This is a genomic window from Duganella sp. CF402, from assembly GCF_900109645.1.
GTDB lineage: Bacteria > Pseudomonadota > Gammaproteobacteria > Burkholderiales > Burkholderiaceae_D > Rugamonas.
The window spans coordinates 509,648-567,318 of sequence record NZ_FOBG01000002.1 but is presented as its reverse complement, the minus strand read 5'-3'; the positions used below and the strand labels follow the sequence as shown (position 1 = coordinate 567,318).

The 57,671-nt window shown below is 62.1% G+C and carries 49 protein-coding genes (2 of these 49 running past the window's edge); 30 read left to right on the top strand and 19 right to left on the bottom strand.

All coding sequences use genetic code 11. From position 1 onward, the window contains the following. Both BMZ70_RS20550 and BMZ70_RS20545 read left to right on the top strand, forming a co-directional pair. Positions 1–103: the 3' end of an NUDIX domain-containing protein gene (locus tag BMZ70_RS20550; protein ID WP_092278900.1), read on the top strand. It extends 473 nt beyond the left edge of the window; 103 of the gene's 576 nt are visible here — the last part of the coding sequence; its start codon lies off the left edge, out of view; it ends in the stop codon at positions 101–103. After that, a complete protein-coding gene (locus tag BMZ70_RS20545; protein ID WP_092278898.1) occupies positions 100–456 on the top strand; it encodes a c-type cytochrome in 357 nt (118 codons plus the stop codon). Before BMZ70_RS20550 ends, BMZ70_RS20545 begins: the two co-directional genes overlap by 4 nt. Here BMZ70_RS20545 and BMZ70_RS20540 read toward each other — a convergent pair. The 4 genes from BMZ70_RS20540 to BMZ70_RS20525 form a co-directional block, all read right to left on the bottom strand. Then, positions 453–1,424: an ABC transporter permease gene (locus BMZ70_RS20540; protein WP_092278896.1), complete on the bottom strand. Its 972-nt coding sequence runs from the start codon at positions 1,422–1,424 to the stop codon at positions 453–455. The two genes, BMZ70_RS20545 and BMZ70_RS20540, sit on opposite strands and share 4 nt — an antisense overlap. A gap of 7 nt (positions 1,425–1,431) precedes the next feature. Continuing rightward, on the bottom strand, positions 1,432–2,508 hold the full coding sequence (locus BMZ70_RS20535) for an ABC transporter permease (protein ID WP_373922532.1): 1,077 nt from the start codon (positions 2,506–2,508) through the stop codon (positions 1,432–1,434). Beyond that, positions 2,505–4,034, bottom strand: coding sequence for an ABC transporter ATP-binding protein (locus tag BMZ70_RS20530; RefSeq protein ID WP_092278892.1), 1,530 nt, complete (start codon positions 4,032–4,034; stop codon positions 2,505–2,507). Before BMZ70_RS20530 ends, BMZ70_RS20535 begins: the two co-directional genes overlap by 4 nt. A gap of 77 nt (positions 4,035–4,111) precedes the next feature. Next, positions 4,112–5,107, bottom strand: a complete 996-nt coding sequence (locus tag BMZ70_RS20525; RefSeq protein ID WP_092278890.1) for a BMP family lipoprotein — start codon at positions 5,105–5,107, stop codon at positions 4,112–4,114. 424 nt (positions 5,108–5,531) lie between these two features. Here BMZ70_RS20525 and BMZ70_RS20520 point away from each other — a divergent pair, with 424 nt between their 5' ends. From BMZ70_RS20520 to pcp, 4 genes are all read left to right on the top strand, one after another. After that, positions 5,532–7,811: a TonB-dependent receptor gene (locus tag BMZ70_RS20520; RefSeq protein ID WP_092278888.1), complete on the top strand. Its 2,280-nt coding sequence runs from the start codon at positions 5,532–5,534 to the stop codon at positions 7,809–7,811. A 68-nt stretch (positions 7,812–7,879) separates the two neighbouring features. Beyond that, positions 7,880–8,566 (top strand): DUF969 domain-containing protein, encoded by a 687-nt coding sequence (locus BMZ70_RS20515; RefSeq protein WP_092278886.1) that lies wholly within the window; start codon positions 7,880–7,882, stop codon positions 8,564–8,566. Continuing rightward, complete coding sequence (locus BMZ70_RS20510; protein WP_092278884.1) at positions 8,563–9,519, top strand: DUF979 domain-containing protein; 957 nt, start codon at positions 8,563–8,565, stop codon at positions 9,517–9,519. Before BMZ70_RS20515 ends, BMZ70_RS20510 begins: the two co-directional genes overlap by 4 nt. Before the next feature lie 42 nt (positions 9,520–9,561). Next, positions 9,562–10,212, top strand: coding sequence for a pyroglutamyl-peptidase I (gene pcp / locus BMZ70_RS20505; protein WP_092278882.1), 651 nt, complete (start codon positions 9,562–9,564; stop codon positions 10,210–10,212). On the opposite strand, the gene BMZ70_RS20500 is transcribed toward pcp, so the two are convergent. The 4 genes from BMZ70_RS20500 to BMZ70_RS20485 form a co-directional block, all read right to left on the bottom strand. Beyond that, positions 10,209–14,054 (bottom strand): Ig-like domain-containing protein, encoded by a 3,846-nt coding sequence (locus tag BMZ70_RS20500; RefSeq protein ID WP_092278880.1) that lies wholly within the window; start codon positions 14,052–14,054, stop codon positions 10,209–10,211. The two genes, pcp and BMZ70_RS20500, sit on opposite strands and share 4 nt — an antisense overlap. 119 nt (positions 14,055–14,173) lie before the next feature. Continuing rightward, positions 14,174–15,073 (bottom strand): LysR family transcriptional regulator, encoded by a 900-nt coding sequence (locus BMZ70_RS20495; RefSeq protein ID WP_092278878.1) that lies wholly within the window; start codon positions 15,071–15,073, stop codon positions 14,174–14,176. A gap of 18 nt (positions 15,074–15,091) precedes the next feature. Next, entirely contained in the window at positions 15,092–16,006 is a 915-nt protein-coding gene (locus tag BMZ70_RS20490) for a pseudouridine-5'-phosphate glycosidase (protein WP_092278876.1), read from the bottom strand. Positions 16,007–16,010: 4 nt separating this feature from the next. After that, positions 16,011–17,141: a carbohydrate kinase gene (locus tag BMZ70_RS20485; RefSeq protein WP_092278874.1), complete on the bottom strand. Its 1,131-nt coding sequence runs from the start codon at positions 17,139–17,141 to the stop codon at positions 16,011–16,013. Positions 17,142–17,362: 221 nt separating this feature from the next. Between BMZ70_RS20485 and xapA the strand changes: the two genes are divergently transcribed. From xapA to BMZ70_RS20450, 7 genes are all read left to right on the top strand, one after another. Next, the gene (gene xapA, locus BMZ70_RS20480; protein WP_092278872.1) at positions 17,363–18,202 is read left to right on the top strand and encodes a xanthosine phosphorylase; all 840 of its coding nucleotides are present in this window, start codon (positions 17,363–17,365) and stop codon (positions 18,200–18,202) included. Between the two features lie 143 nt (positions 18,203–18,345). Then, positions 18,346–19,539, top strand: coding sequence for a phosphopentomutase (locus BMZ70_RS20475; protein ID WP_092278870.1), 1,194 nt, complete (start codon positions 18,346–18,348; stop codon positions 19,537–19,539). Next, positions 19,536–20,489, top strand: coding sequence for a deoxyribose-phosphate aldolase (deoC, locus tag BMZ70_RS20470; protein ID WP_092278868.1), 954 nt, complete (start codon positions 19,536–19,538; stop codon positions 20,487–20,489). Before BMZ70_RS20475 ends, deoC begins: the two co-directional genes overlap by 4 nt. A gap of 19 nt (positions 20,490–20,508) precedes the next feature. Beyond that, positions 20,509–22,890, top strand: a complete 2,382-nt coding sequence (locus BMZ70_RS20465) for an aldehyde dehydrogenase family protein (protein WP_373922530.1) — start codon at positions 20,509–20,511, stop codon at positions 22,888–22,890. A 123-nt stretch (positions 22,891–23,013) separates the two neighbouring features. Next, positions 23,014–24,339 carry a thymidine phosphorylase gene (deoA, locus tag BMZ70_RS20460; RefSeq protein ID WP_092278866.1) on the top strand — a complete coding sequence of 442 codons (1,326 nt, stop codon included), beginning with the start codon at positions 23,014–23,016 and terminating at the stop codon, positions 24,337–24,339. Between the two features lie 91 nt (positions 24,340–24,430). Further along, on the top strand, positions 24,431–24,838 hold the full coding sequence (locus tag BMZ70_RS20455) for a cytidine deaminase (protein WP_092278864.1): 408 nt from the start codon (positions 24,431–24,433) through the stop codon (positions 24,836–24,838). Then, positions 24,838–26,058 carry a nucleoside deaminase gene (locus tag BMZ70_RS20450; RefSeq protein WP_092278862.1) on the top strand — a complete coding sequence of 407 codons (1,221 nt, stop codon included), beginning with the start codon at positions 24,838–24,840 and terminating at the stop codon, positions 26,056–26,058. The genes BMZ70_RS20455 and BMZ70_RS20450 overlap by 1 nt, the downstream gene beginning before the upstream one ends. On the opposite strand, the gene BMZ70_RS20445 is transcribed toward BMZ70_RS20450, so the two are convergent. The 5 genes from BMZ70_RS20445 to BMZ70_RS20425 form a co-directional block, all read right to left on the bottom strand. Beyond that, the gene (locus BMZ70_RS20445; RefSeq protein WP_092278860.1) at positions 26,055–26,483 is read right to left on the bottom strand and encodes a VOC family protein; all 429 of its coding nucleotides are present in this window, start codon (positions 26,481–26,483) and stop codon (positions 26,055–26,057) included. The two genes, BMZ70_RS20450 and BMZ70_RS20445, sit on opposite strands and share 4 nt — an antisense overlap. Before the next feature lie 56 nt (positions 26,484–26,539). Next, on the bottom strand, positions 26,540–27,304 hold the full coding sequence (locus tag BMZ70_RS20440; RefSeq protein ID WP_092278858.1) for a LytR/AlgR family response regulator transcription factor: 765 nt from the start codon (positions 27,302–27,304) through the stop codon (positions 26,540–26,542). Further along, complete coding sequence (locus BMZ70_RS20435; protein WP_092278856.1) at positions 27,301–28,230, bottom strand: sensor histidine kinase; 930 nt, start codon at positions 28,228–28,230, stop codon at positions 27,301–27,303. The genes BMZ70_RS20440 and BMZ70_RS20435 overlap by 4 nt, the downstream gene beginning before the upstream one ends. Next, the gene (locus tag BMZ70_RS20430; protein WP_092278854.1) at positions 28,227–28,481 is read right to left on the bottom strand and encodes a hypothetical protein; all 255 of its coding nucleotides are present in this window, start codon (positions 28,479–28,481) and stop codon (positions 28,227–28,229) included. Before BMZ70_RS20430 ends, BMZ70_RS20435 begins: the two co-directional genes overlap by 4 nt. 103 nt (positions 28,482–28,584) lie before the next feature. Continuing rightward, a complete protein-coding gene (locus BMZ70_RS20425) occupies positions 28,585–29,151 on the bottom strand; it encodes a GNAT family N-acetyltransferase (protein ID WP_092278852.1) in 567 nt (188 codons plus the stop codon). Positions 29,152–29,220: 69 nt separating this feature from the next. On the opposite strand from BMZ70_RS20425, the gene BMZ70_RS20420 reads away from it, so the two are divergent. Next, the gene (locus tag BMZ70_RS20420; RefSeq protein ID WP_092278850.1) at positions 29,221–30,291 is read left to right on the top strand and encodes a choice-of-anchor A family protein; all 1,071 of its coding nucleotides are present in this window, start codon (positions 29,221–29,223) and stop codon (positions 30,289–30,291) included. A 68-nt stretch (positions 30,292–30,359) separates the two neighbouring features. Continuing rightward, on the top strand, positions 30,360–31,295 hold the full coding sequence (locus BMZ70_RS20415; protein WP_092278848.1) for a choice-of-anchor A family protein: 936 nt from the start codon (positions 30,360–30,362) through the stop codon (positions 31,293–31,295). Here BMZ70_RS20415 and BMZ70_RS20410 read toward each other — a convergent pair. Both BMZ70_RS20410 and BMZ70_RS20405 read right to left on the bottom strand, forming a co-directional pair. Next, entirely contained in the window at positions 31,255–31,914 is a 660-nt protein-coding gene (locus BMZ70_RS20410; RefSeq protein ID WP_092278846.1) for a TetR/AcrR family transcriptional regulator, read from the bottom strand. The genes BMZ70_RS20415 and BMZ70_RS20410 overlap by 41 nt on opposite strands. Beyond that, positions 31,902–33,329, bottom strand: a complete 1,428-nt coding sequence (locus tag BMZ70_RS20405) for an aminotransferase-like domain-containing protein (protein WP_092278844.1) — start codon at positions 33,327–33,329, stop codon at positions 31,902–31,904. The genes BMZ70_RS20410 and BMZ70_RS20405 overlap by 13 nt, the downstream gene beginning before the upstream one ends. Positions 33,330–33,492: 163 nt before the next feature. Here BMZ70_RS20405 and BMZ70_RS20400 point away from each other — a divergent pair, with 163 nt between their 5' ends. The 9 genes from BMZ70_RS20400 to BMZ70_RS20360 all read left to right on the top strand — a co-directional run bounded on the left by BMZ70_RS20400 (position 33,493) and on the right by BMZ70_RS20360 (position 46,106). After that, positions 33,493–34,809: an omega-aminotransferase AptA gene (locus BMZ70_RS20400; RefSeq protein WP_092278842.1), complete on the top strand. Its 1,317-nt coding sequence runs from the start codon at positions 33,493–33,495 to the stop codon at positions 34,807–34,809. A 54-nt stretch (positions 34,810–34,863) separates the two neighbouring features. Beyond that, complete coding sequence (ald, locus tag BMZ70_RS20395; protein WP_092278840.1) at positions 34,864–35,979, top strand: alanine dehydrogenase; 1,116 nt, start codon at positions 34,864–34,866, stop codon at positions 35,977–35,979. Between the two features lie 22 nt (positions 35,980–36,001). After that, entirely contained in the window at positions 36,002–37,495 is a 1,494-nt protein-coding gene (locus tag BMZ70_RS20390; RefSeq protein ID WP_092278838.1) for a CoA-acylating methylmalonate-semialdehyde dehydrogenase, read from the top strand. 16 nt (positions 37,496–37,511) lie between these two features. Continuing rightward, entirely contained in the window at positions 37,512–38,882 is a 1,371-nt protein-coding gene (locus BMZ70_RS20385) for an NAD(P)-dependent oxidoreductase (protein ID WP_092278836.1), read from the top strand. Then, a complete protein-coding gene (preA, locus tag BMZ70_RS20380) occupies positions 38,882–40,177 on the top strand; it encodes an NAD-dependent dihydropyrimidine dehydrogenase subunit PreA (protein WP_092278835.1) in 1,296 nt (431 codons plus the stop codon). The genes BMZ70_RS20385 and preA overlap by 1 nt, the downstream gene beginning before the upstream one ends. Positions 40,178–40,237: 60 nt before the next feature. After that, positions 40,238–41,722, top strand: a complete 1,485-nt coding sequence (locus tag BMZ70_RS20375) for an NCS1 family nucleobase:cation symporter-1 (protein WP_092278833.1) — start codon at positions 40,238–40,240, stop codon at positions 41,720–41,722. A 10-nt stretch (positions 41,723–41,732) separates the two neighbouring features. Then, the gene (hydA, locus tag BMZ70_RS20370) at positions 41,733–43,127 is read left to right on the top strand and encodes a dihydropyrimidinase (protein WP_092278831.1); all 1,395 of its coding nucleotides are present in this window, start codon (positions 41,733–41,735) and stop codon (positions 43,125–43,127) included. A gap of 10 nt (positions 43,128–43,137) precedes the next feature. Continuing rightward, positions 43,138–44,364, top strand: a complete 1,227-nt coding sequence (locus BMZ70_RS20365) for a Zn-dependent hydrolase (protein ID WP_092278829.1) — start codon at positions 43,138–43,140, stop codon at positions 44,362–44,364. A 71-nt stretch (positions 44,365–44,435) separates the two neighbouring features. Beyond that, positions 44,436–46,106: a putative bifunctional diguanylate cyclase/phosphodiesterase gene (locus tag BMZ70_RS20360; RefSeq protein WP_092278827.1), complete on the top strand. Its 1,671-nt coding sequence runs from the start codon at positions 44,436–44,438 to the stop codon at positions 46,104–46,106. A gap of 666 nt (positions 46,107–46,772) precedes the next feature. On the opposite strand, the gene BMZ70_RS20355 is transcribed toward BMZ70_RS20360, so the two are convergent. Then, on the bottom strand, positions 46,773–47,474 hold the full coding sequence (locus tag BMZ70_RS20355) for a DUF5343 domain-containing protein (protein ID WP_092278825.1): 702 nt from the start codon (positions 47,472–47,474) through the stop codon (positions 46,773–46,775). A gap of 702 nt (positions 47,475–48,176) precedes the next feature. On the opposite strand from BMZ70_RS20355, the gene BMZ70_RS20350 reads away from it, so the two are divergent. Continuing rightward, a complete protein-coding gene (locus BMZ70_RS20350) occupies positions 48,177–49,526 on the top strand; it encodes a tetratricopeptide repeat protein (RefSeq protein ID WP_092278823.1) in 1,350 nt (449 codons plus the stop codon). Here BMZ70_RS20350 and BMZ70_RS20345 read toward each other — a convergent pair whose 3' ends face one another. Together BMZ70_RS20345 and BMZ70_RS20340 are read right to left on the bottom strand one after the other, a co-directional pair. Further along, positions 49,527–51,278, bottom strand: coding sequence for an allantoate amidohydrolase (locus BMZ70_RS20345; protein WP_092279547.1), 1,752 nt, complete (start codon positions 51,276–51,278; stop codon positions 49,527–49,529). Positions 51,279–51,350: 72 nt separating this feature from the next. Then, positions 51,351–52,289: a LysR substrate-binding domain-containing protein gene (locus BMZ70_RS20340; RefSeq protein WP_092278821.1), complete on the bottom strand. Its 939-nt coding sequence runs from the start codon at positions 52,287–52,289 to the stop codon at positions 51,351–51,353. Positions 52,290–52,407: 118 nt separating this feature from the next. Between BMZ70_RS20340 and BMZ70_RS20335 the strand changes: the two genes are divergently transcribed. Genes BMZ70_RS20335 through BMZ70_RS20325 form a run of 3 tightly spaced genes read left to right on the top strand, consistent with a single transcriptional unit; the run spans position 52,408 to position 55,305 of the window. After that, entirely contained in the window at positions 52,408–53,616 is a 1,209-nt protein-coding gene (locus BMZ70_RS20335; protein WP_092278819.1) for a urate hydroxylase PuuD, read from the top strand. Between the two features lie 11 nt (positions 53,617–53,627). Then, positions 53,628–54,854 carry a M20/M25/M40 family metallo-hydrolase gene (locus BMZ70_RS20330; protein ID WP_373922529.1) on the top strand — a complete coding sequence of 409 codons (1,227 nt, stop codon included), beginning with the start codon at positions 53,628–53,630 and terminating at the stop codon, positions 54,852–54,854. 1 nt (position 54,855) lies between these two features. Next, a complete protein-coding gene (locus BMZ70_RS20325; RefSeq protein ID WP_092278815.1) occupies positions 54,856–55,305 on the top strand; it encodes a thioesterase family protein in 450 nt (149 codons plus the stop codon). Here the strand turns inward: BMZ70_RS20325 and BMZ70_RS20320 are convergent. Next, positions 55,292–56,014, bottom strand: coding sequence for a substrate-binding periplasmic protein (locus tag BMZ70_RS20320; protein WP_130301093.1), 723 nt, complete (start codon positions 56,012–56,014; stop codon positions 55,292–55,294). The genes BMZ70_RS20325 and BMZ70_RS20320 overlap by 14 nt on opposite strands. 82 nt (positions 56,015–56,096) lie before the next feature. Between BMZ70_RS20320 and BMZ70_RS20315 the strand changes: the two genes are divergently transcribed. Together BMZ70_RS20315 and BMZ70_RS20310 are read left to right on the top strand one after the other, a co-directional pair. Next, positions 56,097–57,341 carry a paraquat-inducible protein A gene (locus tag BMZ70_RS20315; protein WP_229205518.1) on the top strand — a complete coding sequence of 415 codons (1,245 nt, stop codon included), beginning with the start codon at positions 56,097–56,099 and terminating at the stop codon, positions 57,339–57,341. Further along, positions 57,334–57,671, top strand: partial view of a PqiB family protein gene (locus BMZ70_RS20310; RefSeq protein ID WP_092278811.1) — the 5' end (the start) only. It continues 1,297 nt past the right edge of the window; 338 of the gene's 1,635 nt are visible here — the first part of the coding sequence; it begins with the start codon at positions 57,334–57,336; its stop codon lies beyond the right edge, outside the window. Before BMZ70_RS20315 ends, BMZ70_RS20310 begins: the two co-directional genes overlap by 8 nt.

Sequence of the window (57,671 nt, the reverse complement as noted above, 5' to 3'; positions counted from 1 at the left end):
GGAACTGAACATGGACGACGCCCTGCAAATGATCACCGATGGCCGCATCGCCGACGGCAAAACCATCATGCTGCTCCAATACGCGGCATTGAACCTGCTATGAAAAACTGCTTACTGATACTCGTGCTGATAGCCGGGCATGCCAGCGCGGCGGGGGATCCGAAGAACGGGGCGTTCTTGTTTCGGCGTTGTGCGTCTTGCCACGCGGTGGGGCCGTATGCGAGTGCGGGGTATGGGCCGCAACTGAACGGCATCATTGGCCGCAAGGCGGCATCGACCAAGGATTTCAAGTATTCGGAGGCGATGAAGAAGTCCGGCCTCACCTGGGATGAGAAGACGCTGGCCGCTTATCTGCGCGCGCCGCATGATGTGGTGCCGGGGACGACGATGCGCTTCTGGGGTATCAAGGATGAACAGCAGGTCGCTGACCTGCTGTCCTATATGCGCACTTTTTAGCGCGATTTCACGAACGGGGTGCCGAGGGCTTTTGGCGCCACCGATTTGGCCATCAGGCCGGCCAGTACGATCACGGTCAGCACGTACGGCACCATCTGGATCAGCGCGCCCGGCAGGCGGCCTACCACCGGCAGTTCCACGCCTTCGATCTGGATCTGCACCGCCGCGAAGAAGCCGAACATCAGGCAGCCGAGGAAGGTGTACAGCGGACGCCAGTTACCAAACACCATCGCGGTCAGTGCCAGGTAGCCCGCACCAGCGGACATGTCGCGCAGGAAGAAGCCGCTCTGCACAATCGCCAGATAAGCGCCCGACAGCGAGCACAGTGCGCCCGCGATCAGCATGGCGAAGTAGCGCTGGCGCTCGACGCTGACACCGGCCGCATCGGCCGCATGCGGGTTCTCGCCACAAGCGCGCAGGCGCAGGCCGAAGCGGCTGTGATAGACGATCCAGTGCACCAGCGGCACCAGCAGGAAGGCCACGTACACCAGCACCGAATGGCCGCCGATCAGGTGCGCGTACAGCCAGCCGATAAACGGAATGTTTTCCACCGCAGCGGATCCCGGCAACACCACGTCGAATAAACGCGCAGAGCCCAGGTCCGGCGTGCGGCCGCCTTGCTGGAAGATGTATTGCGCCACCACGAAGGTCAGGCCGCTCATGGCGATGTTGATGGCGATGCCTGCCACCAGCTGGTTGCCTTTTTGCGAGATGGCGACGTAAGCCTGCAAGGACGCCAGCAGCACCGATACCAGCATGCCGGCCATCACGCCGTACCACGGATTCTGCGTGGTGAAGGCTACCGCCGCCGACACGAACGCCGACGCCAGGATCTTGCCTTCGAGGCCGATGTCGATCACGCCCGAACGCTCGGCGAACAAGCCGGCCATGCCGGCGAAAATCAGCACCGGCGCGTTGCGCACGGTCGATACCAGGATACTGCCAATATGGAGATCGTCAAAAGTCATAGCGTTCTCACTTCTTCAATTTGAGCACTTTGGCGATGGCTGGAGCGTACATATTCTCCATCGCGCCGCAGAACAGGATGATCACGCCCTGCACCAGGATCACCATCTCTGGCGGGATGTTCTGCTTTTCCAGCGACAGGTCGAAACCGCCCTGGGTCAGCGCGCCAAACAGCAGCGCCGACAGGAAGATGCCGACCGGATGCTGGCGGCCCATCAGCGCAATCGCGATGCCGATGAAGCCCGCGCCGCCGACGAAGTTCATCGACAGGTAGTGGGTCGAGCCCATGATGGAGTTGACCGAACCCAGGCCGGCCAGCGCGCCCGAAATCAGCATCACGATGATGATCATCTTGCTGATGCGGATGCCGGCATAGTGCGCGGCGTGCGGATTCAGGCCGGTGGCGCGCAGCTTGAAGCCCCACGCCGAACGCGATACCACCACGCCGTAGATCACCAGCGCAATCAGCGCCAGGAAGAAGCTGATGTTGAGCGGCGTCTCGCCCAGCACCGGCAGCCACTGGTTCAGGCGTGGCATCTCGGCAGCGGCGGCAAAGGCGCGGCTGGCCGGATTCTGCTCGCCATCCGGGATCATGTATTTCACGATCATGAAGTTCATCAGCTGCGAGGCGATGAAGTTGAACATGATGGTGGTCACCACCACGTGGCTGCCGCGTTTCGCTTGCAGGTAGCCGGGCAGGAAGGACCACAGCGCGCCAAACAAGGCGGCGCCGAGGATGCCGGTCGGGATCAGCAGCCAGGCCGGCAGCGAGCTGTCGAAGGCCAGCATGGCCCAGGTCAGGCCCAGGCCACCCACATACATCTGGCCTTCGGCGCCGATGTTGAACAGGCCCGCTTGCATGGCGATGGAAACCGCCAGGCCGGTGAAGATAAAGGTGGAAGCGTAGAACAGCGTGTAGCTCAAGCCTTCCGGATTGACCACGGCGCTGTTGACCAGGATGGCCAGCGATTCAACCGGGCTTTCGCCCAGCAGGTGGATTACCAGTGCCGTCACCAGCATGGCGGACAGCAGGTTCAATACGGGCATGACAAACGCAGTGGCCCAGCGTGGCAGGTCTTTATTCATGATTTGTGCATCCCGCCCATCAGCAGGCCGATACGGGTGGTGTCGAATTCTTCAATTTTCAGTTCGCCGGTGATGCGGCCGCCGCACATGACCAAAATCCGGTCCGCCAGCGCGCGCACTTCTTCCAGCTCCACGGAGACCAGCAGGATGGCCACGCCTTCATCGCGCAGTTTCAGCAACTGGGTGTGGATGCTCTCGATGGTGCCGATGTCGACGCCGCGAGTCGGCTGGCCGACCAGCATCAGCTTCGGCTGCGCCAGCACTTCGCGCGCGATCACCACTTTCTGCTGGTTGCCGCCCGAGAGCAGGCCGATACGCAGGTCGTGGTTATTCGGACGCACGTCGAAGTTCTTCATCAACTCCGCGCAGCGTGCAGCGATGGCCTTGAAGTCGAGCAGGCCCCACTTGTTTTTCAGCTTGTCCTGATAGCCGAAGATGGTGTTGTGCATGACCGAGAACGCCTTGATCACGCCATCGCGCAGACGGTCTTCCGGCACGTGGGCGATGCCCAGGTCGCGGAATTTCAGCGGCAGGCCGTCGGCATCCGAGCGGCTGTCAAAGGGCAGCGCCTTGCCGAGGAAATCGAGCTTGCCCGACGACGGCAGACGCATGCCGGACAAGATCTCCATCAACTCGCTCTGGCCATTGCCGGACACGCCGGCAATCGCCACGATCTCGCCGGCGCGCAGCGTGAAGCCGATATCGGCCAGCAGCTTGACGCCCTGGTCGTCCAGCAGTTGCAGGCCGTCGACCTGCAGCACCGGGGCGCCTGGGTTGTACGGCTTGCGCGGCAGGTTGTTTTCGATCGGACGGCCGACCATCATATTGGCCAGGTCTTCCTTGGTGGTGCCGGCGGTCGGCACCGCGCCGATCACGCGGCCGCCGCGCATCACGGTCACGGTGTCGGTGATGTCGAGGATCTCTTGCAGCTTGTGCGTGATCAGGATGATGGTCTTGCCCTGTTCCTTGAACAGGCGCAGGATCTCAAACAGCGATTCGGTCTCCTGCGCAGTCAGCACGGCGGTCGGCTCGTCCAGGATCAGGATGTTGGCGCTGCGGTAGATCTGCTTGAGGATCTCGACGCGCTGCTGCGCACCCACCGACAGATCGTGGATGGTGGCCAGCGGATCGACGTCGAGGCGGTAGCGGGTGCAGATTTCGCGCAGCTCGGCTTCCACGCGCGCGCGCTTGGCCTTGAGCTTGAAGCCGCCCTCGCTGCCCAGCATCACGTTATCGAGCACGGTCATGTTCTCGACCAGCATGAAGTGCTGGTGCACCATGCCGATGCCGAGGGCAATCGCCTCCTGGCTGTTGTGGATGCGGCGTGCCTGACCATCGAGCAGGATGTCCCCGCCGTCGGCGCGGTAGTATCCATACAGGATGCTCATCAGGGTCGATTTGCCGGCGCCGTTCTCGCCCACCAGGCCGTGGATCGAACCCTTGGCGATGGTGAAGCTGACGTCCGTGTTCGCTTTTACAGCTCCAAAATGCTTGGAGATGCCGCGAAATTCTACTGCTGGCTGCATAGGTGTATGTTTTAGATTAAGTAAAACGCGCCGCGCGGAGAAAATCCCCGGCGGCGCGCTCAATGTTCAAACAGGTTTTAGACCGGGCAGGCAGCGCCCGAACGGATATCGATGACCTTGACCTTGCCATCGATAATATCCTTGCGCGCGCCCATCACACGTTTCTCGATTTCCGGCGTGATCAGCTTGCGGTTGTTCTCGTCCAGCGCCCAATCGACGCCGCCTTCCTTCAGGCCCTTGGCGGTGACGCCGGCCTTCCAGGTCCCGGCCTTCATTTGCATGAAGGAGTCGTACACGGCGTTGTCGACGCGCTTGACCATCGAGGTCAGGATCGAGCCTGGATACAGGTGGTTCTGGTTGGAGTCGACGCCGATGGCCAGCTTGCCTTTTTCCTTGGCGGTTTGCAGCGTGCCCAGGCCCGAACCGCCGGCCACGGCAAACACCACGTCCACGCCACGGTCGAATTGCGAGCGCGCCAGTTCACCGCCCTTGGCCGGGTTGTTCCACGAATCCGAGGTGGTGCCGACCATGTTGGAGGTGACGTCGATCTTGGCGTTGATGGCCTTCGCGCCTTGGGTGTAACCGCAAGCGAAGGTACGGATCAGCGGGATGTCGACGCCGCCGATGAAGCCCAGCTTCTTGGACTTGGAGGCCATCGCGGCGGCCACGCCGACCAGGTACGAGCCTTCTTCTTCCTTGAAGGTGATGGAGTTGACGTTGGCGCCTTGCGCCACGCCGTCGATCAGCACGAAGCGGACTTTCGGGAATTCCTTGGCGACCTTCTGCACGGCCGCCTGTTGGGCGAAGCCGATGGAGGCGATCAGGTCGAGGTTCTTGCGGGCGAGGCCGCGCAGCACCTGTTCGGCCTGGGTGTCGCTCGAGGCTTGCACCTCGATGAACTTGATATTGGTTTCCTTGGTGAAGCGCGTAGCGCCTTCAAATGCGGACTGGTTAAACGACTTGTCGAACTTGCCGCCTGCGTCATACACGATGCCCAGCTTAGGGTCAGCCGCGGACGCGCTGGTAGCGATAAACAACGCTGCAACCGTCAAACTAAGTTGTAAAAGTTTCATGAATAGGCTCCTGGAAGATCGCTATTGTATATTTTTATTGGCCGCAACACGTAATTCCTGTTTTGGGGACCTCATGTCGCACCGCAACAACAGGAGCTGCCGAATTAAATATTTTTGTATTGTTGCTTTTTTGTCCGATTGGACAAACTCCATCTCTGCCATTGCGCGGTGCTTATGCCAGTTTCATAGAGCAAGCCGCAGCCAGCCTCACGCCCGGGACGATCCATCACTATGCCCCAGTGCTGATATGTAGCGCAAATTCGATTTTTCTTGGTTATTTATATAAATTAGATATGAATCAAGCGCCATTTTTTCCGTGCTAGCATGATTGGTAATTTGTATATCGATATGCGTAATGTCTCACTTTCGGTATGCATTTAATAACAAAAGCCATCTCACTACACAATCAAGGGAGCAGCACTATATGAGCAAGCAACGTAGTGGTTACGCGGCGCGATCGTTGATCGCGCTGGCCATCGCTGGCGCCTTTCCGCTGGCACAGGCACAAGACACTCCGGTCGCCAGCAAGGATCAGCTGGAAACCGTGATCGTGACGGCCCAGCGCCGCGCGGAAAACATCAAGGACGTGCCGATGTCGATCGCCACCATCAAGGGCGACAAGCTGGACGTGCTGACCTCCGGTGCTGGCGATATTCGCGTGCTGTCCGGCCGCTCGCCGTCGCTGAATATTGAATCCGACTACGGCCGTGCCTTCCCGCGCTTCTACATTCGCGGCCTGGGCAACACCGACTTCGACCTGAACGCCTCCCAGCCGGTCGGCTATGTGATGGACGACATCGTCCAGGAAAACGCCATGCTGAAGGGCTTCCCGGTGTTTGACGTGGACCAGGTCGAAGTGCTGCGCGGCCCGCAGGGCACGCTGTTCGGCCGCAACTCGCCGGCCGGCGTCATCAAGTTCGACTCGGCCAAGCCAGTGTTCAAGCAGGAAGGCTATCTGCAACTGGGCATCGGCAACTACTCGGCCAAGAATGTCGAGGGTGCCTTTAACTTCCCGATCAGCGACACGGTAGCGCTGCGCTTTTCCGGCACCAGCCAGCATCGCGATGACCGCGTGCACAACACCAATCCGACGCCTAACAAGGGCACGCAAGATTTCGAAGGCTACGGCGATAACGCGTTCCGCCTGCAGGCGCTGGTCAAGCCAAACAAGGATTTCGACGCGCTGTTCAATTACCACCAGCGTAACTACCACGGCAGCGCCATGCTGTTCCGCGCCAACATTATCAAGCAGGGCACTAACAGCCTGGTGGATGGTTTCGACTACGGCTCTTACGCCAGCGATGGCGTCAACTATCAGAAGCTGAAGACCCAGGGCGGCAGCGTGCGCCTGAAGTACAACCTGGCCGACATCACGCTGCACTCGATCACCGGCTACGAAAAGCTGAAATTCAACAGCCGCGCCGACGTCGATGGCGGCTACGGCGCGGTATATGCGCCACCGTATGGTCCGGGGCGGATTCCGTTCTCGCTGGAGACCGCCGACCTGCTTCCTAACCACAAGCAATTCTCGCAAGAGTTCCGTGCCGAATCGAACTACAGCGGCCCGCTGCAATGGATCGGCGGCCTTTACTATTTCAATGAAGCGATTCAGGTCGATAGTATCCAGTTCGATACGCTGGCCGCAGGCAATCCGCAGAAAGTGCCGTACGCGCAGCAGTACCAGAAATCGAAATCCTGGGCGGCGTTCGGCTCGGTGAACTACGCTGTGTCCGACAAGCTGAAGCTGCGCGGCGGCATTCGCTATACCGACGACAAGAAGGACTTCCTGGCCGCGCGCACTGACTACAATGCCAGCAATGTGCTGATCACCCTGCCGCATACCCTGAACAGCAAGTCGACCAATGTGAGCTGGGATGCCAGCGGCACTTATGAACTGAGCAAGGCGACCAATCTGTTTGCCCGCGCGGCAACCGGCTACCGCGCGCCGTCGATGCAAGGACGTCTGGACAGCCTGGATAACCTGCCTTCGCAGGCTGGTGCCGAAAAGGCCTTGTCGTTTGAAGCCGGTATCAAGCAGGATCTGTTCGACCGCCGTGCCCGCCTTAGTGCGGCGGCGTTCCACTATCGCGTCAAAGACAAGCAACTGACCGCCGGCAGTGGCACCATCAACCTGAACAAGCTGTTGAATGCCGACGAGGTCACCGGTCAGGGTATCGAGCTGGACCTGCAGGCCAACCTTGGCTCCGGCTTCAGCGGCAGCGTGGGATACAGCTTCAACGATACCGAGATCAAGGACAAGAACGTCCGTGTCGCTTATTGCGGCAACATCGCCAACAATGTGGGCCTGGGCTGCACGCCGACCGGTGCGCCGGCGGTCGGCTACCCTGGCTATTCACTGATCGACGGCAACGACCTGCCGCGCGCGCCGCGCCACCAAGCCAACTTCACGCTCAAGTACAGCACCGAAGTGGCCAACGGCGAGTTATACGCGCTGACCGACTGGAGCTACCGCAGCAAGTACAACTTCTTCCTGTACACCGCAGTCGAATACACAGCCAAGCCGCTGACCGAAGGTGGCGTACGCGTGGGTTACAAGTGGGGCAACGGCAAGTATGAAGTGGCCGCTTTTGGCCGCAACATCACCGACGAAAGGGTTCTGCTGAGCGCTATCGATTTCAACAATCTGACCGGTATGCTGAACGAACCACGCACTTGGGGCGCGACCTTCAAGGTCAACTTCTAAGAGCGCGTAGTTTAAAATCCCCGCACCGCCGAAAGGCGTGCGGGGATTTTCACATTGGGAGACTGCTCGTGCATCACACCGTTAATCTGTGGCCGCTGCTGGGCGTGGCCGTCATCATTGCCGGCTTCGCGCTGCGCGCGCATCCGGTGCTGGTGGTGATCGCCGCCTGCGCCGTCACCGGCATCGCTGCGGCGATGCCGGTCGACCAACTACTGGCCACCTTGGGCGCGGCCTTCATCAAGACGCGCAACCTGCCATTGATTCTGCTGCTGCCGATCGCCGCCATCGGCCTGCTCGAGCGGCATGGCTTGCGCGAGCATGCGCAGGCTTCCATCGCGCGCATCCGCTCGGCCACCACCGGGCGCCTGCTGATCGTCTATCTCGCCATTCGCGAAGTGAGCGCCGCGTTCGGCCTGACCAGCATCGGCGGCCACCCGAATATGGTGCGCCCGCTGATCGCACCGATGGCGGAGGGCGCGGCCGAAGTGCGCTACCCGAACGTGCCGCAGGAAATGCGCTACCGCATCCGCGCGATGGCGGCGGCTACTGATAATGTCGGTCTGTTCTTCGGCGAGGATATCTTCGTGGCGTTTGGCGCCATCGTGCTGATGCAAACCATCCTGCACGGCGAAGGGGTGGACGTCGATCCGCTGCACATGGCCTTGTGGGGCATACCAACTGCGGTGTGCGCGTTCATCATCCACTCGTGGCGCTTGTACCGTCTTGATGGACAGATTGCGCGGAGTGCAAAATGATCCTCAAACTCGATTACTTCTACTACGTGCTCGGCGCCATGTTGTTGATGGTGGCGTGGATGGCGCTGCGCGACCAGCACAATCCCAAGCGCTACAGCAGCGCCTTGTTCTGGGCCTTGTACGCGGTGATCTATCTGGCGGGTGAGCAGTTGCCGCCCATCGCCGCCGGTGTGCTGATGGTGGTGATGGCGCTGATCGCCGGCTTCGGCGGCGTCACACTGGGCCGCTACGGCGACCGCAGCGACGAAGAGCGTCGCGGCAGCGCGCAGCGGTTAGGTCACAAGCTGCTGATTCCCGCGCTGCTGATCCCCGTCACCACCGTGATCGGCTCCACGCTGTTCAAGGACATCAAGTGGGATGGGCTGTTCCTGCTCGATCCCAAAAACCTGACGCTGGTCAGCCTTGGCTGCGGCTCGCTGTTCGCGGTCGCCACCGCATGCTGGCTGACGCGCTCCACGCCGCTGCAGGCGATGCGCGAATCGCGCCGCCTGATCGACCATCTGGGCTGGGCGGTGGTGCTGCCGCACATGCTGGCGGTACTGGGCCTGCTGTTCACCGAAGCCGGCATGGGCAAGGCGGTGGCGCACGTGGTCACGTCCTACATCAACATGGATATCCGTTTGGTGGCGGTGGCCGTGTACTGCATCGGCATGGCGCTGTTCACCATCATCATGGGCAATGGCTTTGCCGCTTTCCCTGTGATGGCGGGCGGCGTCGGCATCCCGGTGCTGGTCGGCGTCTACCACGCCAACCCGGCGGTGATGGCGGCGATCGGCATGTTCAGCGCTTACTGCGGCACGTTGATGACGCCGATGGCGGCCAATTTCAACATCGTGCCGGCCGCGCTGCTGGAGCTGCCGGACAAGAACGCGGTAGTAAAGATGCAAGTGGGGACTGCGTTGCCACTATTGTTAGTAAATATTTCGCTGCTTTATTTTTTGATGAATATGTGAGACGCTTCCGCAGTTACAGGCATCAGAAGTGGAGCGGTCGAGATGAAAAAGATAATATTGTTAACGGGCTTCGAACCGTTCAACAAGGAGACCATTAATCCCTCGTGGGAAGCCGTGCGTCAACTCGACGGCTGGCACGAGGGAGAGTTCGCGGTGCATGTGCGCCAGCTGCCGGTGGTGTTCGGCCACGCGCTCAAGGTGCTGCATCAAGCGGTGGAGGAACTGCAGCCGAGTATCGTGATCGCGGTCGGCCAGGCCGGCGGCCGTGTCGATATCTCGGTGGAGCGCATCGCCATCAACGTCGATGACGCGCCTGTCCCGGACAACCAGCAACGCCAGATCGTCGACCAGCCGATTGTGAACGGCGGACCGGCCGCTTACTTCTCCACTTTGCCGATCAAGGCCATCGTGCACGAGCTGCGCGAAGCGGGCCTGCCGGCGTCGGTGTCGCAGACGGCCGGCACCTTTGTGTGCAACCACGTGTTCTACGGCTTGATGCACCAGGCGCACGAGTGGGGCACCACCATGCGCGCCGGCTTCATACACATTCCTTACTTGCCGCAGCAGGCGGCGCAGCATCCGGGCTTCGCCAGCATGAAGCTGGAGGACGTGGTGGAAGGACTGCGCATCGCCGTCCGCACCACGCTCGCGCACACCGTTGATTTGCGCGAGGCGGGCGGACTGACTCACTAAACGAACAGGATCGCCGACTCGGCCAGCGAGGTGACGCCAACCAGCGTGACCTCGTGACCGGCGCCGAGGTCGATCACGAAGTTTTTCCCATCCACGTGGCCGAGCGCCAGCACGTCGGCGGCGCTGTCCAGCGACAGGCCGTTGTAGTCGTGCGCCAGCAGCAAATGGTCGCCACCGGTGGCCGAGAAAGCACTGATCTTGATCGCGCCGGCCTGGCTGTTCAGCACGAAGTTGTCGGCCGCGTTGGTGCCGGCCAACGACAGGCCGGTCGCCGTAGGGTCGATCACCAGATTGAGCGCGCTCGAAGCCTGCGACACATTCCCCGCCACGTCAGTCGCCTTGGCCGTCAGGCTGTGCGCGCCGTTCGCCAGCGACACCGCCGAAGTGATCTTCCATGCGCCGTTGTTGTCGGCAAGGGTGGTGCCCAGCAGCGTGTCGCCGTCGTACAGCGCGACGATGGCGCTGGCCTCGGCCTTGCCGGTGATGGTAGGCGTGGTGATGGCGGTCTTGTTGTCGCTGTTGGAGGCGCCGCTGTCGAGAATCGCCAGCAGGTCCAGCGCGGTCGGCACGTTCGGCGCCTTGTTATCCACGGTCAGCGCCAGCACCGGCGAGGCGGCGGAGATATTACCGGCGATGTCGGTCACCTTCACCGTCAGCTTGTGCGCGCCTGCCGACAAGGTCTTGGAGGTGATGCTCCATGCGCCGTCGTCGCCGGCCAGCCCGGTGCCGACCAGCATGTTGCCGTCGTACAGCGCGACGCTGGCGCCAGCCTCGGTCACGCCGCTGACTTTCGGCGTGGCGATGTTGGTGACGCCGTCGCTTTGCGAGCGGCCGCTGTCGGACTGCGCATCCAGCAGCGGCGCAGCCGCCACCACCACCGCCTTGGTGTCGATGGTGACTGCCAGTTCCGCCGAGGCTTGCGAGACATTGCCCGCCGCATCAGTCGCCTTGGCCGTCAGGTGATGCTCGGCGTCGGCCAGCTTGCTGCTGGTGATGCTCCACACGCCGCTGCTGTTGGCGGTAGCCTTGCCCACCACGGTGTCGCCGTCGTACAGCGTGACGGTGGCGCCGGCTTCGGCCTTGCCGGTGATGACCGGCGCGGTCACGTTGGTGATGTTGTCGGTATTGGATGCACCTTTATCGGACGTGGCCGCCAGATCCAGCGCGGATGGCGCAGCGGTGGTGGTGTCGATGGTGACCTTGAGCGCGGACGAGGCCAGCGACACATTGCCGGCGACATCGGTGGCGGTAGCCGTCAGGCTGTGCACGCCGTCGGCCAGTGTTTCGCTGGAAGTGATGCTCCACGCGCCGTTCTTGTCGGCGATGGTCGTGCCCAGCAGGGTGGCGCCGTCGTACAGCGCGACGATGGCGTTGGCCTCGGCCTTGCCCGACACCACCGGCTGGGTGACGCTGGTGAGATTGTCGGTGGTGGACGCGCCGCTGTCGGCGGCGGCCGCCAGGTCCAGCGAGGCCGGTACGGCTGGCGCCTTGACGTCCACCGTAATGGCCAGCGCCGCCGAGGCGTTCGACACATTGCCGGCCGCGTCGGTGGCCTTGGCGGTGAGGTTGTGCGTGCCCGCTGCCAGCGCCTTGCTGGTGATGCTCCAGGCGCCGTGGTCATCGGCCACGGCGGTGCCGATGACGGCGCCGCCGTCATACACGGTCACGGTGGCGCCGGCTTCGGCGGTGCCGCTCAGGTGCGGCGTGGTGACCTTGGTGACGCCATCGCTGTTCGAGCGGCCGCTGTCGGACAGCGGATCGAGCACCGGCGCGCCGACATCCGGCAGCGCGGTGTCAATGGTGACCACCAGTTCGTCGGACGCAGCGGACTGATTGCCGACGGCATCCTGCGATACCGCCGTCAAATGGTGGACGCCATCGGCCAGCTTGCTGCTGGTGATGTTCCACGCACCGCTGCTGTTGGCGACGGCCTTGCCGACTTGCGTGGCGCCGTCAAACAGCAGCACCGTGCTGCCGGCCGCCGCCTTGCCGCTGATGGTTGGCGTGGCCAGGCTGGTCAGGTTGTCGCTGTTCGACGCGCCCTTGTCGGCAGCAGTGAGCAGGTCGAGCGCGATCGGGGCGGCGTCGGCCGTGCCATCGGTGGTCACGCTGAGCGCGGCCGAGGCTTTCGAGGTATTGCCTGCCACGTCCGTGGCGGTGACGGTGAAGCTGTGCTTGCCGTCGGCCAGCGTGCTGGCGGTAATGCTCCATGCGCCCTTGCTGTCGGCCACGGTGCTGCCGACGGCGGTGGCGCCGTCGTACAGCGTGATGGTGGCGCCGGCTTCGGCCTTGCCGGTCAGGCGCGGCGTGGCGTTGGCGCTGGAGTCGAGCTTCGGCGCGGACGGCGCGTTGGGCGCCTTGGTATCGACGGTGATGATGGTCTCCGGCGAACGGCCGCTGAAGTTGCCTGCCTGGTCTTCGGTGGCGACGGTGATGTGGTGGACGCCATCACTCAGGTCGTACAGGACCGCGCCCCAATCGCCATTTTCGGCCACCGACGCCTGCAGGTATTGCTCGACGCCGTCCACGTACACATGGACGACGGCGTAGTGGTCATTCTCGGTGTTGCCGAAGATGGTCAGCGTGCTGACGTTGGTGATCTGGTCGCTGTCGGAACTGCCGTGGTCGTCGCGCGCATCCAGCGCCGGCTTGACGGCAGCGGTCGCCGGTGCCTTGGTATCGATGGTCAGTTCCAGCGTGCCCGATGCCGGCAGGGCGTTGCCATTGCTGTCGGTGAACTGGGCCACCAGCTGGTGCTGGCCGTCGGCCAGCAGCTTGGTCGAGGTGATGGTCCAGATGCCGTCGGCGCCGGTCACGCCGGTGCCGATGACATCCGCACCGTCGTACAGCACCACGCTGGTGCCGGCCGCAGCCTTGCCGTAGATGCTGGGCTTGGTGTGGTTGGTGGTCTGATCGTAGCCGAGGCCGCTATCCGATTCGTAGACCAGTTTAGGCGCGTTGGTGTCGATGTTGAACGTCAGCGCGTTGGCAAAGCTGTAGTTTCCCGCCAGGTCGATGGACTCTACGAGGATCTTGTGCTGGCCGTCGGCCAGCGACTTGGATGGCACGAGGCTCCAGTGGCCGTTGCTGTCGGCCACGGCGGTGCCGATCATGGTGTTGCCCAGGAAGTAGTCCGAGTCGTAGACCACGATCTGCGCGCCGGCTTCGGCGGTGCCGGTGATTTCCGGCGTGGCGGTGTAGCTCACGGCCTGGCCGCTGGCCAGCGCCACGCTGGACGGCAGCGGCTTGGTGGTGTCGATGGTGATCTGCATCGGCGTCGATGGCGCCGAGGTGTTGCCGTCGCTGTCGTGCTCGATGATGCTGATGGTGTGCACGCCTTCGCTCAGGAGTTCGCCGCGCGCCGTCCAGTTGCCGTCGGCGTCGACCGGCGAGCCGAACTTGCCCCGGACGCCATCGATCACCAGTTCCACGAACGACCCCGGCTTGACCTGGCCGACGTACACCGGCAGCGCGATGTTGGTCACGTGGTCGGTGCTGGAGGCGCCGGTGTCGGTGTCGAAGCCCAGATCCACCTCGAGCGGCGCGGCAATCTCCGATTTGGGCGCGGCGTCGGCCGAGGCGGTGATGTCGACGTAGAGCATGTCCGAGCGCACCGAGATATTGCCGGCCACGTCGGTGGCGATGGCGGAGATGCTGTGCAGGCCATCGGCCAGCTTGTCGGTGGTGGTGCTCCAGAGGCCGGTGGCATCGGTGACGGCAAGGCCGACCATGTCATCCCCGGCGTACAAGGCGACGTAAGCGCCGGGTTCTGCGTGGCCGCTGATCGTCAGGCGGTTCTGGGTGCTGATGGCGGGATGGGATGGATCGTTGGACGTGGACATGTGGCGCGCTCCCTGTGCAAGTGGCGGTTAGCAAATCAGAAAAGTTATTAACTTTGGAAGATATTGCCACATGTAAATGTTATTTGCAAAAAATAGTTGCCAAGTTTACTACTTGCTTGCTAGCCTGCCGGGTTCAAAATGTTGAGGAAGGCGCGCACCACCGGCGCGTCGTCGGTGGTGGCGTAGCTGATGTACAGGTTGGCCGAGGGCGGGTTAGTGCGGATCGGCAGGAACACCACGCCGGGCCAGCCGATGCGGCCGGTCGTTTCCGGGATCAGCGTCACGCCCAGGCCGGCGCCCACCATCGCCAGCAGGGTTTGCGGCTCGGACGCTTCCTGGAATATGGTCGGCTGGAAGCCGGCGTTCACACAGCACTGGATCAGGTAGCGCGGGAACGAGGACTTGTCGAGCGCCAGCGTCAGCATCGGCTCGTCGGCGATGTCGATCAGCTCGATGGCGTCCTGCTTGGCCAGCGGGTGGTGCTCGTTGATGGCCACGCAAACATCTTCGCGGAAGCATAGTTCCTGGCGCAGGTTGTCGTTCTTCAGGTCGTCCTCGTTGAGCTTGGGCTCGCGCCAGAAGCCGACGTCGATCTGCTTGGCGCGCAGCGCTTCGTACTGCAGGGTCGGGCCCAGTTCGTGGATGGTCCAGGTCACGCGCGGGAACTTGGTCTGGAACTCTTCGAGCAGGCTGGGGATCGGCCCCCACATCGCCGAGCCGACGATGCCCACCCGCAGCCGGCCCACTTCGCCGCGATCGATCTGGCGGATGGTGTCGATGGTCATGCGCATCTTGCCCAGCAGCTCGGCCGCTTCGGACATCAGCGCCTTGCCGGCCACGGTCAGCTCGAAGGTGCGGGTGGTACGGGCGAACAGCTTCACGCCGAGTTCATTTTCGAGCTTCATGATCTGCTGGCTCAGCGGCGGCTGCGAAATGTGCAGACGTTCGGCGGCGCGGCTGAAACTTTTCTCTTCAGCGACGGCGAGGAAGTACTTCAGTTGTTTCAGATCGATGGACATGGCGAAGGCTTTGCGTAGTTAGTGCGTGGCGTGCATGGCGACCGCCAGCGCGGCGCCGCAGCGGGCGTTGTTCTTCACCAGCGCGATGTTGGTGGCCAGGCTGCGGCCCTCGGTCAGCGCCTTGATGCGCGCCAGCAGGAACGGCGTCACGTTCTTGCCAGTGACGCCTTGCTGATCGGCTTCCTGTAAGGCCTGTTCGGTGATGCGGTCGATTTCCTCTTTCGGCATCGCTTCTGCGGCCGGCACCGGATTGCTGACCACCACGCCGCCCTTCAGGCCGAGCTGCCACTTGGTGTGGATGAAGGCCGCCTGTTCGGCCGGCGTGTCGAGCTGGAAGTCGGCGTTGAAGCCGCTCTCGCGCGTAAAGAAAGCAGGGAAGCCGCGCTGGCCGACGCTCACCACCGGCACGCCGTGAGTCTCGAGGTATTCCAGCGTCAGGCCGATATCGAGGATCGACTTCACGCCCGCACACACCACGGCCACCGAGGTGTGCGCCAGCTCCTGCAAGTCGGCCGAGATGTCGAAGCTGGTCTCGGCGCCACGATGCACACCGCCGATGCCGCCGGTGACAAACACCTGGATGCCGGCCAGTTCGGCGCAGATCATGGTGGCAGCCACGGTGGTGGCGCCCAGCTTGTTCTGTGCCAGCACGAACGGCAGGTCGCGGCGGCTGACCTTGATCGCATCGGTGGAAGTGCCCAGCAGTTCGAGCTGCTCGTCCGACAGGCCGATGCAGATCTTGCCGCCGATGATGGCGATGGTGGCCGGCACGGCGCCGCCGTCGCGGATGATTTGTTCCACTTCACGCGCCATCTGCACGTTTTGCGGATACGGCATGCCGTGCGAGATGATGGTCGATTCCAGTGCGACGACAGGTTTGCCGGCGGCGCGGGCGGCGGCCACTTCCGGCGAGAACAACAGGTATTGGTGCATGGTTTTATCCTTTATTCGGGAACAGCGGCGCTGTCATATCAAAGTCGTGTATTTCGTCGAGGATGTCGGCGGCCAGCAGGGGCGATACCGTCTCCGCGCTTTCCAGCGTCATCGCGGCCACCTTCAGGCCACGGCGGCAGGCCAGCGTCAAATCGTCGCTGCCCTGGTAGAGCGACCAGCAGACGGCGGCCGAGAAGGCGTCGCCGGCGCCGGTGACGTCCACCACCTCCACCTGGTGCGCGGCCAGCCAGATGAGTTCGCCGCTGCGGGTGTGGTACACGCCCTGGCTGCCGCAGGTGACGATGACATCCTGCGCGCCTTGCTCCTGCACCTCGCGGCAGGCGGCGCGCACATCGGCTTCGGTCGGCAGGGCGCGGCCGGCGCGGGTTTCCAGTTCGCCGCGATTCAGGATCAGCAGGCGCAGGCCGTTCAGGTCGTGCGGCAGGCGCGCCATCTTCGGCTGCGACACCGCCACGATCACCAGCGGCAGCTTGTCGCTGCGCGCGCTCTCGAGCAGCAGGGCGATGGAGTCGGCCGGCAGGTTGAGGTCGGCCACGGTGATGGCGGCGGCCGCGCGTTGCGGCGCGCGGCTGGCCAGGAAGTCGGGCGTGATGCGGTCGTACAGCGCCATGTCGGCCAGCGCCACCACCAGCTCGCCCTGGTCGTCGAGGATGGCGGTGTAGGTGCCGGTGGCGGCATCTTGCAGCTTGAGGCTGCCGCGCGTGTCGATGCCGGCCTGTTCGGCGTGGTCTTGCAGGCTGCGGCCGGCGGCGTCGTCGCCGACGGCGGTCAGCAGCGATGTCGGCAGGTTCAGGCGGGCCAGGTTTTCGGCGATGTTGCGCGCCACGCCGCCGTACACTTCTTCTGCGGTCGCGGGATTGGAGGTGCCCAGCTGCATGGCGGCGATGGTGCGCAGCTTGCGGTCCAGATTGGCGGCGCCGATGCACATCACCGGGCTTTTATCCGGCAGCACATAGGCGCGGCCCAGCAGGCGGCGTTCGCGGATCAAACCGGCGATATGCCCGGCCACGGCCGAGCGCGACAGGCGTAGCTCCACCGCCAGGTCTTGCTGGGAGATGAAGGGGTTGGCGCGGATCAGCTGGTAGAGCTGTTCCTTTTTGGAGGGGTCGGTCACGGTAGTGCCTTTAGAGACATGCAAAACATTTGTTCATCATGGTAAACATTTGTTCTTCCGTAGTCAAACACGCGGCGGCGGCTAAGTTTGCCTCGCTTTATAATACGCCTTATTTATATAAGTTTTGTATAAATGGCGAAGAAAAATGGTATTTGTCATACATATGTACCATGATGCATAGTGTCAGCTTCCCCAGCCACATCAAAAATCAGAGGATTTCCATGTCTAACAATTCCCCATTCCAGGCCGCTGACATTATTCGCTCCCGCCTTCCTGCTGGCTTCAAGCCGCGCGTGGCGATGATCCTCGGTTCGGGCCTGGGCGTGCTGGCGGAACAGATGACCGACGCGATCACCATCAGCTACGACCAGCTGCCGGGCTTCCCGATCTCCACCGTGCACGGCCATGCCGGCGAACTGGTGATCGGCACCCTGGCCGGCGTGCAGGTAGTGTGCATGAAGGGCCGCGGCCACGTCTACGAAGGCTACGGCCTGGGCGTGATGACCAGCGCCGTGCGCACCATGAAGCTGCTGGGCTGCGAAATGCTGTTCGTGACCAACGCCGCCGGTTCGCTGCGCACTGAAGTGGACGCCGGTTCGCTGGTGGCGCTGACCGACCATATCAACTTCCTGCCGGGCACCCCGATGATGGGCCCGAACGACGAACGCTTCGGCCCGCGCTTCTTCAGCATGGCCAACGCCTACGATGCTGAATTGCGCGCGCTGCTGCAAGCGTCGGCCAAAGAGAAGAACGTCACCCTGCACGAAGGCGTGTACATCGCCTACGCTGGTCCTAACTTTGAAACGCCTGCGGAAATCCGCGCGTTCAAGACGCTGGGCGCGGACGTGGTGGGCATGTCGGTGGTGCCGGAAGTGGTGTCGGCCCGTCACTGCGGTTTGAAAGTGGTGGGCGTATCGGCCATCACCAACCTGGCGGAAGGCCTGTCGCCGTTCCCTCTGTCGCATGAACAAACCCTGAAGTACGCTGCCGTTGCAGCGACTTCGCTGGTGGAAGTGATCCTGGGCTTCCTCGGCAACGTGGCGAAAACGCCGCAAGCGTAAAATGTTCAAGGGGCGGCGATGCCGCCCTTTTTTGTTAGCCCCCGTCATCCCGGCGCAGGCCGGGATCCAAGCTTCGCTTGCTGTCCTGCGTTCTTGGATCCCGGCCTGCGCCGGGACGACGACGGGCGGAAATGGAGTTCGTTATGAAACGCGCATTTATCCTGCTGCTCGATTCGTTTGGCCTGGGCGCCACGCCCGACGCGGCGAAGTACCACGACGCCGGCGCCAATACCTTCGGCCACATCGCCGAGCAAGTCGCCAAAAGCGGCAAGCCGATGTCGCTGCCGATCATGGAAGGCCTCGGCCTGACCGCCGCCGCGCATCTGGCCAGCGGCCAGTGGGCCGCCGGCTTCAACCAGCGCGAAGGCTTCACCGCCGCCTACGGCGCCGCGCGCGAACGCTCGACCGGCAAGGACACCCAGTCCGGCCACTGGGAAATCGCCGGCGTGCCGGTGGAATTCGACTGGGGCTACTTCCCGAAAACCGTGCCGTCGTTCCCGGCGGAGCTGACCCGCAAGCTGCAAGAGCTGACCGGCGTACCGGGCTTCCTCGGCGACTGCCACGCATCGGGCACGGAGATCATCAACAAGCACGGTGATGAACACGTCGCCAGCGGCAAGCCCATTATCTACACCTCCGCCGACTCGGTGCTGCAAATCGCCGCGCACGAAGAATCGTTCGGCCTTGAACGCCTGTACGAAGTGTGCGAGATCGCCTTCAAACTGGTTGAGCCGTACAACATCGGCCGCGTGATCGCGCGTCCCTTCCTCGGTGCCAACGGCAACTACACCCGCACCACCAACCGTCACGATTACGCTGTCGCGCCGCCGGCGCCGACGCTGCTGGACCACGTGAAGAACGATGGCGGCGAAGTCATCGCGCTGGGCAAGATCAGCGACATCTTCGCGGCGCAAGGCGTATCGCGCGTGGTGAAGGGCAAGGACAATATGGCGCTGTTCGACGCGCTGCTGAAAGTGGCCGACGAAGCGGGCGACAAGTCGCTGACCTTCGTGAACTTCGTCGACTTCGACCAGGCCTTCGGCCACCGCCGCGACGTCAACGGCTACTCCAACGCGCTGCACGAAATGGATGCGCGCCTGCCGGAGTTCATCGCCAAGCTGCAGCAGGACGACCTGGTGGTCATCACCGCCGATCACGGCTGCGATCCAACCTGGCCGGGCTCCGACCACACGCGTGAACACATCCCGATGATTTTCTTCGGCCCGAATGTGAAGCCGCAATCGCTGGGCATCTCCGAAACCTTCTCCGACATCGGCCAGACGCTGGCCCATCACCTTGGCGTCAAGCCACTTTCGAACGGAACCAATCTGTTATGAGCGACTTCAAGCGCAATGTAGCGGTCCCACTGGACCTGAGCTGGATTAACCACATCCACGTCAACAAATCTGCCGCCGACCGCCGCGCCGCCAGCCTGGCGAACCGCCGCACGGTGAAGAAGGAATACCAGGCCGCATGGCTGGTCAAGGCCATCGGCCTGATCGACCTGACCACGCTGTCGGGCGACGATACGCCGGGCCGCGTGGAACGCCTGTGCCGCAAGGCGCTGCGTCCGCTGCGCGCCGATCTGGTGGAAGCACTGGGTCTGCAGGACTACAACCTGGCCACCGGCGCGGTGTGCGTTTACCACGAGATGATCAAGCCTGCGGTGGAAGTGCTGCAAGGCCGCCTGCCTATCGCCGCCGTGTCGACCGGCTTCCCGGCCGGCCTGACCAGCATGGAAACCAAGGTGCGCGAGATCGAATTGTCGGTGGCCGCCGGCGCAACCGAAATCGATATCGTCATCACCCGCCAGCACGTCCTGACCGGCAACTGGCAAGCGCTGTACGACGAGATGGTGGCTTACCGCAAGGCTTGCGGCGAAGCGCACGTGAAAGCGATTCTGGCGACCGGTGAACTGGTCACGCTGGAAAACGTGGCCAAGGCATCGTGGGTATGCATGATGGCCGGCGCGGACTTCATCAAGACCTCGACCGGCAAAGAGCCGGTCAACGCCACCATTCCTGTGTCGCTGACGATGGTGCGTGCGATCCGCGAGTATCACGAGCAGACCGGCTTCAAGATCGGCTACAAGCCAGCGGGCGGCGTCGGCACGGCCAAGGCCGCGCTGCAGTACCTGACCCTGATGAAGGAAGAACTGGGCAATGAGTGGCTGGAGCCTCACTTGTTCCGCATCGGTGCATCGAGCCTGCTGACCGACATCGAACGCCAGCTGGAACACTACGTGACCGGTAACTACTCGGCCGCTCATCGCCACGCGCAACCTTAAGAAGAATACGGACACTGTCATGCCAACCATCAAAGAGATCCTGAACACTATGGAATACGGCCCAGCACCGGAAAGCACCAAAGAAGCGCAAGCGTGGCTGGAGCAGCGCGGCCGCCAATTCGGCCTGTTCATCAACAACGAGTGGAGCGCAGCCGGTGAGCTGTTCGACTCCATCAACCCGGCCAACGGCGCCAAGCTGGCCGACCTGACCCAGGGCACCGCCGCCGATGTGGACCGCGCTGTCGCCGCCGCACGCGCCGCGCAGCCGGGCTGGCAGGCGCTGGGCGGTCATGGCCGCGCCAAGATCATGTACTCGATCGCGCGCTTGATGCAAAAGCACGCACGCCTGTTCGCCGTGCTGGAAACGCTGGACAACGGCAAGACCATCCGCGAAACCCGCGACGTCGACCTGCCGCTGGTGGCACGTCACTTCTACTATCACGCCGGCTGGGCGCAACTACAAGCCGAAGAATTCTCGGACTACCGCGCTGTCGGCGTGGTCGGCCAGATCGTGCCGTGGAACTTCCCGCTGCTGATGCTGGCGTGGAAAATCGCACCTGCGCTGGCTGCTGGTAACACTGTCGTCTTCAAACCAGCCGAATTCACCTCGCTGACCGCAATGCTGTTCGCTGATATCTGCGTACAAGCTGGCGTGCCTGCTGGTGTGGTCAACATCGTCACCGGCGACGGCCGCGTGGGCGAAGCCATCGTCAAGCACGAAGGCATCGACAAGCTGGCCTTCACCGGTTCGACCGAAGTGGGCCGCCTGATTCGCGAAGCGTCGGCAGGCAGTGGCAAGAAGCTGTCGCTGGAACTAGGCGGCAAATCGCCGTTCATCGTGTTTGAAGATGCAGACCTGGACGCCGCCGTTGAAGGCCTGGTCGATTCGATCTGGTTCAACCAGGGCCAGGTTTGCTGCGCAGGTTCGCGCCTGCTGGTGCAGGAATCGGTGCAGGAGAAATTCCTCGCCAAGCTGCGCGCCCGCATGGATAAGCTGACCCTCGGTTCGCCACTGGATAAATCGATGGACATCGGCGCGCTGGTTGATCCAGTGCAGAAGCAGCGCATTGAGGGCCTGGTGCAGTCGGCACGCGACGAAGGTTGCACCGTGTACCAGCCAGCATGCGAACTGCCGGCCGACGGCTCGTGGTTCCCGCCAACCCTGATCACCGGCGCATCGACTGCCGCTGCCGTGGCGCAGGCTGAAATCTTTGGCCCAGTACTGGTGGCGATGAGCTTCCGCACCCCACCGGAAGCCGTGCAACTGGCGAACAACACCGTGTACGGCCTGGCCGCTTGCGTGTGGACCGAGAACATCTCGCTGGCGCTGGACGTCGCACCGGCGATCAAGGCTGGCGTGGTGTGGATTAACACCGCCAACCAGTTCGACGCCGCTTGCGGCTTCGGCGGCTACCGCGAATCCGGCTACGGCCGTGAAGGCGGCCGCGAAGGCATGTACGAATACCTGACCGCGCTGTCGGAAGATGCGCGTCCTGCGGCTCCTGTCGTTGAGCAGAAGGCGAAAACGAAAGCTGCCGTTCCGGCAGCGGGCGCGTTCGCCATCGACCGCACCGCCAAGCTGTACATCGGTGGCAAACAGGCGCGCCCTGATGGCGCCTACAGCCGCGCGATTCACGGCGCCGACGGTTCCTTCATCGCCGAAGTGGGCGAGGGTAACCGCAAGGACATCCGCAACGCCGTTGAAGCTGCGCACAAGGCCACCGGCTGGACCAAGGCCACTGCGCACAACCGCGCGCAGGTGCTGTACTACATTGCTGAAAACCTGGCCGCACGCGGCGAGGAATTCGCGGCCCGCATCGCCGCCATGACCGGTTCGAAAAACGCCGAGAAGGAAGTGCAAGCCTCGATCGAACGCCTGTTCTACTGGGCTGCATGGGCCGACAAGTACGACGGCCTGGCGCACCAGCCGCCGATGCACGGCATTACCGTGGCGCTGAACGAACCACTGGGCGTTATCGGCATCGTGTGCCCGAACGAAGCGCCGCTGCTGGGCTTCATCTCGTTGGTGGCCCCGGCTATCGCGCTGGGCAACCGCGTGGTGGCGGTGCCGTCGGAAGCGCATCCGCTGTCGGCCACCGACCTGTATCAAGTGTTCGACACTTCGGACCTGCCGGGTGGTGTGGTCAACATCGTCACCGGTTCGGCCGATGAACTGGCGCGCACGCTGGCAACCCACTCGGATATCGATGCGGTGTGGCGTCACGACGGTTCGGCCGAAGGCTGCGCCGAAGTGGAACGCCTGTCGGCGGCCTCGCTGAAGCGCACCTGGGTCGGCGGCGCGAAGGGCCGCGACTGGTACAGCACCGCGCAAGCGGGCGGCCGTGCCGTGCTGGCGCATGCGTCGCAAGTGAAGAACATCTGGATTCCTTACGGCGTCTGACCACTACCGCCCCCGTCGTCATCCCGGCGAAGGCCGGGATCCAATGCGGAGCTGCCGAATTCGGCACCGTTGCTTGGATTCCGGCCTTCGCCGGAATGACGGGTTTTGATTCCCGGAGAATTTATGGCTTACTTACCTCAAGAGATCATCCGCAAGAAGCGTGACGGCGGCGTGCTGTCGACCGAAGAGATTCAGTTCTTCGTCGGCGGCATCACCAACGGCAGCGTGACCGAAAGCCAGATCGCCGCATTGGCGATGGCGGTCTACTTCAAGGACATGACGATGGACGAGCGTGTGGCCTTCACGCTGGCCATGCGCGATTCCGGCGATGTGCTGGACTGGCGCTCGCTCAACCTGAACGGCCCGGTGGTGGACAAGCATTCCACCGGCGGCGTCGGCGATGTGGTGTCGCTGCTGCTCGGCCCTATGGTCGCAGCCTGCGGCGGCTACGTGCCGATGATTTCCGGCCGTGGCCTCGGCCACACCGGCGGCACGCTGGACAAGTTCGACTCCATCCCCGGCTATTCCACGGTGCCGGACAACGCCTTGTTCCGCAAGGTGGTGAAGGAAGTCGGCGTGGCCATCATCGGCCAGACCTCGGCGCTGGCGCCGTCGGACAAGATCTTCTACGGCGTGCGCGACGTGACGGCCACGGTGGAATCGGTGGCCATGATCACCGGCTCCATCCTGTCGAAGAAACTGTCGGCAGGCCTGGATGCGCTGGCGATGGACGTCAAAGTCGGCAGCGGCGCCTTCATGCCGACCTACGGAAAATCGGTGGAGCTGGCCGAGAGCATCGTCAAGGTCGGCAACGGCGCGGGCATGGTGACGTCGGCCGTGCTGACCGACATGAACGAATCGCTGGCGCCATACGCCGGTAACGCCGTGGAAGTACGCGGCGCGATCGACTACCTGACCGGCAAGTCGCGTCCTGCGCGCCTGCACGAAGTGACGCTGGCGCTGTGCGCCGAGATGCTGGTGCTGGGCAAACTGGCGGCGACCGAAGAAGAAGCGCGCGCCAAGCTGCAAGCCTCGCTCGACAGCGGCGAAGCGGCCGAGCGTTTCGCCCGCATGGTGACGGCGCTGGGCGGTCCTGCGGACCTGATGCAGAATCCGGACAAGTACCTGGAACGCTCGCCGATTATCGTGCCTGCACCGGCGCTGAAATCGGGCTACGCCGCAACGGCCAACTGCCGCGAAATCGGCTTGGCGGTGGTGTCGCTGGGCGGCGGCCGTCGCCGCGCTGCCGATGCCATCGACTATGCGGTCGGCCTGACCGACCTGGTTGGCCTCGGCGATAAAGTGGAAGCCGGCCAGCCGCTGGCGATGGTGCATGCGCGCACGCAGGAAGCGGCCGAGCAAGCCATCCGCGAAATCCAGGCGGCGTACCAGATCGCCGATGCTGCGCCTGCGGCCAACCCAGTCATCTACCGGACTATCCGCCCATAACGAAACCTGCGTCGTCCCGGCGAAGGCCGGGACCCAAGACACTCAGCATGGATTCCGGCCAGCGCCGGAATGACGGCTGCGGGAGCTAACTATGAACAAAACTGATCTCATCGCCGAAGCCGCAGCCGCGCGTTTGAAGGCTTACGCGCCGTACTCCAACTTCAAGGTTGGCGCGGCGCTGCTGACCAACGACGGCAAGGTATTCCACGGCTGTAACGTGGAAAACGCCTCCTACGGCCTGTGCAACTGCGCCGAGCGCACGGCCTTGTTCAGCGCACTCGCACACGGCTACCGGCCGGGTGATTTCGATCAGCTGGTAGTGATCGGCGAAACCGACGGTCCCATCGCCCCATGCGGCGCGTGCCGCCAGGTGATCCTGGAACTGGGCGGCAACGAGCTGCCGGTTCTGCTGACCAACCTGAAAGGCGACATCTATGAAACCACCGCCGCCGCGCAGTTGCCGAACGCTTTTGGCGGCGCGGACCTCAAGAAGAAGTAATGGCGCTCAAGAAGACGATTGATGTGCAGGCGGCGGTCGCGGTAGCGGCGGCCGAGGCCATCGCGGCCAAGACGCAAGGCACTTTCGGTGTCGGCGGCCTGATGCTCGACCAGTACGGCAACGTGCTGCAATCGCTGCACAACAACGTCGTCAAGGACGGCTTGATCTACGACCCGACCGCGCACGGCGAGCGCCAGCTCATCGACTGGTACTACGCCGAACGCGCCAAGGGCCGCACCTTGCCGGAACCGCAGGACATCACCATCGTCACCTCGCTCGATCCGTGCTGCATGTGCAGCGGTGCGATCCTGGCCGGCGGCTTTAATGTGGTGGTGGCGGCGACCGACCGCAACGCCGGCATCAACTACGACAGCAGCGCCAGTTTCAACGCGCTGCCGGAAACGCTGCGCGCGCAGGCCGGCGACAGCTTCAGTTATCCAGCCATCCTCGGCTCGTCGCTGTATGCGCGCGCCGCCAGCGGCGCCACACCGAAGTCCTTTTTCATCGGCAAAACCATCGCCGAACCAACGCAAGCTTTATGCTCGCTGGTGTTCGAGGCGACTTCGGCCGAGGTGATGGAAATGTTCAATACCGACCTGCCGCAGGAAGTGCTGAAAGATCCGGCCACGCTGCCGGCCGGCCACGCGATTGTGTCGGCGCTCAAGCAGCAGTATCCGGATGCGCTGGCCTACCGCTGCAAGCCGCACCAGCCGGACGCTGGCCTGGCGCCGTTTTTAAAACAAGCGATGGCGCGCGACCGCGAGCACGGCGGGGAGGGGGATGCTGTGGCCTTGCTGGATTCCTTCGGCAACCTGCTGCTGTGCATGCCGGGACGGATGGGACAGTCGGGCATCCGCAGTGCCTTCATGGAAACCACGCGCGCTTATGCGCAGCTGCGCTACAAACTGATGAACGGCGCCACGCCGGAGCAGCAGAACGAAGTGCGCCACTACCTCGGTCATCCGAAAGACGGCACCTTCGTGTTTGCCAAGGGCCCGGATGCGAGCGCGGTCAGCTTCATGAATCTGGGTGCTTATGGATCGACGATGGAGGGCCCGCTGCCGCTGAAGAATCCGGCGCAATTCCAGTACGTGCTGCCCTCGCTGCCGGAGGCCGATCTGGCCGCCATCTGCGCCGCCATGCCGCCCCTCTACCGCCACATCATCCGCATCCGCCCCACGCAAGTGGCCGATGCCGCACTGGTTTCCGCGCTGGTTTAAGAAGCGTAAGGGTCGTAGGTGCCGATGCTCCAGACGTGGCCCTCGGGGTCGCTGCAGGTGAAGCCACGGCCGCCGTAGTCTTCGTCCTTGATGTCCAGCAGGATCTTGCCGCCGGCTTCCAGTACGCGGCCGTACACCACATCCGCATCGTTTACCACCAGATAGGCGCTTTGCGTGACGAAGCCGCCAATCTCGTGCGGCTGTTTCAGCAGGCGGCCGTAGTCGCTGTCGATGGCCGAGCCCAGCATGACCATGCTGTTGCCGAAGCGGAGCTGCGCGTGGGCCACGCCGCCATCGGCTTCCGGCACCACGAATTGCACTTCAAAGCCAAGCGTGTTGCTCAGCCATTCGATGGCGGCCGTTGCGTCGCGATAGCGCAAGCACGGGATGACGCCGCACAGTGTTTGCTTGGGTATGCTGGACATCGTGGCCTCCCTTGATCGAAGCTGTCCAGTATAGACCCAAGCACCCCGCGCGCACGTTACATTTGCTGGAATAAATGTGCGTGGCCGCGGCTTACTTCCAACAGTTCCGGATGGTTGCGGATGCGGACCATTTGCCGCCCGCGCAAATCACGTGTGACTTCCGCGATGGCATCCACCCGCACCAGCGTGGATCGGTGGATGCGCCAGAATTCGTTCGGATCGAGTTCATCCGCCAATTCCTTCAAGGTCTTGCGGATCAGGACTTCCGATTGCTCGGTCTGCACGCGCGTGTATTTTTCATCGGCCCGGAAGAACAGCACTTCGCGCGTCGAGATCATGCGCAGGTTGGCGCCCACCACGGCCTGGATCCAGCGCAGGTATTCCTGCCTGGCGGCCGCCGGCTTGCTGTGGTGAGACAGCAACTGGCTCAGCTGCCGCTCGATGTTGGACGGTTGCTGCCCGATCAGCGATTGCAGGCGGGCGCAGGTGGTCTTCAGGCGTTCGCCGCCGACCGGCTTGAGCAGGTAATCCAAAGCGCCTTGCTCGAACGCTTCAATCGCGTACTGGTCGTAGGCGGTGACGAACACCAGATGGCAGCGGTTGAACAGCATGCGCGCCGCCTCGATGCCGGACAGGCCCGGCATGCGGATATCGAGGAACACAATGTCCGGCTGGTGCTGGCCGGCCAGCGCCACTGCCTCGATGCCGTTGACGGCCTCGGCCACAATGTCGAGTTCCGGCCAGGCGTCCTGCAAACGGCTGCGCAGTTGCTGGCGCATGCCTTCTTCGTCGTCGGCGATGAGGGCGGTAGGGCGGCTCATTTGGTGCTCCCGGCAAAGATGTCGGGTGCGTACGGCACGCGGATGCTGGCGCGGGTGCCGCCGGTCAGCGGCGCTTCAATCACCAGCTGGGCGCGGGCGCCATACTGGATGCGCAGGCGCTCGCGCACATTGGCCAGGCCCACGCCGTCGCTGGAAAACGGGTTGAAGCCGACGCCGTCATCGACCACATCGACCTGCAGCATCTGCCCATCGACCGAGGCGCGAATGTCGATGCGGCCGCCGTCGATCTTCGGTTCCAGTCCGTGCTTGATGGCGTTCTCGATCAGGATTTGCAGCATCATCACCGGGAAGGTGGCGCTGGCCATTTCGTCCGGCACGTCGATCGACACCGCCAGCCGCGAGCGCATGCGCGCTTGCATGATGGCCAGGTAGGCGCGCGACATTTCGATCTGCCGGCCCAGCGTGCCGGCGCCCTTGGCGCGCATTTGCGGCAGGGTGGCGCGCAGGTAGTCGATCAGGTTCTGGTGGATGCGCGCCGCTTGCGGCGGATCGGTCTCGATCAGCTGGCCGATCAGGGCCAGGGTGTTGAACAGAAAGTGCGGCTCGACCTGCGCCTGCAGCGCCGCCATGCGCGCCTCGACCACGCGCCGTTCGATGCTTTCCTCGTCCGCATGGGATTCGGCGTGGCGCGCCTCCAGCTCGGCCTTGCGCTTGCCGCCGGCCAGGACCTTCAAGGCCAGCGACAGCAGGATGAAGCCCCAGGCCTGCTCGGTGATGTGGAACAGCGAGGCCGACAAAATCAACAGCAGCAGCCAGATGATCAGCAGCTTGCGCCACTCGACCTGCGCCAGCCAGTCAAAGAAATGCCACCACAGGCTGACTGCGGTTTCGCCGATCTCGCGGATGATGTCGAGCAGGCTCTTGGCATTGTTGTAGCCGGCCTGGGCCAGCCGATTCTTTTTCATTCGACGTCCTTGTACGGGGTAGCACGCTGGCGGCGCTTGCCAATGACGCAGGCGCCTACCGCCAGTTTAAGCAGCAAGAATACCGTGAACAGCACCAGTGCCAACGGCAGGATCGAACAAATAAACGCCAGCACCAGCGCCGCGCCCAGCAGTGCCTGCGGCGACATGCGGCCAATCAGCCCGACGCCAAAGCGCAGCGTGCGCATGAAGGCTTCGAACAGTTCGTTGAACAGGGCGGTGATTTTGTCCATCTGGCTTCTCCTTGAATGAGTGTTGCGATGGAGACACTTTAACAAGCGGCTGCTTGAGAAGGCAGCGAATTCCGATCAACTGCGTTTTTGCGGGTATGGCCGGTCAGCGCGCGGGATGAATGGCGGCTTCCCAGTCCTTGCGCAGCAAGCCGTAGATGATGCTGTCCGAGACTTCGCCGCCGACAAACCAGCGCTCGCGCAAATGGCCTTCGCGCTGGAAGTGCAGGCCTTCCAGGATGCGGCCGGAGGCAATATTGTCGGGATGGATATCGGCCTCGATGCGGTGCAGTTCCAGCGTGCCGAAGCCGTAGCCGATCAGCGCCGCCAGCGCTTCCTGCATGTAGCGCCGGCCCCAGTGCGGCCGCGCCAGCATGTAGCCGACCTGGCAGCGGTGGTTGCGGTGGTCGAAGTCGTACAGGGTGACGGTGCCGATCAATTCGCCGTCCGGCAGGATCATGGCCAGCCGCAGGCCGGTGCCGTCGCGGTAGGCCTTGAGGGTTTGCTCGATATTGTCGGCGGCCTGGGCGATATGCAGCCACGGCGTGGTGCTCCAGTAGCGCAGCGCTTCCGGATCGGAGAACAGGCGGAACAGGGCTTCGGCGTCGCCGGGCTCGACAAAACGCAGCGTCAGGCGCGGCGTAATTAGTTCGATCGATGAAAAAATATTCATGAAATTGGGAAATTAATGATATGCTTAAAACAATTCTATTTCTTATTTACTATTGCTCCCAGGACCGATATGACGCGCACTGTAGCCCTGACTGCCCTGATGCTGGCTGGTTCCGTCCAAGCCGCAACCGCCCCCGCTCCGCTGACCGCGCTGCAAACCCTGCAGCAATTCAACACCGTGGTGCTGACCAATGTGAAGAGCGATTCCCACATCGATGGCCGCACCTGGATCGGCGGTTCGCTGACCGGTAACAACAGCCCGGTGTTCGATATGCACCCGGGCGACGTGCCAGCCTCCAACTACGCCGGCCTGACCGTGATGGGCGTGGGCGTCGCGCCGGGCGGCTACGCGGTCAACAATGCACAAGTCACCGACAACGGCACTGTAGTGTACGGTAATACCAGTAAGCTCGGCATCAATAACGGCCACAGCGCCATCTACGGCAACACCGACAGCACCGACTTCAACGGCAGCGGCAGCTACTATGTGAGCGGCACCGCCGGCAGCGGCAACCACGGCGTCACCCAGATCACTGCATCCACCTTTGCCGGCTCGGTGCAGGAGACCAACAGCCTGGCCGCCGGCTCGACCAATTTCGCCGGCGTGCTGGGCGGCCTGTCGAGCCAGCTGAAATCGCTGGCCTCGACCGGCAGCACGGTTTCCATCGTGGGCGAGCAGGCCAACTTTACGGCGGTGGTGAAAAACGGCGTGGCCGTGTTCGACCTGACCGCGATCGACACCCAGCTGTTTTCCAACACGGTCAAGCGCTTCTCGTTCTCGGGCCTGGACGGCGCCACCAGCGTCATCTTCAATACCGATATCACTAGCGCCACCCTGGCGGACGATTTCCTCGGCGGCGCCGCGCCCAACTACGGCGCCAAGATGATCTGGAACTTCTACAACGCCACCAGCCTGACCGTGCAAAACCAGTTCGGCGGTTCCATCCTGGCCACCAAGGCTACGCTGACCAACAACCAGAACATCGAAGGCGGCGTCTACGTCAACGCGCTGGACCAGCACGCGGAAATCCACCTGCGAGCCTACACCGGCACCCTGCCGGTGCCGGAGCCGGAAACCTACGCCATGCTGCTGGCCGGGCTGGGCCTGATCGGCTTCATGGCGCGTCGTTGCCGTACGTAAAATAAAACAAAGAAAGTTGAATTCATGTTATCCTGTGGGAAATTTAAATTTCTCACAGGGAAAATCACATGGCTGTCGGCTTCAAAACTGCTGTCTCCTCCGTTGCTTTGTCGCTCGCCGCGCTGGGTTCCGCGCAGGCGGAAGTGCTGGACCTGAGCTCGCTGATGGGCGGGGCCAATGTATTTTCTTTCGGCAATTTCAGTGCACCGAGCGCCGACGTTGAAGGTTCCATCGTCGCTGCCGGCAACGTCACGCTGAGCTCCTATACCGTCAACCTGAAGAACAAGGACGCCTACGGCCACTACGCGCTGGTCGCCGGCGGCAACCTGACCTACAAAGGCGGCGACATCCTGAACGGCGACACCTATGTCGGCGGCAAGAGCAGCATCAGCAACGCCACCACCGCCACGCCGGTGCAGGGCGGTAAGTCGCCGGTCAACTTCGCCAAGGCCGAAGCCAAGCTGAAGCAGGCCTCGCGCCAGCTGGACAAGTTGGACAACACCGGCAGCGCGGTCGAGAAATGGGGCGGCGTCTACATCACCGGCAGCAACCAGGCGGTGGAGGTGTTCGACATCAGTTCAAGCGCGCTGAACAACAGCACCTACTTCAACCTGAGCGGCATCAGCAAGAGCGCCACGCTGATCGTCAACGTCAGCGGCAGCTCGGCGCTGTTCCAGGGCGGCTACCAGGCGTTCGACGGCTACAACGTGCTGTTCAACTTTGCCGACGCCACTTCGCTCAGCATCAACACCGGCGCCAACGTCAGCGTCCTCGCGCCCAAGGCTTCGGTCAGCGGCGGCCAGGGCGTTATCAACGGCAACGTGGTAGTGAATTCCTGGGCCTCGCAAGTGCAGATCAACGCCAGCAACTACTTCCGGGCCACCAATGTCAAAGGCTACACCAGCGCCGTGCCGGAACCGGAAACCTACGCCATGCTGCTGGTCGGCCTGGGCCTGATCGGCTTCACGGCACGTCGCAAGAAGGCAACTGCGGCTGCACAGTAATCGCCGCCAGCACCATGTCGACGATGACCTTCTCGGCATCGTCGAAATCTTTTTTGGTCAGCTGCTTGCGGTTCAGCACCAGCGCCATCTGGGCGGAGAAGTCGGCGTAGGACTGCGTCATCGCCCAGATCGCAAACAGCAAATGCGTCGCATTGACCGGCGCAATCCTCCCCGCTGCGATCCACTGCTCGAACACCTCGATATCCTTGCGCACCAGCGGCACCACGCGGCTCTGAATCTGCCCGCCGTACAGCGGCGCGCCGCTGATCACTTCCATCGCATACACGCGCGACGCCCACGGATTCTCGCGCGAGAATTTCAGCTTGGCCTGCACGTAGGCGCGCAGCACGGCGCGCGGGTCCTGCGCGGCGTCGGCCAGGCTTTCCATGCGCGCCAGCCATTCGTCCAGCACTTCGTCCAGCACGCGCTGGTATAGCACCTGCTTGGTGGGGAAGTAGTACATCAGGTTTTGCTTGGACAGCCCGGCCTGCTCGGCCACCGTGGCGATCGAAGTGCCCTCGTAGCCGAATTCGGCGAACACACGCACCGCCACGGCGGCGATCTCGGCTTCCAGCTTGTCGCGGTTGAGCAGGCGGCGGTTGATTTTCACGGTCGACATAGTTGTCCCAGGAATTTCAGCAGTTGCGGGTGGTCTGCGTAGGCTACGTTGAAACGGAACCAGATCGATTCCGGCGCGCGCAGCATGAAGAAGTCGCACGGCGACAGCAGGATGCCGTGCTTGAGCGCCTGGTCGGCGATGATCTTGCCATTCCAGTCGGCGGACGGCGCGTCGGTCCAGCCAGCGCTGACGAACATGCCGCCGCGCGGCCGCGCCAGCAGCGTCAGGCCGGCGTCGCGCAGGCTGGCGCTGGCGCGTTCGCGGCCGGCGTCCAGCTGCGTCACCAGCTTGTCCACCATGCGCTTGTAGGGGCGGGCGGTGATGGCGTGGTAGACCGCGCGCTCGTTGATCTCGGAGGTGGTGAGGCCGGCCAGCATCTTCACCCGCAGCAGTTCCGGAATCAGCGAGGCCGAGGCGCAGATCGAACCGACCCGCAGCACCGGCGACAGCGTCTTGGAAAAGCTGCCGACGCGGATCACGCGCCGCAAGCCGTCCATCGCCGCCAGCGAGGCTTCGCCGCGCGGCGCCAGTTCGCGGTAGATGTCGTCCTCCACCAGCCAGAAGTCGAACTGCTCGGCCAAGGCCAGCAGGCGGTGCGCCTGCGCCGCGCTGAGCGAGGTACCGAGCGGATTTTGCAGCACCGTGTTGACGAACATGAGCTTGGGCTGGGCCTGCGCCGCCTGCTGCGCCAGCGCGTCCAGATCGAGCCCGTTGTCGCCGCGCGGTATGCCGACCGCTATGCAACCGTGGTGGCGGATCAGCGACAGCAGGTTGCTGTAGCCGGGATCTTCCACGAACACCGTGTCGCCCGGCTTGGTGAGCGTGCGCAGGATCAGATCAAACGCGTGCGTGGCGCCGTGGGTCAGCAGGATTTGTTCGGCTTCCACCGGAAACAGCTCGTCGCTAAGCGTGGCCGCCATGTGCTGGCGCAGGGTAGGGAAGCCGAGCGGATGGCCGTAGCCGCGCAGGCGGTTGGCGGGAATGCGCATGGCCTGGCGCACGGCGTCGAGAATGGTGTCTTCGCCGTACCACTCGGGCGGCAGCCAGCCGGCGCCCACCGGCAGCGCTTCCGAGACGCCGGAATACAGCTCGGGCGTCAATGCGTCGATGGCGTGCGGCGTGGCCTGCAGGGCGGCCGGCAGCAGCGTGGCCGGCAGATCCTGGCGCGCCACAAAATAACCGGAGCCACGGCGCGAGGACAACAATCCCAGCGTCACCAGCCGGTCGTAGGCCTCGACAACTGTAAAGGTACTGACGCCATTACACTTGGCAAACTGTCGCACCGAGGGCATTTTGGTGCCGATGCGCAACTCGCGGCGCGCGACCATGCTGCTGATCGCGGTGACGATCTGCTCGACCAGGCTGCCCTTCTGCCTGCGTTCAATGGCAACGCAGGGCCAGCTCCCTTCTTCCATCCTCAACTCCAAAACTGTAGTGTTTTTGCTGCCTGTACGGTTGGACAGTTTGATGAAATGTGTATCTGTGCCATAGTTGTCCTGCTGTCTATTATTGCATCATCATTTTGCCAACTGGTAAATTTTTTTTACGGTTCGTCAAAAAGTCCACGAGGAGATGTGCATGAACGAGTCACGACCGCAATCGATGGCGTCCTTCTGGATGCCATTCACGAATAACCGCGATTTCAAGCAACATCCACGCCTGCTGGTTTCGGCGGAAGGGATGTACTACAAGGACGTGGACGGCCGCAGCATCCTGGACGGCACGGCCGGCCTGTGGTGCGTGCCGTGCGGCCACGCGCAGCCGAAGATCGTCGCCGCAGTGCGCGAGATGGTGGGCCAGCTCGATTTCGCGCCGACCTTCCAGATGGGCCACCCGGCCGCTTTCGACCTCGCTGAAAAGCTGATGGAGTACACCAACCATCGCTACGGCCATGTGTTCTACACCAACTCCGGTTCCGAAGCGGTGGACACCGCGCTGAAGATCGCGCTGGCGTATCACAAGGCGCGCGGTGAAGCCAGCCGCACGCGCCTGATCGGCCGTGAACGCGGCTATCACGGCGTTGGCTTCGGCGGCATTTCAGTGGGCGGTATCGCCGGCAACCGCAAGCCGTATGGCGTGATGCTGCCGGGTGTCGATCACCTGCCGCACACGCATAATCTCGATAAGAACGCCTACTCGCGCGGCGAGCCGGAACACGGCGCCAACCTGGCCGATGAGCTGGAACGGATCGTCGCGCTGCACGACGCCTCGACCATCGCGGCGGTGATCGTCGAGCCGGTGGCTGGTTCCACCGGCGTACTGATTCCGCCCAAGGGTTATCTCAAGCGTCTGCGCGAGCTGTGCACCAAGCACGGCATCCTGCTGATCTTCGATGAAGTGATCACGGGCTTCGGCCGCTTGACCACGCCGTTCGCCGGCGATTACTTCGATGTCGAGCCGGACATGATGACCACCGCGAAGGGCCTCACCAACGGCACCATTCCAATGGGCGCGGTGTTCAGCAAACAGCACATCCATGACGCCTTCATGGACGCACCGGCCGGTATTGAGCTGTTCCACGGCTACACCTACTCGGGCCACCCGGTGGCCTGCGCTGCTTCGCTGGCGACGCTGGAAGTATTCAAGGAACAGAAGATCCTCGAACACGCCGCAGGCATGGCCGAGTACTGGGCCGACGCCGTGCACTCGCTGAAAGGCCTGCCGCATGTGATCGACATCCGCACCATCGGTTTGATCGCCGGTATCGAGCTGGCGCCGATTGCGGGCAAGCCCGGTGTGCGTGCGTTCACCGCATTCAAGAAAGCGTTCGAAGACGGCATCCTGATCCGCACCACCGGCGACATCATCGCGCTGTCGCCACCGCTGGTGCTGGAGAAAAAACATATCGATGAATTGTTCGGAAAGCTGAGGGAAGTACTTAAAAACCTAGATTAAAAAAATTATTTCCCCCGCGCAGCGGGGGAAATAATTCACTTAAAGGAGAAAACCATGCTGGTCGGCGTCCCAAAAGAGATCAAGAACCAGGAGTCCCGTGTTGGCCTTACCCCGGCCAGTGTCAAGGAACTCGTTTTGCGTGGTCATCAAGTACTGGTACAGAAAAACGCCGGCGCGGCCATCGGCCTTGCGGATGCGATGTATGAAGCATCCGGCGCCAGCATCGTCGAAGACGCGGCCGAGATTTTCGCCCGCGCCGAGATGATCGTGAAGGTGAAGGAGCCGCAACCGCAGGAATGCGCGATGCTGCGCAAGGACCAGATCCTGTACACCTATCTGCACCTTGCGCCGGACCCGGAGCAGACCAAAGCGCTGGTCAAATCCGGCGCAGTTTGCATCGCGTACGAAACCATCACCGGCGCCAACGGCGGCTTGCCGCTGCTGGCGCCGATGAGCGAAGTGGCGGGGCGCATGTCGATTCAGGCTGGCGCCGCGCACCTTGAAAAATCCAAGGGCGGCATGGGTTTGCTGCTGGGCGGCGTGCCGGGCGTGGCGCCGGGGCATATCGCGATTATCGGCGCCGGCGTGGTCGGCACCAATGCCTTGCAGATGGCGGTCGGCATCGGTGCGCGAGTGACGATTCTGGACAAGAACATCGACCGCCTGCGCCAACTGGACCTCGTGTACGGCAACCGCATCGCCACCATGTATTCCAACGCGCACTCGATCGAGGAAGCGGTGCTGGATGCGGACCTGGTGATCGGCGGCGTGCTGGTGCCCGGCGCGGCGGCGCCCAAGCTGGTCACCAAGTCCATGATCTCGCGCATGAAGCAAGGCGCGGTGGTGGTGGATGTGGCGATCGACCAGGGTGGCTGTTTTGAAACCTCGCACGCCACCACGCACGAGCAGCCGACGTATGTGGTGGACGGCGTGGTGCACTACTGTGTGGCGAATATGCCGGGCGCGGTGGCGCGCACTTCGACCTTCGCATTGAACAACGCAACGATAGGCCATGCGGTCGCGCTGGCCGACAAGGGCTGGCAGAAAGCACTGAAAGCCAACCCGCATTTGAAGAACGGTTTGAATGTTTGTCAGGGCCACGTTACTTATGAAGCGGTGGCGCACGGCCTTGGCTATACCTATGTAGACGCGGACAAGCTATTGGGCTAAGCCGCATATTTGAAAGAGCATCATGGATACCATCACCCATTTCATCAACGGCGTTAACGTCGATACGCAAAGCGGCCGCCATGCAGACGTGTTCAATCCAGCATTGGGTGAACCGGTCGCCAAAGTGGCGCTCGGCACGGTGGAGGAAGTCGACGCCGCCGTGCGCGCGGCGGAGCAGGCGTTCCCTGCGTGGTCTGCCACGCCGCCGCTGACGCGCGCACGTGTGCTGTTCAAGTACCTGCAACTGTGCCAGCAGCACACCGACGACTTCGCGGCGCTGATCACGCGCGAGCATGGCAAGACCTTCGCCGATGCGCAGGGCGAAGTGGCGCGCGGTATCGAGATGGTGGAGTTCGCGGTCGGCATTCCGCAAATGCTGAAGGGCGAATTCACCGATCAGATCTCGCGCGGTATCGATGCATGGTCGATGCGGCAATCGCTGGGTGTGGTGGCCGGTATCACGCCGTTCAATTTCCCGGTAATGGTGCCGATGTGGATGTTCCCGATTGCGATCGCATGCGGGAACACTTTTGTGCTCAAGCCTTCCGAGCGCGATCCATCGCCGTCGCTGCTGCATGCGCGCCTGTTGAAGGAAGCCGGTTTGCCGGACGGCGTGTTCAATGTCGTGCAGGGCGATAAGGTGACGGTGGATGCGCTGCTCGATCATCCGGTGGTGCAGGCAGTGAGCTTCGTCGGTTCGACGCCGATTGCGGAATACATCTACTCGCGCGGCAGCGCATCGGGCAAGCGCGTGCAGGCTTTGGGTGGCGCCAAGAATCACATGGTGGTGATGCCGGATGCCGACATGGAGATGACGGTTGATGCGCTGATGGGCGCCGCTTTCGGCTCAGCCGGTGAACGCTGCATGGCGATCTCCGTGGTCGTCGCCGTCGGCGATGCGGGCGACAAGATTGTCGATGCACTGGCAAAGCGCACCGCTGCACTGAAAGTGCGCGACGGCATGGCGTCGGATGCAGAAATGGGGCCTGTCGTTACCAGCGCAGCCAAGCAGCGTATAGAGCGCTTGATTGGCGAAGGTGTTGAGCAAGGCGCGAAGCTGGTGGTCGATGGACGTAATCTCAAAGTACCGGGACGCGAGAACGGCTTCTTTGTCGGCGGTACTTTATTCGATCATGTCACGCCGGATATGACGATCTACAAGGAAGAGATTTTCGGCCCGGTGCTGTGCATGTTGCGCTCTCCCGATGTGGGCAGTGCGGTGGAGCTCATCAACCGCAACGAGTACGGCAACGGTGTGGCGATCTACACGCGCGACGGCGGCGTGGCGCGCGAGTTCGTGCGACAGATCCAGGTCGGCATGGTAGGCGTGAATGTGCCGCTGCCGGTACCGATGGCGTTCAATAGTTTCGGTGGATGGAAGCGCAGCTTGTTCGGCGATCATCACGCATACGGTCCGGAAGGCGTGCGCTTCTACACGCGCCACAAAGCGGTGATGCAGCGCTGGCCGAATACCGCCAGCGCTGGCGCAGAATTTGCATTCCCCCAGATGAAATAATTCTCTAGGAACTATCATGATTCTCGAATCGCTAAGCTACCTGCCGAAATCGAAGGAAGCCAATGAATCACTGGCGAAACACTTCACCGACCTTGCGCCTGCATTGAACGCGCGGCAGGCTGCAATCGAAAGCTCGCGCTGCCTGTATTGCTACGATGCGCCGTGCACGCGCATCTGCCCATCGGATATCGATGTGGCGAGTTTTATCCGTAACATCCACGATGAAAACATCAACGGCGCGGCCGCCGGCATCCTGAAGCAGAACATCCTTGGCGGCAGCTGCTCGCGTGTCTGTCCGACCGAAATCCTGTGCGAGGACGCCTGCGTGCGCAATCACGACGCGGAAGGGCAGCCGGTGAAAATCGGCCTGCTGCAACGCTACGCGATCGACAACATGCAGTTTGAAGAACATCCATTCCAGCGCGCCGCTTCCACCGGCAAGAAGATCGCCGTGGTGGGCGCAGGTCCTGCAGGCCTGTCGTGCGCACACCGCCTGGCCATGCTGGGTAACGATGTGGTGATCTACGAAGCGAAAGAAAAATCCGGCGGCCTCAATGAATACGGCATCGCCAAGTACAAGCTGACCGATAACTTCGCGCAGAAGGAAGTGGACTTCCTGCTGCAAATCGGCGGCATCACCATCAAGCACGGGCAGACGCTGGGCGGCAACGTTCAGCTTAAAGACCTGCACGCCCAATACGACGCCGTGTTCCTCGGCCTGGGCCTTGGCGCCAGCAAGCAAATGGGCCTGACCGGTGAAGATGCACCGGGCCTGCTGGCCGCCGTCGACTACATCGCCGCGCTGCGCCAATCGGACGATTTGAGCCAACTGCCGGTGCCGTCGCGCGCCATCGTCATCGGTGCCGGCAACACGGCCATCGACATGGCGGTGCAAATCCAGCGCCTTGGCGCGGAAGAAGTCACGCTGGTCTACCGTCGCGGCTTTGAAGCGATGAGCGCCACCGGACACGAACAGCACATCGCAAAAGAGAATCAAGTCCGCATGCGCACCTGGGCGCAGCCGCAGCAAGTGCTGCTGGACGAAGCAGGCCGCGTGCGCGGCATGCGCTTCGAGAAAACGGCGGTGGTGAACGGCCGCTTGTCCGGCACTGGCGAAACCTTCGAGATCGCGGCCGACGCCATCTTCAAGGCCATCGGCCAGAGCATGGACGAAACGAGCATCAGCGATCCGCTGGCGAAAACGCTGAAACGCGACGGTGACAAAATCCACGTCGACGATCAGTTCCGCACAGTGCTGCCGCGTATCTACGCCGGCGGCGACTGTGTGGCGCCCGGACAGGATCTGACCGTGCAAGCGGTCCAACATGGCAAGCTGGCGGCACATGCCATCCACGCCGATATCAACGGTATGAAGGAGGCTGCATAATGGCTGACCTGAGCATAGAATTCTGCGGCATCAAGTCCATCAATCCATTCTGGCTGGCCTCTGCGCCGCCGACGGACAAGGCCTACAACGTGGTGCGCGCATTTGAAGCCGGATGGGGTGGCGTGGTGTGGAAAACGCTGGGCGAGGATCCTGCTGCCGTCAACGTATCGTCGCGCTACTCGGCGCATTACGGCAAGAACCGCGAAGTCCTCGGCTTCAACAACATCGAACTGATTACCGACCGCTCGCTGGAAATCAACCTGCAGGAAATCACACAGGTGAAGAAGGACTGGCCGGATCGCGTCATCATCGTGTCGCTGATGCTGCCGTGCGAAGAAGCGCTGTGGGCCGAGATCATGCCGAAAGTGGAAGCCACCGGCGCCGACGGCATCGAGCTGAATTTCGGCTGCCCGCACGGCATGCCGGAACGGGGCATGGGTGCGGCAGTGGGGCAGGTTCCCGAGTACGTTGAGATGGTGACGCGCTGGTGCAAGACGCACAGCAAGCTGCCGGTCATCGTCAAGCTCACGCCGAACATCACCGACGTGCGCGCACCGGCGCGCGCTGCAAAAGCTGGCGGCGCGGATGCAGTCTCGCTGATCAACACCATCAACTCGATTACGCATCTGGACCTGGACCAGATGGTGGCCTTCCCGATCGTCGGCGGCGCCAGCACGCACGGCGGCTACTGCGGCTCCGCCGTGAAGCCGATAGCGCTCAACATGGTGGCCGAGATTGCACGCGATCCGCAAACGGCGGGCCTGCCGATTTCCGGCATCGGTGGCATCGGCAACTGGCGCGATGCGGCGGAGTTCATGGCGCTGGGCGCGGGCTGTGTGCAGGTCTGCACGGCGGCCATGCTGCACGGCTTCCGCATCGTCGAAGAGATGAAGGATGGCCTGTCGCGCTGGATGGACCAGAAAGGCTACAAGAGCATCAGCGAATTCCAGGGCAAGGCGGTGCCTAACACCACTGACTGGAAATACCTCGACATGAATTATCAGGTGATCGCGCAGATCAATCAGGATGACTGCATCAAGTGCGGCCGCTGCTATGTGGCGTGCGAAGACACTTCGCACCAGTCGATCAACCAGCTGATCGACGCCGCCACCGGCACGCGCACCTATGAAGTCAACAAGGAAGAATGCGTTGGGTGTAATCTGTGCGAGATCACCTGTCCGGTGCAGGGTTGCATCACGATGGTGCCGCAGAATACCGGCAAGCCCTACATGAACTGGACGCAGGATCCTCGCAATCCACGCGCGGAAAATGTGAAGGTGGCCGAAACAGCTTAGTATCAACCTAGGTATGAAACTTGCAACGATAAAGGGATACTAACTTTTTTGGAGAACGCCTTGAGCACAGAACCTTCTGGCAGCACGCAACTCTGGAACGAAGACCTCGCACCGACCACGGAAGCGCAGCGCACCTGGCGCTGGTATCACTTCTCGGCGCTGTGGGTTGGCATGGTGATGTGCATTCCGGCCTACACTTTGTCGGCCAGCCTGATTGAAGGCGGCATGTCGGGCTACCAGGCTGTGTTGACGGTGTTCCTCGCCAACGCGATTGTGCTGCTGCCGATGCTGTTGATCGGCCATGCCGGCACCAAGTACGGCATTCCGTACGCGGTGCTGGCGCGTGCTTCGTTCGGCACGTCCGGCGCGCGTTTGCCGGCGCTGATGCGCGCCATCGTCGCTTGCGGTTGGTATGGCATCCAGACCTGGTTCGGCGGCTCGATGATCTACACGCTGCTGGGCGTAATGGCCGGCGGCGATATCGGCGGCGACAAGATCGCGGGCCTCGGCATCAACGGCGGCCAGCTGCTTTGCTTCCTCGCGTTCTGGGCCATCCAGTTCTACTACATCGTGCACGGGATGGATGCGATCCGCAAGCTGGAAACCTATACCGCACCGCTGAAGATCGTGATCTGCTTCGTGCTGCTGGCGTGGGTGCACAGCAAGGCTGGCGGCTTTGGCGAGTTGTTGTCGGCACCTTCGCAGTTCGTTGAAGGCGGCAAGAAGGCAGGCCAGTTCTGGTCGACCTTCTGGCCTTCGCTGACGGCGATGGTCGGCTTCTGGGCCACGCTGGCGCTGAACATTCCGGACTTTACCCGCTTCGCCAAAACGCAGCGCGACCAGGTGATCGGCCAGACCGTTGGCCTGCCGGTGCCTATGGGCCTGCTGGCCGCGCTGGCGGTGATCGTGACTTCGGCCACGGTGGTCTTGTACGGCAAGGCGATCTGGGATCCGGTGGATCTGTCCAGCCGCATGACCGGCGCTGCCGTGCTGGTGGCGCTGCTGATTTTGTTGATCGATACGGTATCGGTCAATCTGGCGGCCAATCTGGTTGGCCCGGCCTACGATTTCTCGGCGCTGGCGCCGAAGAAGATCAGCTACAAAACCGGCGGCTACATCACCGCAGGCATCGCCATCCTGATGATGCCGTGGAAGATCCTTGAGTCGACGCAGGGCTACATCTTCACCTGGCTGATCGGCTACTCGGCGCTGCTCGGCCCTATCGCCGGCGTGCTGATTGTCGACTACTACTTTGTACGCAAGACCGAGCTGAATGTGGCCGAGCTGTATCGTGAAGACGGCCAGTACTCGTATGGCAAGGGCTGGAATATGGCGGCGCTGGTGGCGTTCGTGATTGGCGTGCTGCCTAATATTCCGGGCTTCCTGAACGCCGCATTCCCGGCTTCCTTCCCGGACGTGTCGGACACGTTCAAAACGATTTATACCTATGCATGGTTCGTTGGCATCGCCATTTCGGCCGTCGTGTATGGGGTTATGATGAAAGGGAAGACCGTGCCCGCAGTGCGCGCGCCGGCCCACCCGTAAGGAGACGCTTATGAAAACAATCATCCGTGGCGGCACCGTTGTGAATGCCGATCGCGCTTTCCGTGCCGACGTGCTGTGCGAAGGCGACAAGATCATCGCGGTCGGCGAGAGCCTCGACGTACCGGCCGGCGCCAAGGTGATCGACGCCGGCGGCCAGTACGTGATGCCGGGCGGGATCGATCCGCACACGCACATGAACCTTCCGTTCATGGGCACGGTGACGCAGGATGATTTCTACACCGGCACCGCCGCAGGGCTGGCTGGTGGCACCACCACCATCATCGATTTTGTGATTCCATCGCCAAAGCAGAACCTGATCGAGGCCTATCACCAGTGGCGCGAGTGGGCCAGGAAATCGGCCGGCGATTACACCTTCCATGTGGCGATTACGTGGTGGGACGACACCGTGCACCGCGACATGGGGGTGCTGGTGCGCGATCATGGCGTCAACAGTTTCAAGCACTTCATGGCGTACAAGAACGCCATCATGGCCGACGATGAAACGCTGGTGAAGAGCTTCCGCCGCTGCCTGGAGCTGGGCGCGATGCCGACCGTGCACGCGGAGAACGGCGAACTGGTTTATCAGCTGCAGCAGGACCTGCTCAAGCGCGGCCTGACCGGGCCAAGCTCGCATCCGCTGTCGCGACCTCCGGAAGTGGAGGCGGAAGCGGCCAACCGCGCGATTGCGATTGCCAACGTGCTGCATACGCCGGTGTACATCGTGCACGTCTCGTGCGAGGAATCGCTGGAAGCCATCACCCGTGCCCGCGCGCACGGCCAGCGCGTCTACGGCGAAGCGCTGGCTGGCCACTTGATCGTGGACGACAGCGTGTATCAAAGCGATGATCTTGAATTCGCTGCAGGGCACGTGATGAGCCCTCCGTTCCGCAGCAAGCATCACCAGAAGGCCTTGTGGCAAGGGCTGCAGGGCGGGAACCTGCACACCACCGCCACCGACCACTGCACCTTCTGCGCCGGGCAGAAAGCGGCTGGCAAGGACGACTTCACCAAGATCCCGAACGGCTGCGGCGGCGTGGAAGACCGCATGTCGGTGATCTGGGATGCTGGCGTGAATAGTGGTTTGCTGACGCCGTCGGAGTTCGTCAGGGTCACGTCGGCCAACGCGGCGCAAATCTTCAACATTTATCCGCGCAAAGGCGTGGTCGCGCCGGGCGCGGATGCGGACTTGGTGGTGTGGGATCCGGAAGGAACCCGCACCATCTCCGCATTGACCCAGTTCGCCAAAGGCGGCTTCAATGTCTTCGAGGGCCGCACCGTGCGCGGCATCCCGAGCACCACGCTGGCTGCCGGTAACGTCGTGTTTCATCGCGGCGTGCTGATGGCGCAGGAAGGTGCTGGCCGCTACATCAATCGACCGGCGTTCAAGGCTACGTCGGCGCGCTAAGGAGCTACACATGAAAATTAATGGTGACCGCCTGTGGGCATCGCTGATGGAACTGGCGAAGATCGGCGCGACGGAAAAGGGCGGCGTCAAGCGCCTGGCGTTGACGGATCTGGATAAACAAGGGCGTGACCTGGTGGTCGGCTGGGGCAGGGAGGCTGGTTTGTCGATCACGATCGACCAGATCGGCAACGTCTTCATGCGCCGCGACGGCACCAACAACGCGCTGCCGCCGGTGATGACCGGCAGCCATATCGACACCCAGCCAACCGGTGGTAAATTCGACGGCAACTACGGCGTGCTGGCCGGCCTGGAAGTAGTGCGCACGCTGAATGACCTCAAGATCAAAACCGAAGCGCCTATCGAAGTCGCGTTCTGGACCAACGAGGAAGGCTCGCGCTTCGTACCGGTGATGATGGGCTCCGGCGTTTTCTGCGGCGCGTTCTCTTTGGAGACGGCTTACGCGGCGCGCGATGTCGATGGCAAGTCGGTAGGCGAAGAACTGGAGCGCATCGGCTACAAAGGCCCGCAGGTGCCGGGCGACCATCCGATCGGCGCTTACTTCGAGACGCACATCGAACAAGGCCCGGTGCTGGAAGACGCCGACAAGGTAATCGGCGTGGTGCCCGCCGTGATGGGCCTCTCGTGGTACGACTGCGTGGTGACCGGCATGGAAGCCCACGCCGGGCCGACGCCGATGGGGTTACGCAAAGACGCGCTGCAAGTCTCGACCCGCATCATGCAGGAGGTGGTGGCCATCGCCAACCGCTATCCGCCTTATGGACGCGGTACGGTCGGCATGGTGCAGGTGTTCCCGAACAGCCGCAACGTGATTCCAGGCGAGGTCAAATTCAGCATCGACCTGCGCAACGTGAACGATGAACTGCTCAACACCATGCACGAAGAGATGTTGGCCTTCATCGACAAGACCCGCAGCGAAACCGGCTTGAAAATTTCGATCGAGCGCGTGTCCTACTATCCGCCGTGTCCATTCCATCCGGAGTGCGTGGACGCGGTGCGCAATGCCACCGCCAAGCTGGGATACTCGACAATGGATGTGGTGTCCGGCGCGGGACACGATGCCATCTACGCCGCGCGGCTTGCGCCGGCCGGGATGATCTTTGTTCCCTGCAAGGATGGCATCAGCCACAATGAAATCGAAGATGCCAAGGCAGAGCATCTTGAGGCAGGATGCAACGTCTTGCTGCACGCCATGCTGGAGCGTGCACGGGTGGTTTGACCGAAAAGCGGACGGGGGGCATACTGGTAGCTTCATACCCAGCTATCGGCTGCGTCCCCGCCGCTTTCATCATGCAAGAACCTCTTAAGTCCCATACCGAAGCGTTGCAGGCGGCGTGTCTCACCGCTACGCTGGAAAGTATCTCGGATGCGGTCCTGATTCTTGGACACCGATGGGAAATCCGCTACATGAACGGCAACGCGGAGCGCCTGACGAAGGTCGCGCGCGAGGAAGTGATTGGGCGCTGCATCTGGGATGTATTCCCGGAGGCGGTGAACGGTCCGTACTACCATGCCTATCACAAGGCGGTGACAAGCAATCAGCCGGTGTCATTCGAGGAGCACTACGCGCCGCTGGATTTGTGGACCGAGATCCGCGCCTATCCATCGGAAGAAGGCTTGACCATCTACTTCCGCGATATCAGCGACCGCAAGGCGACCGAAGCGGAAATTCATCGCATGGCGTTCTACGACAAGCTGACCGGCCTGCCGAACCGGCGGCTGCTGCTGGACCGTCTTGAGCACGCGCTGGCGTTGGGGCAGCGTACCGGCCGTCCCGGTGCGACGCTGTTCATCGACCTTGATCACTTCAAGAGCATCAACGACACGCGCGGGCATGACAAGGGCGATATCCTGCTGCAGCAGGTAGCCGACCGGCTGGACGCCGCCGTGCGCAGCTGCGACACCGTGGCGCGTTTCGGCGGTGATGAATTCGTGGTGCTGTTGGAAGACCTGGGTACCGACGCGGCGGCGGTGGCGCGCGATATCGCGTCCAAGCTGCTGGAGGCGTTTCATGCGCCGTTCGATGTCGAGGGTGTGGAGCATTACAGCACGCCGAGCGTCGGCGTGGCGCTGTTCGGGCGTGAGCGTGTGAGCATCGATGAGGTGTTGAAACGCGCGGACCTGGCGATGTACCAGGCCAAGGCGGCAGGCCGCAATTGCGTGTCCTTCTTCGATCCTATGATGGAGGAGCGGGTGTCGGCGCGGGCGGTGCTGGAATCAGACATGCGGCGTGCGCTGGCAAACAATGAATTCGAGCTGCATTACCAGCCGCTGGCGTCGATCGAGGGCAAGCTGGCCGGCGTGGAGGCGCTGGTGCGCTGGCGCCATCCGCAGCGCGGCCTGGTGCCGCCGGCCGAGTTTATCCCGGTGGCGGAAGAAACCAATATGATCCTGCATCTTGGCTGCTGGGTGCTGATGGAAGCTTGCCGCCTGCTGGCGCGTTGGGCTGGCGACGAGCGCACGGCAAAGCTGGAGATGGCGGTGAATGTCAGCGCCACGCAGTTTCATCGGCCGGATTTTGCCGACCAGGTGCTGGCGGTGCTCAAGCAGACCGGCGCGCGGCCGGAGCGCCTGCGGCTGGAGGTGACCGAAAGCCTGCTGCTCACGGATGTGGAAGGCACGGTCCTCAAGATGCAGCGATTGCGCGAGACGGGTGTGCGCTTTGCGGTGGACGATTTCGGCACCGGCTATTCGTCGCTGTCCTATTTGCACCGGCTGCCGCTGTCGCAGTTGAAGATCGACCGCTCCTTTATCTGGGACGCGCAGAAGGAAGGGCACGGCGCCGCCATCGTGCGCATGATCGTCGCCCTTGGCAAGACGCTCGGCATGTCGGTGCTGGCGGAAGGCGTGGAGACGCCGGAGCAGCTGGCGTTTGTCATGGATGAAGGCTGCCATTTCTACCAGGGCTACTTGTACAGCAAGCCGCTGCCGGAGGATCACCTGGCGGTGTTTATTTCATGACGCATACCGTTCCTCAGCAAGCTCACCTCAATTGAAATCGCCGCATGGGCGCTCGCGACTTCGCTGCGACGGAGGCATGCTATAGCGGGCGCCTGTTTACGCGTGAGAACGAATGTCCTTCAGCCTTGAGTAGGTCGCACCAATAGGTTAAAGGGTGTGTTGCCACATCTGATTCTGGGCGAGTGTGGAAAAGCGCCATACGAAATCATATGGCGCTTATGTGTTAGCTGAACAAGCTCAGTTGATTTGGAAGTGAGCGCCAATGTTGACAAACATTCTCCAACCGCCCGAAGCGGAAGCGAATATATTGCCTAACAAAGACGGTCTTCACCTTACTTGTTGCGAAGCGCATGATTGTTCTCCAATGGGTTGGAGGACATTTGGCTTGCCCACGGCTTTAGCATAGTTTACACTACAGAAGTCCCGTCAAAGACATATAAAAGCGTGGGTGGTGAGGTAGTCCTCATCGCCGCACCAAGGTGAAAATCAGTTGATCGCTAATAAGGTCATAAGGTTGTTTGCCATATACGATCCCTCCTTAACAGCACTCCATTGCTGCTTATGGTCTGCTTATGCAGATGGGTGAAAAATGTACTCATACGAGTACCTCGCAATTCCAGCAGCTGCCTCCGCCACAGAGTTCAAGCTGCTGGTTTTTTTTTGCTATTAGCTTTTAAAACTCTTCCATCTATTAATGTAGACGGTAATCATACTTTGAAGCATGGCCCAATCATCTGCATCTAAGTCGGCCGGCACAATGACTTTGACGCTAGACTTTCCTGGTATAGGGATTTCAAATCGCTCCGTGTCTGAATCTTCGTCGCCATCAATCTTATCCTGAGGTGGCGGCGGGTCTCCTTTGTCTTTAGACCTTCCATTTCTCTTTGTCACTGACTGTCGCGGAGTAGTCGGTGGCTTAATGTGCGTGGAGACCTTAATGTTCGCTTCCTTTGCCGCTGCGAGAAAAAAAGCTACGGTCTTCGTAATGGTGCTTCCGGTGATGTCCAATTTTCTGAACTTTTCAGTCATCTCACCACTAGTCGCCTTTTCCAAGTCGAAGTCGAGATCTGAGAACAAAAAATCGTACGACCGCTTCAATATCGCTGCAAAAATTTCTTTTCTTCCAGCGTCATCTTTCATGACTAGATCATGGAATTGCTGATAGGGCTTTCCTGCATCGTCAATGAGAGCCAAGTACTTTAGCGCAGCAAGCATCCCCGAGGTTTGGGAGCCTGACGCTTTGGGCATGAGTGTCTTATCAATCCTTGTAGGAACGTGACTATGCTCACGCAATTGATTCAGAAAATTAACAAAGGAAGAGAAAGAGATGATGGGTGGGGTCAGCGTTTTTTCAGGTTTAGAAGCCATTAGGAATCCTTTTCTCTGCGCACGATGAACATAGAATACATGGGTTGTTGGGACGTTGCAATACGCAGAGCACCATATTTTTGAATTTTCTGCGCGAGTATGATTTTCTGTGGCGCCTCTGTGGGATTCGACCTGCTAACCACTCAATTCATTTGCATCGTGGAAATATGTTCACTTATGAAGTTCTTCAATTCTCAATTTTCAATGTAAGCATATGAAAAATAAGGGATTTTTTTATGGAAATCATTTCATGGTATTTTTTCTTTTGTTTTTTATCGCCAAAAAAATCATTTTTTTTCTATGCTTTTCCGGATCGTTTAAACGGAGCGACGCAGAATTTGCGTTTTTGACGAAATTTTTTGAATCCGAATTTCACAGCGAAGAGTGCTTTCTTTGAGGTTCGCTTGCCGTAATGCTGGTTTTGAAAGTATGGGAGGTAAGGTAAGTCTCAGACGAGGAATGTGGGTCTTTGCGATTCCGAAAGGATTTATGGTGACTGGCTTGCTTGTGGGCCTAGCCTGCTGCTATGCAGAGTAGCGGGATTTTGGTGAGCATCCGCCTCCGTGCTGTTTTGATGTCTTTTTTGGGTAGGGGAGGTGCGGATGAGGTGTGTAGTGATATTGGGCTATCATTGAGACACTTTTAAATTGTCAAATTAATGTCCATTCCGGCAAAAAGACTCCGGAATGCTGTTCAAAAATCATGTACACGAATTCTCAGCAAGCTTACGTCGACGGGAATCACCACATGGCTGCCGGCGATCTTGCGGCGGCCGAGGCGTGCTATTTGCAGGTGCTGGATGAGCAACCGTGGCACGCGGCGGCGCGCGCGAATCTCGGCTACCTGAAGGAACAGCTGGGCGCCGCTGCGGAAGCGGAGTTCCACTATCGCCAGGCGATTGCGTTGATGCCGGATCACGCGCAGCTGCAGCAGAATCTCGGCGCGCTGCTGCTGAAGGAAAAGCGTTTTGCAGAATCGGAAGCGGCCATGCGTGCAGCGCTGGCGCTGGCGGAGGATGATGCGTCCGCGTCGAGCCAGCTTGGCGTGCTGCTGGCGTGTACCCATCGTGAGCAGGAGGCGGAGGATTGTTATCGGCGTGCGCTGGCGATCGATCCGGCGCATGCGCGTGCGCAGTTCAACCTCAGTTACCTGCTGCTGCGGCAGGCGCGCTTTGAAGAGGGCTGGCGCATGCTGGAAGCGCGCTGGCAATTCGACCGGTTTCCGCTGTCCTTTGATTGTCCGTTCTGGGAGGGCGAGCCGTTGGACGGCAAGTCGATTGTCATTGGGCTGGAAGCGGGGCACGGCGACATGATTCACTTCTGCCGCTACGCTGTACTGCTCAAGGAGCGCGGGGCGGTGGTGTCGGTGGTGTGTCATCCGGCCTTGCGGCGATTGTTCGCCACGCTGCCGGGCGTGGACCATGTGCACGCGCTGGGCGATGCGCTGCCCGGCGGCTGGGATTACTGGACGCGGCCCATGCGCTTGCCGGGAATGTTCGGTACCACGATGGCGACGATTCCGGCGGCCGTGCCGTACCTGCATGCGCAGCCGGAGCTGGTCGAACATTGGCGCGGCGTGTTGCCGCAGGACGGCTTGCGCGTCGGCCTTGTATGGCGCGGCAACGGCAACTTCGAGAACGATGCCGACCGCTCGCTGCCATCGCTCATGTCGCTCGCACCGCTTGCCGCAGCGGGGCTGCATTTCGTCAGCCTGCAAAAGGGAGCGGGCGAGGATGAGGCTTTGCTGCCGCCGGCGGGAATGGCGCTGCATCCTGTCGGCCCGTTGCTGGCCGACTTCGCGGACACCGCCGCTGTCATCGCCAATCTGCATCTCGTCATCAGCGTCGATACGGCGGTGGCGCACCTGGCCGGCGCGATGGACAAGCCTTGCTGGCTGCTGCTGCCCGACTATCGCTGCGACTGGCGCTGGATGAAGGACCGCGACGACACGCCGTGGTATCCCACCATGCGCCTGTTCCATCAGCCGCGCGATGGCGGCTGGGCGCCGGTCATCGCGCAGGTGGCGGCAGCGTTGCGTGAGCTGGCTACCTGATCAATCGCGATAACTGCGCAGGAAGTCCAGCAGCACGCGGGCGGCGATGTCGGCATCGTCAGCCGTCATGGTCTCCAGCGGGTTGTGGCTGATGCCGCCGTTGCCGCAGCGCGTGAACAGCATGGCGACATCGGTAATGGCGGCCATCGCCATCGCATCGTGTCCGGCGCCGGACAGTAGGTCGAAGCGCGGCAGGCCGGCGCGTTCGATGGCGTTGCCGAATTGCTGCATCAGGCGCGGCGCGCACGGCGCGGCCTTGGCGTCGACGATGGGCTGCAAACTGAATTCCACCTGGCGGCGCGCGCAGATGGCGGCGATGCCGTCCAGTACATCCTTCACTGCGGCCAGGCGCACGGCATCGTCGGCAGCGCGGATGTCGAGCGACAGCTTGCACGCGCCGGGAATCACGTTGACCGAACCGCCCGGTACTTGCAGCTGGCCGACGGTGCCAACCAGCGACGGCGCCTGCGCGCAGCGCTGCTCGACCAGCAGCACGATTTCCGCCGCCGCTGCGGCAGCGTCCTTGCGCATGCTCATCGGCGTAGTGCCTGCGTGGCTGGCCAGACCGGTCAGTTCGACCAGATAACGTGAGCTGCCGGCAATCGCCGTCACCACGCCCAGCGCCAGATCGCGTTCCAGCAGCACCGGGCCTTGTTCTATATGGACTTCCACAAAGCCCAGCAGATCGGCCGGGTTGCGGGCAATCGCCGGGATACGCGTCACGTCATGGCCGGCGGCCAGCAGCGCATCGCGCATGCTCACGCCATCGGCGTCGGTCTGGTCCAGCAGCGACAGGTCGAAGCGGCCGGTGACGGCGGTGCTGCCGAGGAAGGTGCTCTTGAAGCGCACGCCTTCTTCTTCCGCGAAGCCGACGATCTCAAAATGGAAGGGCAGCTTTTCGCCGCGCTGGTGCAGGTGGCGCACCAGCGCGATCGGCAGCAGGATGCCGAGGCGGCCGTCGTACTTGCCGCCGTTGCGCACGGTGTCGTAGTGCGAACCGGTCATCAGCGTTTTGGCGTTCGGCGCGTCGGAACGGTAGACGCCGACCACGTTGCCGACGGCGTCAATGTGTGCGTCCATGCCGGCCGCGCGCATCCAGTCCAGCAGTTGGGCGGCGGTCTGGCGATGGGCGGGCGTCATGTAGGCGCAGGTCAGCGGGCCGCTGTCGTCATCGCTCCAAGCGGCCAGTTCTTCGCTCCACTGCATGATGGCCGGGCCGAATTCCAGCTGCACCGACAGCAGGTCGTTGAGGCGGATTTCGGCGATGCGCTTGATCTGGCGCAGGCATTCGGCGATTTCGTCGGCGCGCTGGTTTTTCAGGCGACGCTTGAAGGTGGCGATGATGACTTGCCGCGTCAGTCCTTGCCCGGTCGGGCCTTTCACCGCGAGGATGAAGGGGAAGCCAAATTTGGCGTTGTAGTCGGCATTCAGCTGGTGCAGCGTGGCGAATTCCTCTGCACTGCAAAGGTGCAGGCCGGACTTGGCTTGCTCGCTGGTCGACTCGGCGGTGAGTTCTCCGGCCACGGCGGCCTTGCCCGCCAGTTCAGGATGGGCGCGGATCAGGCCCAGTTGCTCATCCAGTGTGGCGGTGCTGACCACGGACTGCAAGGCCAGCTTCAGCGCGGTCTCGTTGACGAAGGGACGCTGGGCGGCGGCGCGCTCCGGTATCCACGGCGAGTGCTCGTAGATGCCGCGCAGGCGGTCGATGAAGGTGGCGGTGTCGCAGCTATTGAGGTCGGAGAATGTGGTCATCATAGCTTCCATCATAACGTGCCGGCGACGCCGCGATATATGCGGTATGGCCTAAGCTTTATAAGCCTTCGCCTATTTCTGCGCCAGCGCCTTGGCCGCCGCCGCTACCTGCTCGCGCAGCCACTTGTGCTCCGGCGCTTGGTGCACGCGCTCGTGCCACAACTGGTAGAAGCGCATCGCCGGGAACTTGATCGGGACGGCGTAGGTTTTCAGCGGCATCTGCTTTTCGTAGTGACGCACGAACTGGCTGCCGGTGGTCAGCACCAGGTCGGTCTGCGCCAGCATATTGGGGATCAGGCCGAAGTAGGCCGATTCCACCATCACGTTGCGCTGCAGGCCCTGGCGCTCGAGATAGTCGTCGATCACGCCGTGGTAGCCGGGCAGGATCTGTGTCGGCGCCACGTGCGGCAGCGTGAGGTAGTCGTCCATCGTCATCTTGTCGCTGGCGGTACGCAGCGCGTACGGGCAGTCGGCCCGCATCACGCAGATGATGGGATCCTCGAACAGCTTGGACATGTGCAGGTGTTCGGGCGGCTCGTCCCAATTGGCGATGACCAGGTCCATGTCGCCGTCCGACAGCAGTCGCACGTAGTCCACGCCCGGCCCGAGTCCGTGGATTTTTATGCGGCTGTTGGGCGAGCCGCGACGCAGCAGGGCCACCAGATTGGGCAGGAACTGGCTGTCCAGATAATCCGGCGCGGCCACGTGGAAGGTGCGTGCTTCTTCCTGTGGCACGAAAGGTGCCTTCTTCAGGAACAGGTTCTCGGTTTCGTCGAGAATGCGCTTTGCTGGTGCAAGCAGGCTTTCACCATGCTGGGTCGGCACCATGCCGCGCGCGCCGCGCACCAGCAGGGGATCGCCGGTCAGCTCGCGCAGCTTGCGCAGCGAGGCGGAGATCGAGGGCTGCGGCTGATTCAGCTTGAGGGCGACGCGGGAGACGTTTTTCTCGACCAGCAGCAGGTAGAGAATACGGATCAGGTGAAGGTCCAGGTGTTGCGGCAAAGCGGACATGGGCGGGCTAACGTTATACGGGATCGAATATGTCTAATATACTCTAATGTTCATGTAGCAGGAATCAAATCCGTTTATCTTCTGTAAATTAGCCACATCCTTGACCTGATAAAAATACATGGAATACCTGATCCCGTACGGCCTTGAATGGGCCAATCTTCTTGTGCGCTGGCTGCATATCATCACCGGCATCGCATGGATAGGCGCCTCGTTCTACTTTGTGTGGCTGGATAACTCGATCCGTCCTCCGGCGCCGGGATCGGAGCTGGCGAAGAAGGGCGTATCGGGCGAGCTGTGGGCGGTGCATGGCGGCGGTTTCTATAATCCGCAGAAGTATCTGGTGGCGCCGGCCGAGCTGCCGAAGGAACTGCACTGGTTTAAATGGGAAGCGTATTCCACCTGGCTGTCCGGCATCGCGCTGCTGACCATCGCCTACTACTTCAACGCGCAAGCGATGATGATCGATAAATCGGTGGCGGACCTCACCAGTTTGCAAGCGGTGGGCATCGGCATCGGTACGCTGGTCGTCGGCTGGACCGTGTACGACCTGCTGTGCCGCTCCCCGCTGGGCAAACACGATGCGGCGTTCGGTATCGTGATTTTCGCGCTGATTACCGCTGCCGCGTATGGCCTGACGCATGTGCTGAGCGGCCGCGCAGCCTACATCCATATCGGTGCGCTGATCGGCACCATCATGGTCGGCAATGTGCTGATGCTGATTATTCCCGGCCAGCGCAAGATGGTGGAAGCCATGTCGGCCGGCCGCATGCCGGACCCGATACACGGCCAGAAGGCCAAGCAGCGTAGCGTGCACAATAACTACTTCACGTTGCCGGTGCTGTTCATCATGATCAGCAACCACTATGCGATGACTTACCGGAACGACCATGCATGGCTGGTGCTGGCCTTTATCATGGCGGCGGGCGTGTTCATTCGCCACTTCTTCAACCTGCGCCACAAGGGCCGCGTGGAATGGCGTTATCCTGCGATCGGCGTGGCGCTGCTGGCTGCCGTGGCGGTGGCGATTGCGCCGCCGAAGCCGGCGCCGGTGGTGGCGGCTGCCGATCCTGCGGCGGAATTCGCCAAGGTGAAAGCGGTGATTGATGCGCGCTGCCTGGCGTGCCATGCCGCGCACCCAACGCAGCCCGGCTTCGCTGCCGCGCCGCTGGGCGTCGCCTTCGACACGGCAGACCAGATCCACCAGAACGCGGAAAAAATCTACAAGCAGGTAGTGCAGACCAAGGCCATGCCGCTGGCTAACCTGACCAATATGACCGACGCCGAGCGCGCGCAGATCGCTGCGTGGTACGAGTCCGGCGCAAAATGAGGGAACACGAAATGAGCAAGGAAAAACTGGCGCAGTGGATCGACGCGCACTTCGATGAAGAAGTCGGCGTGCTGCAGCAGCTGCTGCGCGTGCCGACCGATACGCCGCCGGGCAACAACGCGCCGCATGCGGAGGTGGTGGCGGATCTGGTGAAGGCTTATGGCTGGAGCGCCGAGAAGCACACGGTGCCCGAGCAGACCGTGCGCGATTACGGCATGGAGAGCATCACCAACCTGATCGTGCGCCGTCCTTACGCGGCGGGCGGTCCGACCGTGGCGTTGAACGCGCACGGCGATGTGGTGCCGCCGGGCGACAACTGGACCTATCCGCCATACGGCGGCGTGGTCGATAACGGCTTTATCTACGGGCGTGCGGCTGCGGTGTCGAAGTGCGACTTCGCCACCTACATCTTCGCGGTGCGCGCGCTGGAAGCGCTGGGCGTGCCTTTGAAAGGCGGGCTGGAACTGCACTTCACCTATGACGAGGAGTTCGGCGGCCTGCTCGGGCCGGGCTGGCTGCTGGAACAAAAACTGACCAAGCCGGATTTCGTGATCGCGGCGGGATTCAGCTACAACATCGTCACCGCGCATAACGCCTGCTTGCAACTGGAGATCACGGTGCATGGCAAGTCCGGACACGGCGCGATGCCGGAAACGGGGCACGATGCATTGCAGGCCGCGACCCGCATCCTCAACGCCATCTATGGCCAGTTGCCGGAGCTGAAGAAGATCAAATCGAAAATCGCCGGCATCGACTCGCCGACCATGCTGGTGGGCCGCATCGACGGCGGCACCAACACCAACGTGGTGCCGGGTAAAGTCACGCTGAAGATGGACCGCCGCATGATTCCGGAAGAAGATCCGGTGGAAGTGGAAGCGCAAGTGCGCGCGCTGATCGCCGACGCGGTGCAGGGCGTGCCGGGCATCACGCTGGAAATCAAGCGCCTGCTGCTGTCGCATGCGCTGCGCGAACGTCCGGGCACGGAAAAGCTGGTGGCCAGCATCCAGCAGAATGCCGAAACCTTCATCGGCGAAAAAATCCCGGCGCAAGGCACGCCGCTGTATGCGGACGCGCGCCTGTACGGCGAACACGGGATTCCGGCGGTGCTGTACGGCGCCGGCCCGCGCACCGTGCCCGAGTCCAACGCCAAGAAGGCCGATGAACGTCTTAATCTGGAAGATCTGCGCAAGGCGACGAAGGTGGTAGCATGCACCTTATTCGACTTCCTTGGAGCGTGAGATGTATTCTAAAAAGCTGATGGCCGGCTGGGGCGATATGGATTTCAACAGCCATATGCGCAATACCGCCTTCCTCGATAAATCCGGCGATGTGCGCATGCTGTTCCTGTCGGAGCATGGCTTTCCGATGAGTGAATTCATGCGCCTGAATATCGGCCCGGTGGTGATGAAGGACGAAATCGGCTACGTCAAGGAAGTGCTGCTGCTGGAAGAGATCACTGTGACGCTGTCGCTGGCTGGGTTGGCGGAAGACGGCAGTCGCTGGATCCTGCGTTCCGACATCATTCGCCCCGACGGCAAGCTGGCCGCGCGCGTGAACAGCACCGGCGGCTGGCTGGATCTCGGTGCCCGCAAGCTGATCGCGCCGCCGCCGACGTTGATGGCAACGTGGCAGCTGCTGGAAAAGACCGAGGACTTCGTGGAGCTGCCGTCCAGCGTCAAGGCGAAATAAAGTACTTCTTGTGTAGCCGGGCTCTCAAGCCTTGCGCGTTCAGGCGCCTGACTGCCTCGCTGATGGCTGGCGCCATGACAGCATAGTCCTTGCCGAGGTAGATGTGCAGCGACAGTTCGTTGAGCGGTTTGCCCAGACGGCCTTGCGGCAGCAGCGCCCTTGCTTCCGGGCCGAGGGCGCCGTCGTCGAACACGCAAGCCTGATCGCGCCCGTTCAGCACCATTTGCAGACAGGCCGCCACCGTTTGCACGTCATGCGGCTTTACCGCTGGCTTCAGCGCTTCCAATCTTTTTTGATAGTAGTAGACGCCGCGCTGGTAGCTGACGGTAAGCAGCTTGCTCTCCACTTCCTCCCAGCTATTGATCTCCGGCCGGTTGGCGCGCGTGAACATATAGGTGCGCAGGATGATGAAGGGTTCTTCCACGCGCTGATATTCCGGGTGAAGCTCCTTATACTCCTTCACCCTTCCCAGTTCGCCGACGATGCTGCCATCGGCCAGCATGGCCGCGCCGCGTCTGCCGGGCAGGCTTTGCAACTGGCAGCGCTGATGGATCTCGACGCACAAATTCTGCAGGTATTCGGCGGCGTAGCCGTAAGCGGAGGAGGCACGTTCGTGGGTGGTGCCGAAGATCAGCGTGTCCGGGCCTTGCGCCTGCGCGGTGCAGCAGATGAACAACGCGGCGAGGGCGTGGCTGGGGCGAACGGGCACTGGCTGTCTCCTTGGCGAATTGACCTTATGGTAGCACCGGAATGACGTATGATGCCGGTTGGACTACAACATGGTTCCGCCCGTGCATCGATACGATTTGATCAGTTGCCACGACTGCGGCGTGCTGCACCGACGCCGCCCGGTACGCCCGCGCGAGAAGGCGCGGTGCGTGCGTTGCCGCTCGGTCCTGTATCGCGGCATCCATTCAGACGCCAGCCGCATGGCGGCCATCACGCTGGGCGCGGTGTTCACCTTTTTGATTGCGCAGTTTTTCCCCATCGTCGAACTGGAAGTGGGCGGCTACAACAGCAGCGCCACGCTGCTGGGCGCGATCCGTGTGTTGTGGATGGAGCAGATGCAACTGGTGGCGGCAGTGGTGTTTCTGTTCACCATCCTGCTGCCGGCGGTGGAACTGGGTGCTTTGCTGTACGTGACGCTGTCGCTGCGCAGTGGGCAGCGGCCGCCGGGTTTCGATCACCTGTTGCGCGCGGTCGGCATGGCGCGGCGCTGGGGCATGACGGAAGTGCTAATGATCGGCATCCTGATTACGATCGTGAAGATGACCAGCCTGGCCCAGGTGGTGGTGCAGCCCGGCCTGTTCGCGTTTGGCGCGCTGACGCTGATGCTGGCCATCGTGGTGTCCTTTGATCCGAAGATGTTGTGGAATATCGGCGAGCATTTGCCGGGGCCGCGCCGTCCGGCGCAGCAGGTCATTCGCGATGAGAATGCGCCGCTGCTGGCTTGCCACAGCTGCGGACTGGTGGAGGCGGCGCGGCACCGGCATTGCGCGCGCTGCGGCGCCAGGCTGCATCGCCGCCATCCGGACAGCGTGGGCCGCACCTGGGCCTTCCTGCTGGCGGCGACCATCCTTTACATTCCCGCCAACCTGCTGCCGGTGATGTATACCCATTCGCTGTTCGGCAAAGAGGACGACACCATCATCAGCGGCGTGGTCTACTTCTGGACCAGCGGTTCGCCGGCACTGGCGGCCATTATCTTCATCGCCAGCATCGTGGTGCCGGTGCTGAAGCTGGCGGCGCTGGCCTTGCTGGCGTGGACCGCGCAGCGCCGTTCGCGCTGGCAGCCCATGCAGCGCACGGCGTTGTATCGGATCGTGGAGTTTGTCGGCCGCTGGTCGATGCTTGATATTTTCGTGATTACGCTGACGGTCGCGCTGGTGCGCTTCCAGTCGCTGGCGGTGATTACCGCCGGTCCCGGCGCGATGGCGTTTTGCGCGGTGGTGGTGCTGACCATGATCGCCGCGATGCAGTTCGATCCCCGTTTGATCTGGGATCCTGTTGAGTCGAATGGAGAGAAGCATGTCTGAAAACGAGAGCGGCCAAGCGTCGCTACCGCCACCGCCACCGCTGCCGGAACCGAATGTGGAAAAGGCGAGCCGCTGGCTGCCTTCGCTGGTGTGGCTGATTCCCTTGCTGGCGGCGCTGATCGGCCTGACGCTGGTGGTCAAGTCGGTGCTGGACCAGGGGCCGACGGTGATCGTCAGCTTCCGCAGCGCGGATGGGCTGGAGCCGGGCAAGACCAAGGTCAAATACAAGGACGTGGATATAGGCCTGGTGCGTTCGATTTCGCTGGCGCGCGATTTGTCCAAAGTGCTGGTCACCATCGACATGAGCAAGGAGGCCAAGCGCTTCACTGC

Bases quoted from the DNA above. Each gene is read 5' to 3' on its own strand.
- BMZ70_RS20415 (WP_092278848.1), top strand. From the start codon at position 30,360: ATGGCTGTCGGCTTCAAAACTGCTGTCTCCTCCGTTGCTTTGTCGCTC.
- BMZ70_RS20530 (WP_092278892.1), bottom strand. From the start codon at position 4,034: ATGCAGCCAGCAGTAGAATTTCGCGGCATCTCCAAGCATTTTGGAGCT.
- BMZ70_RS20535 (WP_373922532.1), bottom strand. From the start codon at position 2,508: ATGAATAAAGACCTGCCACGCTGGGCCACTGCGTTTGTCATGCCCGTA.
- preA (WP_092278835.1), top strand. From the start codon at position 38,882: ATGGCTGACCTGAGCATAGAATTCTGCGGCATCAAGTCCATCAATCCA.
- BMZ70_RS20325 (WP_092278815.1), top strand. From the start codon at position 54,856: ATGTATTCTAAAAAGCTGATGGCCGGCTGGGGCGATATGGATTTCAAC.
- BMZ70_RS20355 (WP_092278825.1), bottom strand. From the start codon at position 47,474: ATGGCTTCTAAACCTGAAAAAACGCTGACCCCACCCATCATCTCTTTC.
- BMZ70_RS20445 (WP_092278860.1), bottom strand. From the start codon at position 26,483: ATGTCCAGCATACCCAAGCAAACACTGTGCGGCGTCATCCCGTGCTTG.
- BMZ70_RS20410 (WP_092278846.1), bottom strand. From the start codon at position 31,914: ATGTCGACCGTGAAAATCAACCGCCGCCTGCTCAACCGCGACAAGCTG.
- BMZ70_RS20540 (WP_092278896.1), bottom strand. From the start codon at position 1,424: ATGACTTTTGACGATCTCCATATTGGCAGTATCCTGGTATCGACCGTG.
- BMZ70_RS20340 (WP_092278821.1), bottom strand. From the start codon at position 52,289: ATGTCCGCTTTGCCGCAACACCTGGACCTTCACCTGATCCGTATTCTC.
- BMZ70_RS20500 (WP_092278880.1), bottom strand. From the start codon at position 14,054: ATGTCCACGTCCAACGATCCATCCCATCCCGCCATCAGCACCCAGAAC.
- BMZ70_RS20335 (WP_092278819.1), top strand. From the start codon at position 52,408: ATGGAATACCTGATCCCGTACGGCCTTGAATGGGCCAATCTTCTTGTG.
- ald (WP_092278840.1), top strand. From the start codon at position 34,864: ATGCTGGTCGGCGTCCCAAAAGAGATCAAGAACCAGGAGTCCCGTGTT.
- BMZ70_RS20360 (WP_092278827.1), top strand. From the start codon at position 44,436: ATGCAAGAACCTCTTAAGTCCCATACCGAAGCGTTGCAGGCGGCGTGT.
- BMZ70_RS20525 (WP_092278890.1), bottom strand. From the start codon at position 5,107: ATGAAACTTTTACAACTTAGTTTGACGGTTGCAGCGTTGTTTATCGCT.
- BMZ70_RS20475 (WP_092278870.1), top strand. From the start codon at position 18,346: ATGAAACGCGCATTTATCCTGCTGCTCGATTCGTTTGGCCTGGGCGCC.
- BMZ70_RS20465 (WP_373922530.1), top strand. From the start codon at position 20,509: ATGCCAACCATCAAAGAGATCCTGAACACTATGGAATACGGCCCAGCA.
- BMZ70_RS20425 (WP_092278852.1), bottom strand. From the start codon at position 29,151: ATGAATATTTTTTCATCGATCGAACTAATTACGCCGCGCCTGACGCTG.
- BMZ70_RS20330 (WP_373922529.1), top strand. From the start codon at position 53,628: ATGAGCAAGGAAAAACTGGCGCAGTGGATCGACGCGCACTTCGATGAA.
- BMZ70_RS20365 (WP_092278829.1), top strand. From the start codon at position 43,138: ATGAAAATTAATGGTGACCGCCTGTGGGCATCGCTGATGGAACTGGCG.
- BMZ70_RS20545 (WP_092278898.1), top strand. From the start codon at position 100: ATGAAAAACTGCTTACTGATACTCGTGCTGATAGCCGGGCATGCCAGC.
- hydA (WP_092278831.1), top strand. From the start codon at position 41,733: ATGAAAACAATCATCCGTGGCGGCACCGTTGTGAATGCCGATCGCGCT.
- BMZ70_RS20430 (WP_092278854.1), bottom strand. From the start codon at position 28,481: ATGGACAAAATCACCGCCCTGTTCAACGAACTGTTCGAAGCCTTCATG.
- deoA (WP_092278866.1), top strand. From the start codon at position 23,014: ATGGCTTACTTACCTCAAGAGATCATCCGCAAGAAGCGTGACGGCGGC.
- BMZ70_RS20345 (WP_092279547.1), bottom strand. From the start codon at position 51,278: ATGACCACATTCTCCGACCTCAATAGCTGCGACACCGCCACCTTCATC.
- deoC (WP_092278868.1), top strand. From the start codon at position 19,536: ATGAGCGACTTCAAGCGCAATGTAGCGGTCCCACTGGACCTGAGCTGG.
- BMZ70_RS20390 (WP_092278838.1), top strand. From the start codon at position 36,002: ATGGATACCATCACCCATTTCATCAACGGCGTTAACGTCGATACGCAA.
- BMZ70_RS20350 (WP_092278823.1), top strand. From the start codon at position 48,177: ATGTACACGAATTCTCAGCAAGCTTACGTCGACGGGAATCACCACATG.
- BMZ70_RS20440 (WP_092278858.1), bottom strand. From the start codon at position 27,304: ATGAGCCGCCCTACCGCCCTCATCGCCGACGACGAAGAAGGCATGCGC.
- BMZ70_RS20495 (WP_092278878.1), bottom strand. From the start codon at position 15,073: ATGTCCATCGATCTGAAACAACTGAAGTACTTCCTCGCCGTCGCTGAA.
- BMZ70_RS20520 (WP_092278888.1), top strand. From the start codon at position 5,532: ATGAGCAAGCAACGTAGTGGTTACGCGGCGCGATCGTTGATCGCGCTG.
- BMZ70_RS20400 (WP_092278842.1), top strand. From the start codon at position 33,493: ATGAACGAGTCACGACCGCAATCGATGGCGTCCTTCTGGATGCCATTC.
- BMZ70_RS20455 (WP_092278864.1), top strand. From the start codon at position 24,431: ATGAACAAAACTGATCTCATCGCCGAAGCCGCAGCCGCGCGTTTGAAG.
- BMZ70_RS20450 (WP_092278862.1), top strand. From the start codon at position 24,838: ATGGCGCTCAAGAAGACGATTGATGTGCAGGCGGCGGTCGCGGTAGCG.
- xapA (WP_092278872.1), top strand. From the start codon at position 17,363: ATGTCTAACAATTCCCCATTCCAGGCCGCTGACATTATTCGCTCCCGC.
- BMZ70_RS20510 (WP_092278884.1), top strand. From the start codon at position 8,563: ATGATCCTCAAACTCGATTACTTCTACTACGTGCTCGGCGCCATGTTG.
- BMZ70_RS20435 (WP_092278856.1), bottom strand. From the start codon at position 28,230: ATGAAAAAGAATCGGCTGGCCCAGGCCGGCTACAACAATGCCAAGAGC.
- BMZ70_RS20420 (WP_092278850.1), top strand. From the start codon at position 29,221: ATGACGCGCACTGTAGCCCTGACTGCCCTGATGCTGGCTGGTTCCGTC.
- pcp (WP_092278882.1), top strand. From the start codon at position 9,562: ATGAAAAAGATAATATTGTTAACGGGCTTCGAACCGTTCAACAAGGAG.
- BMZ70_RS20385 (WP_092278836.1), top strand. From the start codon at position 37,512: ATGATTCTCGAATCGCTAAGCTACCTGCCGAAATCGAAGGAAGCCAAT.
- BMZ70_RS20490 (WP_092278876.1), bottom strand. From the start codon at position 16,006: ATGCACCAATACCTGTTGTTCTCGCCGGAAGTGGCCGCCGCCCGCGCC.
- BMZ70_RS20405 (WP_092278844.1), bottom strand. From the start codon at position 33,329: ATGGAAGAAGGGAGCTGGCCCTGCGTTGCCATTGAACGCAGGCAGAAG.